This is a genomic window from Rhodospirillales bacterium, from assembly GCA_018666775.1.
GTDB lineage: Bacteria > Pseudomonadota > Alphaproteobacteria > SMXQ01 > SMXQ01 > JABIXC01.
Genome location: JABIXC010000007.1, coordinates 403,701 through 461,371 on the forward strand (window position 1 = coordinate 403,701; position 57,671 = coordinate 461,371).

General features: G+C 54.1%; 50 protein-coding genes and 2 tRNA genes (2 of these 52 cut by a window edge). 23 read left to right on the forward strand and 29 right to left on the reverse strand.

Annotated elements, in window-relative coordinates; translation table 11 throughout:
- From HOJ08_04135 to HOJ08_04170, 8 genes are all read right to left on the reverse strand, one after another.
- On the reverse strand, positions 1–1,847 hold the 5' portion of the coding sequence (locus HOJ08_04135; GenBank protein ID MBT5672627.1) for a phenylalanine--tRNA ligase subunit beta. Its footprint begins 568 nt before the window's first position; only the first 1,847 of its 2,415 coding nucleotides appear in the window; it begins with the start codon at positions 1,845–1,847; its stop codon lies off the left edge, out of view.
- Positions 1,844–2,941: a phenylalanine--tRNA ligase subunit alpha gene (gene pheS, locus HOJ08_04140; GenBank protein MBT5672628.1), complete on the reverse strand. Its 1,098-nt coding sequence runs from the start codon at positions 2,939–2,941 to the stop codon at positions 1,844–1,846. The genes HOJ08_04135 and pheS overlap by 4 nt, the downstream gene beginning before the upstream one ends.
- 116 nt (positions 2,942–3,057) lie before the next feature.
- Positions 3,058–3,423: a 50S ribosomal protein L20 gene (gene rplT / locus HOJ08_04145; protein ID MBT5672629.1), complete on the reverse strand. Its 366-nt coding sequence runs from the start codon at positions 3,421–3,423 to the stop codon at positions 3,058–3,060.
- Between the two features lie 24 nt (positions 3,424–3,447).
- The gene (gene rpmI / locus HOJ08_04150) at positions 3,448–3,645 is read right to left on the reverse strand and encodes a 50S ribosomal protein L35 (protein ID MBT5672630.1); all 198 of its coding nucleotides are present in this window, start codon (positions 3,643–3,645) and stop codon (positions 3,448–3,450) included.
- A gap of 268 nt (positions 3,646–3,913) precedes the next feature.
- Positions 3,914–4,450, reverse strand: coding sequence for a translation initiation factor IF-3 (locus HOJ08_04155; GenBank protein MBT5672631.1), 537 nt, complete (start codon positions 4,448–4,450; stop codon positions 3,914–3,916).
- Positions 4,451–4,569: 119 nt separating this feature from the next.
- Positions 4,570–6,504 (reverse strand): threonine--tRNA ligase, encoded by a 1,935-nt coding sequence (thrS, locus tag HOJ08_04160; GenBank protein MBT5672632.1) that lies wholly within the window; start codon positions 6,502–6,504, stop codon positions 4,570–4,572.
- 112 nt (positions 6,505–6,616) lie between these two features.
- Positions 6,617–7,606, reverse strand: coding sequence for a glycosyltransferase family 9 protein (locus HOJ08_04165; GenBank protein ID MBT5672633.1), 990 nt, complete (start codon positions 7,604–7,606; stop codon positions 6,617–6,619).
- An 8-nt stretch (positions 7,607–7,614) separates the two neighbouring features.
- Entirely contained in the window at positions 7,615–8,850 is a 1,236-nt protein-coding gene (locus tag HOJ08_04170; GenBank protein MBT5672634.1) for a glycosyltransferase family 4 protein, read from the reverse strand.
- A 159-nt stretch (positions 8,851–9,009) separates the two neighbouring features.
- Here HOJ08_04170 and HOJ08_04175 point away from each other — a divergent pair, with 159 nt between their 5' ends.
- Positions 9,010–9,705 (forward strand): alpha/beta hydrolase, encoded by a 696-nt coding sequence (locus HOJ08_04175; protein ID MBT5672635.1) that lies wholly within the window; start codon positions 9,010–9,012, stop codon positions 9,703–9,705.
- A gap of 7 nt (positions 9,706–9,712) precedes the next feature.
- On the opposite strand, the gene HOJ08_04180 is transcribed toward HOJ08_04175, so the two are convergent.
- The 4 genes from HOJ08_04180 to HOJ08_04195 form a co-directional block, all read right to left on the reverse strand.
- On the reverse strand, positions 9,713–10,225 hold the full coding sequence (locus HOJ08_04180; GenBank protein MBT5672636.1) for a hypothetical protein: 513 nt from the start codon (positions 10,223–10,225) through the stop codon (positions 9,713–9,715).
- Between the two features lie 28 nt (positions 10,226–10,253).
- Complete coding sequence (locus tag HOJ08_04185) at positions 10,254–10,922, reverse strand: glutathione S-transferase family protein (GenBank protein ID MBT5672637.1); 669 nt, start codon at positions 10,920–10,922, stop codon at positions 10,254–10,256.
- Between the two features lie 81 nt (positions 10,923–11,003).
- A complete protein-coding gene (gene gltB / locus HOJ08_04190) occupies positions 11,004–15,569 on the reverse strand; it encodes a glutamate synthase large subunit (GenBank protein ID MBT5672638.1) in 4,566 nt (1,521 codons plus the stop codon).
- A 5-nt stretch (positions 15,570–15,574) separates the two neighbouring features.
- Entirely contained in the window at positions 15,575–17,014 is a 1,440-nt protein-coding gene (locus tag HOJ08_04195) for an NAD(P)-dependent oxidoreductase (protein ID MBT5672639.1), read from the reverse strand.
- 553 nt (positions 17,015–17,567) lie between these two features.
- Here HOJ08_04195 and HOJ08_04200 point away from each other — a divergent pair.
- Entirely contained in the window at positions 17,568–18,404 is an 837-nt protein-coding gene (locus tag HOJ08_04200) for an undecaprenyl-diphosphate phosphatase (GenBank protein MBT5672640.1), read from the forward strand.
- A 16-nt stretch (positions 18,405–18,420) separates the two neighbouring features.
- Here HOJ08_04200 and HOJ08_04205 read toward each other — a convergent pair whose 3' ends face one another.
- On the reverse strand, positions 18,421–19,380 hold the full coding sequence (locus HOJ08_04205) for a complex I NDUFA9 subunit family protein (protein ID MBT5672641.1): 960 nt from the start codon (positions 19,378–19,380) through the stop codon (positions 18,421–18,423).
- A 220-nt stretch (positions 19,381–19,600) separates the two neighbouring features.
- On the opposite strand from HOJ08_04205, the gene HOJ08_04210 reads away from it, so the two are divergent.
- From HOJ08_04210 to ptsN, 8 genes are all read left to right on the forward strand, one after another.
- Positions 19,601–19,687, forward strand: a tRNA-Leu gene (locus HOJ08_04210).
- Positions 19,688–19,798: 111 nt separating this feature from the next.
- On the forward strand, positions 19,799–20,416 hold the full coding sequence (locus HOJ08_04215; GenBank protein MBT5672642.1) for a ribonuclease D: 618 nt from the start codon (positions 19,799–19,801) through the stop codon (positions 20,414–20,416).
- A gap of 74 nt (positions 20,417–20,490) precedes the next feature.
- A complete protein-coding gene (locus HOJ08_04220; protein ID MBT5672643.1) occupies positions 20,491–21,519 on the forward strand; it encodes a KpsF/GutQ family sugar-phosphate isomerase in 1,029 nt (342 codons plus the stop codon).
- 25 nt (positions 21,520–21,544) lie between these two features.
- On the forward strand, positions 21,545–22,309 hold the full coding sequence (gene lptC, locus HOJ08_04225) for an LPS export ABC transporter periplasmic protein LptC (GenBank protein MBT5672644.1): 765 nt from the start codon (positions 21,545–21,547) through the stop codon (positions 22,307–22,309).
- 1 nt (position 22,310) lies between these two features.
- On the forward strand, positions 22,311–23,240 hold the full coding sequence (locus tag HOJ08_04230) for a hypothetical protein (GenBank protein ID MBT5672645.1): 930 nt from the start codon (positions 22,311–22,313) through the stop codon (positions 23,238–23,240).
- A gap of 49 nt (positions 23,241–23,289) precedes the next feature.
- Complete coding sequence (lptB, locus tag HOJ08_04235) at positions 23,290–24,135, forward strand: LPS export ABC transporter ATP-binding protein (GenBank protein MBT5672646.1); 846 nt, start codon at positions 23,290–23,292, stop codon at positions 24,133–24,135.
- A 9-nt stretch (positions 24,136–24,144) separates the two neighbouring features.
- Positions 24,145–25,776: an RNA polymerase factor sigma-54 gene (gene rpoN, locus HOJ08_04240; protein MBT5672647.1), complete on the forward strand. Its 1,632-nt coding sequence runs from the start codon at positions 24,145–24,147 to the stop codon at positions 25,774–25,776.
- A gap of 168 nt (positions 25,777–25,944) precedes the next feature.
- Positions 25,945–26,409, forward strand: a complete 465-nt coding sequence (gene ptsN, locus HOJ08_04245) for a PTS IIA-like nitrogen regulatory protein PtsN (GenBank protein ID MBT5672648.1) — start codon at positions 25,945–25,947, stop codon at positions 26,407–26,409.
- A gap of 76 nt (positions 26,410–26,485) precedes the next feature.
- Here the strand turns inward: ptsN and HOJ08_04250 are convergent, their stop codons facing one another.
- The 3 genes from HOJ08_04250 to HOJ08_04260 all read right to left on the reverse strand — a co-directional run bounded on the left by HOJ08_04250 (position 26,486) and on the right by HOJ08_04260 (position 27,617).
- Positions 26,486–26,707 (reverse strand): DUF1150 family protein, encoded by a 222-nt coding sequence (locus HOJ08_04250; protein ID MBT5672649.1) that lies wholly within the window; start codon positions 26,705–26,707, stop codon positions 26,486–26,488.
- A gap of 286 nt (positions 26,708–26,993) precedes the next feature.
- Positions 26,994–27,069, reverse strand: a tRNA-Ala gene (locus HOJ08_04255).
- Positions 27,070–27,218: 149 nt separating this feature from the next.
- Positions 27,219–27,617, reverse strand: coding sequence for a TIGR02300 family protein (locus HOJ08_04260; GenBank protein ID MBT5672650.1), 399 nt, complete (start codon positions 27,615–27,617; stop codon positions 27,219–27,221).
- 322 nt (positions 27,618–27,939) lie between these two features.
- On the opposite strand from HOJ08_04260, the gene aroA reads away from it, so the two are divergent.
- The 12 genes from aroA (at position 27,940) to HOJ08_04320 (ending at position 39,572) form a co-directional block, all read left to right on the forward strand.
- Positions 27,940–29,292, forward strand: coding sequence for a 3-phosphoshikimate 1-carboxyvinyltransferase (gene aroA, locus HOJ08_04265; protein ID MBT5672651.1), 1,353 nt, complete (start codon positions 27,940–27,942; stop codon positions 29,290–29,292).
- A 13-nt stretch (positions 29,293–29,305) separates the two neighbouring features.
- Positions 29,306–29,974 carry a (d)CMP kinase gene (locus HOJ08_04270; protein MBT5672652.1) on the forward strand — a complete coding sequence of 223 codons (669 nt, stop codon included), beginning with the start codon at positions 29,306–29,308 and terminating at the stop codon, positions 29,972–29,974.
- Between the two features lie 151 nt (positions 29,975–30,125).
- Positions 30,126–31,961, forward strand: coding sequence for a 30S ribosomal protein S1 (gene rpsA, locus HOJ08_04275; GenBank protein ID MBT5672653.1), 1,836 nt, complete (start codon positions 30,126–30,128; stop codon positions 31,959–31,961).
- Positions 31,962–32,006: 45 nt separating this feature from the next.
- Complete coding sequence (gene sppA / locus HOJ08_04280) at positions 32,007–32,912, forward strand: signal peptide peptidase SppA (protein ID MBT5672654.1); 906 nt, start codon at positions 32,007–32,009, stop codon at positions 32,910–32,912.
- Positions 32,913–32,979: 67 nt separating this feature from the next.
- A complete protein-coding gene (gene ihfB, locus HOJ08_04285) occupies positions 32,980–33,261 on the forward strand; it encodes an integration host factor subunit beta (GenBank protein MBT5672655.1) in 282 nt (93 codons plus the stop codon).
- A 73-nt stretch (positions 33,262–33,334) separates the two neighbouring features.
- Positions 33,335–33,724 (forward strand): hypothetical protein, encoded by a 390-nt coding sequence (locus tag HOJ08_04290; GenBank protein ID MBT5672656.1) that lies wholly within the window; start codon positions 33,335–33,337, stop codon positions 33,722–33,724.
- A 108-nt stretch (positions 33,725–33,832) separates the two neighbouring features.
- Complete coding sequence (pyrF, locus tag HOJ08_04295; protein ID MBT5672657.1) at positions 33,833–34,603, forward strand: orotidine-5'-phosphate decarboxylase; 771 nt, start codon at positions 33,833–33,835, stop codon at positions 34,601–34,603.
- Positions 34,600–35,247, forward strand: coding sequence for a phosphoribosylanthranilate isomerase (locus HOJ08_04300; protein MBT5672658.1), 648 nt, complete (start codon positions 34,600–34,602; stop codon positions 35,245–35,247). Before pyrF ends, HOJ08_04300 begins: the two co-directional genes overlap by 4 nt.
- 27 nt (positions 35,248–35,274) lie before the next feature.
- The gene (gene trpB / locus HOJ08_04305; GenBank protein MBT5672659.1) at positions 35,275–36,498 is read left to right on the forward strand and encodes a tryptophan synthase subunit beta; all 1,224 of its coding nucleotides are present in this window, start codon (positions 35,275–35,277) and stop codon (positions 36,496–36,498) included.
- 8 nt (positions 36,499–36,506) lie between these two features.
- On the forward strand, positions 36,507–37,343 hold the full coding sequence (locus tag HOJ08_04310; GenBank protein ID MBT5672660.1) for a tryptophan synthase subunit alpha: 837 nt from the start codon (positions 36,507–36,509) through the stop codon (positions 37,341–37,343).
- A 14-nt stretch (positions 37,344–37,357) separates the two neighbouring features.
- Positions 37,358–38,290, forward strand: coding sequence for an acetyl-CoA carboxylase carboxyltransferase subunit beta (locus HOJ08_04315; GenBank protein ID MBT5672661.1), 933 nt, complete (start codon positions 37,358–37,360; stop codon positions 38,288–38,290).
- A complete protein-coding gene (locus tag HOJ08_04320; GenBank protein MBT5672662.1) occupies positions 38,271–39,572 on the forward strand; it encodes a bifunctional folylpolyglutamate synthase/dihydrofolate synthase in 1,302 nt (433 codons plus the stop codon). Before HOJ08_04315 ends, HOJ08_04320 begins: the two co-directional genes overlap by 20 nt.
- A gap of 62 nt (positions 39,573–39,634) precedes the next feature.
- Here HOJ08_04320 and trxA read toward each other — a convergent pair whose 3' ends face one another.
- From trxA to tsaE, 6 genes are all read right to left on the reverse strand, one after another.
- Positions 39,635–39,955 carry a thioredoxin TrxA gene (gene trxA / locus HOJ08_04325; GenBank protein MBT5672663.1) on the reverse strand — a complete coding sequence of 107 codons (321 nt, stop codon included), beginning with the start codon at positions 39,953–39,955 and terminating at the stop codon, positions 39,635–39,637.
- Between the two features lie 93 nt (positions 39,956–40,048).
- Positions 40,049–43,567, reverse strand: coding sequence for a double-strand break repair helicase AddA (gene addA, locus HOJ08_04330; GenBank protein MBT5672664.1), 3,519 nt, complete (start codon positions 43,565–43,567; stop codon positions 40,049–40,051).
- A 3-nt stretch (positions 43,568–43,570) separates the two neighbouring features.
- Positions 43,571–46,591 carry a double-strand break repair protein AddB gene (gene addB, locus HOJ08_04335; GenBank protein MBT5672665.1) on the reverse strand — a complete coding sequence of 1,007 codons (3,021 nt, stop codon included), beginning with the start codon at positions 46,589–46,591 and terminating at the stop codon, positions 43,571–43,573.
- Positions 46,588–47,313, reverse strand: coding sequence for a nucleotidyltransferase family protein (locus tag HOJ08_04340; GenBank protein MBT5672666.1), 726 nt, complete (start codon positions 47,311–47,313; stop codon positions 46,588–46,590). The genes addB and HOJ08_04340 overlap by 4 nt, the downstream gene beginning before the upstream one ends.
- Entirely contained in the window at positions 47,310–48,350 is a 1,041-nt protein-coding gene (locus HOJ08_04345; protein MBT5672667.1) for a phosphotransferase, read from the reverse strand. The genes HOJ08_04340 and HOJ08_04345 overlap by 4 nt, the downstream gene beginning before the upstream one ends.
- Positions 48,347–48,829, reverse strand: coding sequence for a tRNA (adenosine(37)-N6)-threonylcarbamoyltransferase complex ATPase subunit type 1 TsaE (gene tsaE, locus HOJ08_04350; GenBank protein ID MBT5672668.1), 483 nt, complete (start codon positions 48,827–48,829; stop codon positions 48,347–48,349). Before tsaE ends, HOJ08_04345 begins: the two co-directional genes overlap by 4 nt.
- Before the next feature lie 158 nt (positions 48,830–48,987).
- Here tsaE and HOJ08_04355 point away from each other — a divergent pair, with 158 nt between their 5' ends.
- The gene (locus HOJ08_04355) at positions 48,988–50,007 is read left to right on the forward strand and encodes an NAD(P)/FAD-dependent oxidoreductase (protein MBT5672669.1); all 1,020 of its coding nucleotides are present in this window, start codon (positions 48,988–48,990) and stop codon (positions 50,005–50,007) included.
- A gap of 8 nt (positions 50,008–50,015) precedes the next feature.
- Here the strand turns inward: HOJ08_04355 and HOJ08_04360 are convergent, their stop codons facing one another.
- From HOJ08_04360 to HOJ08_04390, 7 genes are all read right to left on the reverse strand, one after another.
- Complete coding sequence (locus tag HOJ08_04360) at positions 50,016–51,833, reverse strand: PAS domain-containing protein (GenBank protein MBT5672670.1); 1,818 nt, start codon at positions 51,831–51,833, stop codon at positions 50,016–50,018.
- 771 nt (positions 51,834–52,604) lie between these two features.
- The gene (locus tag HOJ08_04365; GenBank protein ID MBT5672671.1) at positions 52,605–53,867 is read right to left on the reverse strand and encodes an adenosylhomocysteinase; all 1,263 of its coding nucleotides are present in this window, start codon (positions 53,865–53,867) and stop codon (positions 52,605–52,607) included.
- A gap of 223 nt (positions 53,868–54,090) precedes the next feature.
- Positions 54,091–54,465 carry an HPr family phosphocarrier protein gene (locus tag HOJ08_04370; GenBank protein ID MBT5672672.1) on the reverse strand — a complete coding sequence of 125 codons (375 nt, stop codon included), beginning with the start codon at positions 54,463–54,465 and terminating at the stop codon, positions 54,091–54,093.
- A complete protein-coding gene (locus tag HOJ08_04375) occupies positions 54,431–54,865 on the reverse strand; it encodes a PTS sugar transporter subunit IIA (protein ID MBT5672673.1) in 435 nt (144 codons plus the stop codon). Before HOJ08_04375 ends, HOJ08_04370 begins: the two co-directional genes overlap by 35 nt.
- Positions 54,852–55,421 (reverse strand): serine/threonine protein kinase, encoded by a 570-nt coding sequence (locus HOJ08_04380; GenBank protein ID MBT5672674.1) that lies wholly within the window; start codon positions 55,419–55,421, stop codon positions 54,852–54,854. The genes HOJ08_04375 and HOJ08_04380 overlap by 14 nt, the downstream gene beginning before the upstream one ends.
- A 3-nt stretch (positions 55,422–55,424) precedes the next feature.
- Positions 55,425–57,107 (reverse strand): HAMP domain-containing protein, encoded by a 1,683-nt coding sequence (locus HOJ08_04385; GenBank protein MBT5672675.1) that lies wholly within the window; start codon positions 57,105–57,107, stop codon positions 55,425–55,427.
- A gap of 39 nt (positions 57,108–57,146) precedes the next feature.
- Positions 57,147–57,671 carry the 3' portion of a response regulator transcription factor gene (locus HOJ08_04390; GenBank protein ID MBT5672676.1) on the reverse strand. The gene runs 177 nt beyond the window's last position, so the window shows 525 of its 702 coding nt (coding positions 178–702); its start codon lies off the right edge, out of view; it ends in the stop codon at positions 57,147–57,149.

Below are 57,671 nucleotides of genomic sequence, written 5' to 3' on the forward strand. Positions count from 1 at the left end.
GCATCCACGGCGCGTGGTTGTCTTGCCCAATGACGCGGACCGGTTTGGCCGGCACGCACGCCGCCCGCAATCAAGGCCTGGCCTTCGGGCGTGGCATTGGCATAGGACGGGCCGACTTCGAACAAACCAATGTCGCCAAAACCTCTGTCCGCATTGCGCCCAACTGCGGCCAAAAGGGCCGGCAGAATAGAAGGCCGCATATCGGTCAGTTCCGATGATATGGGGTTTTGTAATTTTAATTCAGCCGATCCGCCGCCAAACAATTTGGCATGGTCTTCGGCAATAAAGGAATAGGTGACGGCCTCATTCATCCCGCGAGCAGCCAGGGCGCGGCGGGAAAAACCAGAGCGGCGCTGGGTCGGGGTTTCCAAAGACCGCGATAACGTCCCAAGCTTTGGCAACGCCACGGCGGGGATGGTGTCATAGCCTTCGATGCGCAACACTTCTTCGACCAGATCGGCCGAACAGGTAACATCCGGCCGCCAGCTGGGGATTGTAATCTGCAATCCGCCCGTGGCTTTTTTGGCATCAAACCCAAGGGCGCTCAGAATTTCGCTGATGCGGGTTTCCGGCAATTCTATGCCGCCACGCCGATGCACTTCGGACGCTGCAAAAACCAGCGTTGAACTGGTATCTGCGGATTTTCCTGCCTCAACCACGTCGCCTGCTTCTCCACCGCAAAGATCAAGGATCAATTGCGTTGCAGCCTCAATGCCCGGAAGCGTCGATGCGGGATCAACGCCGCGTTCAAACCGGTACCTCGCATCGGATTCAATGCCCAACCTGCGCCCGGTCATTGCGGTTCGAATAGGATCAAAGCTGGCCGCTTCCAAAACCACATTGGTGGTGGTCTCGGTACAACCAGTGGAAATGCCCCCCATGATCCCACCAAGGCTTAAAACACCATCATCATCGGCAATCACACAGGCACCGTCTTCCACGTCATAGGTTACCCCATCAAGGGCAGCCAATTTTTCACCTTTTTTGGACAAGCGCACGGTGAGGTTCCCGGCAATGGTATCTTGATCAAACACATGCAGCGGCCGACCCCGGTCCATGGTGAAATAATTGGTGATATCCACCAACACCGATATCGGGCGAAGGCCGACCGCAATCAATTTTTCCTTCAGCCAATCGGGGCTTTCCCCGTTTTTAACGCCCCGGATCACCCGCCCCACAAAATGCGGACAGGCGTTTGATGCATCATCTGGAAAATCTATTGTAATCCCAATAATGTCTTTTACGGTGCCTTTTACGGTTGCTGGCATCATTGGTTTCAAGCTGCCCAACCCAGCGGCCGCCAGATCGCGGGCAATCCCGTAGACGCCCAGACAATCGCCCCGGTTGGGGGTGATGGCAATTTCAATAACGGTGTCCGTCAGGCCAAGCGCCTCTGCCGCAGGTGCGCCAAGGACGGCATCATCGGACAATTCGATAATGCCATCATGATCATCACTGAGCTCCAGCTCGGCGGCTGAACACATCATGCCGGTGGATTCGACCCCTCGGATTTTGACCTTTCGCAAGGTCATGTCAGAACCCGGCACATAAACGCCAACCCCCGCAAACACACCTTTCAGGCCGGCGCGGGCATTGGGTGCGCCACAAACCACCTGAACCAGCTCACCATCATCGGCACCGGTATTCACGGTGCAAACCTGAAGTTTATCGGCATCGGGATGGGGATCTGCGGTGACAATTTCGCCAACGGTGAAGTCGCTCAAATTTTCTGCGCGGTCGGTGATGCTCTCAACCTCAAGGCCAAGAGCGGTGAGGGCCACAGAAATTTCATCCAAACTTGCGGTAGTATCAAGATGTTCTTTAAGCCAACCAACGGTGAACTTCATCGTGCCAACCCCCTGACAAGACTGGGTTGGTCAAGAGATGCAAAACCAAAATGGCGCAGCCAGCGCAGATCAGATTCATAAAAGGTGCGCAGATCAGGGATGCCGTATTTCAACATGGCAATGCGTTCCACGCCCATACCAAAGGCAAAGCCCTGCCATTCATCGGCATCCAGACCGCAATTTTTCAAGACATTGGGGTGGACCATGCCGGCCCCTAGAATTTCAAGCCAGTCGTCTCCGGCACCAATGCGCAATTCACCATTGGCGCGCGAACAGCCAATGTCCACTTCACAGCTGGGTTCGGTGAAGGGAAAATAACTGGGCCGAAAGCGAAGGGGCAAATCATCCACTTCGAAATAGGCGCGGCAGAAATCTTCCAGACACCCTTTCAGGTGCCCCATATGGGTGCGCTTATCAATGACCAGCCCTTCGATCTGGTGGAACATGGGCGTGTGGGTCATGTCAGAATCACAGCGATAGGTCCTACCCATGGCAATGATGCGGTGCGGTGCGGGCGTGCGCATCATGGTGCGAATTTGCACCGGCGATGTATGGGTGCGCAAAACGCGTCCCGGGCCACCGGCATCAGCAGTGCCATCTTGTTCTGCTGGCGGCAAATAGAACGTGTCGTGCATTTGGCGTGCGGGATGATCTTCGGGAATGTTCAGGGCTGTGAAATTATGGAAATCGTCTTCCAGATCCGGGCCTTCTGCCACTGAAAAACCCATTTCCCCAAAAATGGCCATCAATTCATCCATGGTTTGGCTGACAGGATGGATGGTGCCCCGGCTTTCGGGGGCGGCACTTAACGTAACGTCGATGCGCTCTGCCTGCAGCCTTTGATCAAGGTCTTGAGCACTTAAGGCCGCTTTGCGATCTTCGACGGCATCGGCCACTTCTGTTTTCAGGGCATTGAGCGCCTGGCCTGCAGCTTTGCGGGCATCGCCATCAAGGGAGCCTAAGCCCTTCATGGCATCGGTGATGGAACCCTTGCGGCCAAGGGCGGCCACGCGCACGTCTTCAAGCGCATCCAAATCCTGGGCGTCACTAACGGCTTTAAGAATGTCCTGTTTCAGGCGGGCTTCATCGGCCATGGCTGGGAACACGCCTCCTTCGGCATTAACGGATTATGGCTTGCTCAGTTACATATAACAAAAGGGGCTGTTCACACAGCCCCTTTTGGATTTTCTGCCATCATTGGGGCGGTTCGTTACGCTGCCTTTGCAAGGGCGGCGCGAGCCTGATCAACGATGGTGGTAAAGGCTGCCGGGTCACGGGCCGCGATATCGGCCAGAACCTTACGATCAATCTCAATGCCAGCACGGCTGATGCCGTTCATAAGCTGGGAATAGGTCAGACCATTCAAACGGGCACCTGCATTAATGCGGCGGATCCACAATGAACGGAATTCACGCTTGCGCGCTTTGCGGTCACGATAGGCATATTGCAGCCCTTTTTCGACACGCTGGATAGCTGTGCGAAAGCAATTATTGGCACGGCCACGATAACCAGCGGCCATATCCGTAATTTTTTTATGCCGAGCGTGCGTTGTCACGCCTCTCTTTACACGAGCCATTCTTTTAATCCTTAAATTCGGCCCCTACAGATAGGGCAAAAATTTCCTGACAATTACTGCATCAGACTTAGCCAGAACAAATGAACCGCGTGAGGTGCGCTTCATCTTCTGCGTCCGTTTGCGCAGGTTGTGCCGCTTGAAGGCAAAATGACCCATCACCTTACCGGTGCCGGTGACTTTAAAGCGCTTCTTGGCGCCGCTTTTTGACTTCAATTTAGGCATATCTTCAATTCCCTGCGTCACCCCAAGGGGGCAAATATACAACAAAGGGGCCGACAACACACCGACCCGAGCGCATGCTTATAAAGGGCTGCGCCATAGAATGCAAGCGGTTGGCACCGATTTTAGCAACATATTCACGGGCATTTTTGGAGACCTGTCTGCTGGCCAAAAAGCCTGATCCGGGCGCCCCCCCGTATTAAACACGGGTTTGGCTAAATTCCGGGATATTTTCGACAAAAATGCTGCAAAATGGGTGTCGAGGCCGGGATTACCTGGCCGCAATCACCATGACCATCTGGCGGCCTTCCATTTTAGGCATGGATTCAACCTTGGCTTTTTCAGCCAAAGCTTCACGCACCCGGGTCAGGACCTTGATGCCCAGATCTTGGTGCAGGAATTCACGCCCCCGGAAGCGAATGGTCACCTTGACCTTGTCGCCTTCGTCCAGAAACTTATTAATGGCCCGCATTTTCACATCGTAATCATGCTGTTCAATGCCGGGACGCATCTTGATTTCTTTAACGTCAATGGTCTTTTGCTTTTTGCGTGCCTCGTTGGCCTTTTTCTGGGCCTGGTACTTGAACTTGCCATAATCGAGGATTTTGCAGACGGGCGGATCAGCGTTGGGGGAAATTTCCACCAGATCAAGGCCCACATCTGCGGCCCGGTCCAAGGCGTCATTGATGGCCATGACGCCAAGCATTTCGCCGTCTTCACCAACAACGCGCACGTTATCAGAAACAATATTTTCGTTTACACGGGGCCCGCCGCGTTGGGGGGGCCCTGAAAAGGATGGTCTGGCTATGGATCGTGCTCCAACAGTTGTTAATTACGTTAGGCTTGCGCCCACAAAAAGCCGCCTGAATTGCCGGTTTTATCAATTCCGACAATCCACAAGTTTCGTTTATAGATATGAACGGATGATTACCTGCCAGCAGTTTCTATAACAGGGGCTTTGGCCTCGTCGCGCAGTGTATCGCGGGCGTCGTCAAGCGCAAGCACTTCTTGAGCCTTGGATCCCAGCCTGCGGACCGCCACAGTGCGGTTTTCGGCCTCTCGCTTCCCAATCGCAAGGATGACAGGTACCTTGGCATGGGAATGTTCCCGGACTTTGTAGCCAATTTTTTCATTGGAAACATCAAGAAAACAGCGCATGCCAGCCTTTGACAGCGTGTCAAAGACCTCTAGGGCATAGTCATCGCCATCCGATGTGATAGTGGCAATGGCCACTTGAACCGGTGCCAGCCACAACGGAAAGGCGCCTGCATGTTCTTCGATTAAAATGCCAATAAACCGCTCCAGAGAACCCAAAATGGCCCGATGCAGCATAACCGGGCGGTGACGCGCACCGTCTTCGCCCACATATGACGCATCCAATCGTTCTGGCAACACGAAATCCACCTGCAAGGTGCCGCATTGCCAATCGCGGCCAATGGCATCGCGGAGCACAAATTCAAGCTTTGGTCCGTAAAAAGCACCCTCCCCTGCGTTCAGGGTCGTTTCAAGGCCTGCTGCATCCACCGCTTCGCGAAGGGCGCCTTCGGCCTTGTCCCAGACGGAATCTTCGCCGGCACGGACTTCGGGACGGTCTGAAAATTTCACCACCACGTCGGTGAAGCCAAAATCGCGATAAACGCTCAGCAGCAAATCACAGAAAGATTTGGTTTCCGATGTGATCTGATCTTCGGTACAAAAAATATGGGCATCATCCTGGGTAAAGGCACGCACCCGCATCAACCCGTGCAAGGCACCGGAGGGTTCATTGCGATGACACGATCCAAATTCGGCCATGCGCAAGGGCAGGTCGCGATAGCTTTTGATGCCTTGGCGAAAAATCTGAACATGGCAGGGACAATTCATGGGCTTTAGGGCCAGAACACGTTCTTCAGATTCCGCCGTAAACATATGTTCGCGAAATTTTTCCCAATGCCCCGATGCTTCCCACAATCCCCGATCCACCAAGGTTGGGGTTTTAACCTCAACATAATTTTCGGCTTCAAGGCGTTCGCGAATATAGCTTTCCACGGTGCGATACAGTTGCCAACCTTTGGGGTGCCAGAAAATAGACCCCATGGCTTCTTCTTGCATGTGGAACAGGCCCATGGAACGGCCAAGGCGGCGGTGATCCCGGCGTTCTGCCTCTTCCAGACGATGCAGATAAGCATCCAGCGCTTTTTTATCGCCCCAGGCAGTGCCATAAATCCGTTGCAGCATTTCATTGTTCGAATCGCCGCGCCAATAGGCACCAGCCAGTTTCATCAGCTTGAATGCCTGGCCCAGCTTACCCGTTGATGGCAGATGTGGCCCCCGGCAAAGATCGACAAAATCACCTTGGCGATAAAGGGTGACGTCTTCTTCTAGTGGCAGGCCCTCAATGATTTCTGCCTTGTAATGTTCGCCCGCATTCTTGAAAAACTCGATGGCTTCATTGCGGTCCATCACTTCGCGGGAAATCACCTCGTCGCGCTTGACGATATCGGCCATGCGCGCCTCTATCTTTTCCAGATCATCGGGTGTGAAAGGATCGGCGCGGGAAAAATCATAATAAAAGCCGTTTTCGATTGCAGGCCCGATGGTGACCTGAACATCGGGATACAGTTCCTTCACCGCTTCGGCCATCACATGGGCCGCATCGTGGCGCAGCAGGTCCAGGGCGTCATCGCTTTTTGCCGTGACAATTTCCACCGTGCAATCGCCATCAAAGGGTCTGGAAAGATCCCACAAGGCGCCATCCACCCGAACAGCCAAGGCCGCCTTGGCAAGGCCCGGTCCGATATCGGCGGCCAAAACCGCGCCCGATGATCCTTGTGCCAGATCCCTGGTCGATCCGTCTGGAAGTGTGATGGTGATGTCAGTCATAGGGTCTCATAATCCGTCTGGGTTATTTTCGGGCGAGAGTACTTTGGTTAACGGTTCTGTCAAGCATGACAAAATACTTACTTGTTTGTCGTCGTTCTCGGTTAAAGGCCCCTTAACGCAACACCATTGTGTCGCGGACCACATCCACCGATAGATCAGACAAAGGATCGGCACGAAGCGCGCTTACCGTTTCCCCTGGGCTTTCATTCCCCGGAATTCGGCCCGGCCCTTCATTGGGGCCTCTGGGCCGGTTCATTTCAGGGTTTGACGTGCCAGAATACAAAACCAAACACGGACAGCCCATTGGTGCGATCAGATGCATTGGGCCGGTATCATTGCCAACCGCCCCTGCCGCATCCCGGGCCAACGCCATAACCTCCATAATGGGGGAATCCCCACACAGGTTAAGGGCATTGTCACAAGCATTGGCAATTTCAGCGCAGGCGTCTGCTTCGTTCGACGTGCCAATCACCACAGGCCGGAAGCCATCGGCTTCCAGTTGCACCGCCAGCGCCGCGTAGTTACCGGCAGGCCAGCGCTTTTGCGGATGATCCTTTGATCCCCCCGGAACCAAAAGCACATAAGGCGTTTTGTTTTCAACAAGATGATGTCTGGAAACATCCGCCTTAACCCATGAAAAATCCAACGGGGGATAATCTTCGATGGGAATACCAGCGATTGCCAATTGATCCGCTTGGCGTTCCAGCGTGTGTTTTGTGGTGCGGTCCGCACGATCATGACGGTGGGAACACCCCCGCACAATGCCCGACCATTCAGGGCGGAGTCTTGCAAAAGGCCAGCCTAAAAGACGGAAATAAAACCCGGTCCTATCCGCTGTCTGAAGATCATAAATGCGATCAAACTGCCCACCCAGAAGCCTTTTTTGAAGCGCGCGGAACTGAGAAACCTGAAAAATTCCGGGCCGGTCATCGCACCAGACATCATCGAACAAACCAAAAGCCTTGGCCATCGGTGCAAGTGAGGGGATGGTCAACACGCTCAGGTGCGCGTGCTTATGATGGGATCGGATCGCCGTCATGGCACGGTAGCTCAGGATAAAATCTCCGAGCGCCCCTAGCTTAATAATCAGTATCCGTTCCATAATTTTGCTCAGACAACCGTGCCTTCCGGGGCATCTTCATCCCATAGCAATTCGCTATAGACGCCCAGGGTCTGCGCACACATTCTATCGTTGGTAAAATTTTCCCGGATTGTATTCATCGCTTCTGTGGCCAGACGATGGCGTGCGCCGGCATTCAATGAAAGGGCCGCATGCAGCGCACCTGCAAGGGCTTCGGAATTTCCCGGCGTGTACAGCCAGCCGGTTTTTTTGTCGTTCACAATTTCCAGCGCGCCCCCATGGGCCGGGCCAACCACGGGCCTGCCCATGGCAAGTGCCTCAGCCAGAACACGGCCAAACGCTTCGGGTTTCGATGCCGCCGACACCACAACATCGGACAACATATAAGCCGCAGGCAGATCACGGGAATAATCAACAAACCGCAACAGGTCTTCGACCCCATGGGCACGGGCCGAATTTTCCAGCGTCGCGGTATAATCCTTGCTGGCCGTATCAACCCCCACCATGACACACAGCACATCGCGTCTGCCAAGGCGGGCCAGTGCTTCGATCACAATTTCATGACCCTTCCAGCGGGCGAACCTTCCCGGCATCAAGATCACCTGGCGGTCATCTGGCAATTGCCAACGCGTGGAAAGCTGGATCATCCGTTCCTGGGTCACATTTTCAGGATTAAACAGGCCAACATCAACGCCGCGATGAATCATGCGGATATATTCACGGCCAAGCCGATAATGATCCTGAATGTGGCGGGCAATAAATTCTGAAATGGCAATGACCCGCTCTCCCCGGGTCATCACAGCATTGTACAACCGCTTTGCCACGCCATTGGCACCATAGGTGCCGTGAAAGGTGGTGATAAAATGAATGCCCGCCTTTTTGGCAGCCAATTCCGCAGTCCAGGCCGGGGCGCGGGATCGGGCATGGATGATATTGGCGCCATACTCTTTGATGACACGCTGCAACCGACCAATGTTTCTGAACATAACCATGGGGTTCTTGGAATGGACCGGCAAGGTAACATGGGGAATATCGTGGCGTTCCAGCTCTCGCGCCATGGCACCGCCTGCCGATACAATCACCGCACCCCAGCCCGCTTTTTTCAATGCAATGGCAACATCAATGGTGCCGCGCTCTACCCCGCCCGCCTCCAGACGCGGGAGAACTTGCAGTACCACAGGCGCACGGGTTTCCGAGGCCGGTGTTTCGGTGCTAGATTCCGGACTGGATGCCGGGGGTAGGTCTGTTTTTGTGGGTTTAGCCATAGAGTCCCGGTTATCGCTGATGACAGGGTAGAAATGCAAGAAAATCAAGAAAACATCAAGATATTAGCACGCGAGCATGGGCCGTCCATCGCCTATGCACAAACCCCCGGTGCGACCGGGGCGACCGGAGCAAAAAGCACACAAGATGCACCGGGACTGGTGTTCCTTGGCGGCTTCATGTCGGACATGACCGGCACCAAGGCGATATGGCTTGAAAATTTTGCAAAATCCAAAGGCTTTGCCTTTTTGCGGTTTGACTATTCTGGCCACGGCCAGTCTGGGGGCAATTTTGAAGACGGCACCATTGGAAGCTGGCTGGAAGATGTTTTGCATGTTCTGGATCATCTGACATCCGGGCCACAACTGTTAATCGGTTCTTCCATGGGCGGGTGGCTGGCACTGTTGGCAACCCTTCAACGCCCCGAACACATTTGCGGTCTGGTCGGGCTGGCCGCAGCACCGGATTTCACCGAAGATCTGGTCCACAATGAATTAACCCCAAAGCAACGCGAAACCATGATGCGCGATGGCGTAGTCTATCAACCGTCTGATTATGGTGATCAACCCTACGCTTTTACTCGCGATTTGGTTGAAGACGGCCGACGACACCTTCTTTTAACGGCCCCCATCAAACTTGAGTGTCCAGTGCACCTGCTTCATGGCTACAACGATACCGATGTCCCATGGCAACGATCCCTGACGCTTTTAGCCCAACTTCAGGCGGGCCAGATGGCGCCAGCCGACATCAAGGCCACCTTGATCCCGGACGCAGACCATCGATTGGCCAGAGACGTTGATCTTGACCGGATTGGGGAAACGGTGATGGATGTCTTAAACGCCGTAAAGCCAGACTGATTTTAGCTTAAGGGTGTTCGTTGTCTGGCCGGTTGAGATGTTCGCGGGCGAATGCCTCCCAATCCCCATCAGGGCTGTCACAGATTGCCACCTTATCGGCTTCTTCCAGACTTTTGGGTGCGATGCGCATAGAAATGCCGCCGCCCCGCCATAAATCTCGCCAGCCCTGTTCAGAACCAAATGACATCTCCAGAACCCGAACACGCAGCTTTTTCAAAACCCATTTCGGCAGGATCAACAAACATGCGAACAAGCCCGCCGCCAACAATGAAAACCCTGCCGCCATGCCCGATGTCAGAATCGTGTACAAAGACAAAAACACCACCAGCCCTACTGGGCCCCAGTTTTCATAGGCATTAAACACCGGAGACCCCGGCCTGTTCAGGACGGCCAATTTGGTGCCGAAATGTACCCAGCCCAACAAATAGGCGCGATAGAGCAATTCGTGGGGGGTTTCATCCCCGGTGCGAGGCCCCAATTCGTCAAGAGGCAGGGGATCGGGATTGGTATTTTTTTTCATGGTGATGGGAAATCCGTAGCTAAGTTACTCAAAAATCAAGGTTGGCATAATGCTTTGGCGGTGGCATGCCGGGAATATGGTCGGCCAATAAAGACCGAAAGGATGGCCGGGATTTTATTCGCGCATACCAGTCTTTCGCCGGTCCATATTGATCCCATGGCACATCGCCGATGTAATCAAGCGTCGAAAGATGAACGGCAGCGCATATATCTGCAAGGGAAAAGAAATCCCCCGCCAGCCAGTTGTGGCGATCCGTCAGCCAGGCAATATAATCAAGGTGCACCGGCAAATTGGCCTTTCCTGCCCGGATCGCTTCGGCCTGGGGGGCACCCAGACCCAAAAACCGCTTCATGACCTTTTCCCCGACCAGGTTTTGGCCAACTTCACGGTAAAATTTCATATCGAACCACGCCACAAGACGCCTGATTTCAGCGCGCCCATGGGCATCGGGGCCAAGCAAGGCAGGGTCGGGATAGCATTCTTCCAGATATTCGGTGATGACGCTGGAATCAGCCAGAACCGTTCCATCTTCTTCCACCAAAACCGGCACTTCGCCCGCCGGGTTAAGAGCCAGAAAATCTTTTCGACGTTCCCATATTTTTTCGGAGCACATTTCAAATTCAAGGCCCTTTTCGGCAAGCACAACCCGTACTTTGCGCGAAAATGGAGACAAAGGAAGATGATAAAGAAGCCGCATGGGTACAATTTAGAGCAAACGATGGCGTAAGCAAACAGGGTGAAACAGAAATCAGCCTGCAAGCCCCGAAAGCCCCAAAGCTTAAGCTCGCTCGGACCCTGTATCTTCTGATTCTTCCCTAACGGGATATTCCAGATGGTCCAGCATTTCACGAGGCACCACCTGCCAGAATTTAGACAGTTCACGGCCCCAGGCGTTGATCAACCGTTCGGCAAACCGCGACTGGGTATTGGCCACATGCATCTGGACCAACCGCTTCAAGCGTTTTTCCCAATAGGCCGTTTCCACCCGCTGCCAAACAAGGCTTTCGGGGTTCAGTTTTTGTTCAAACGACCCGTCGGCATCATAAACAAACGCCATACCCCCGGTCATGCCGGCACCAAAATTATCGCCGACAGAACCCAATATGACCGCCATGCCGCCGGTCATATATTCACAGCCATTGGACCCACACCCTTCAACCACCGCTTCGGCACCGGAATTGCGAACGCAGAACCGTTCCCCAGCTTGGCCGGCCGCAAACAAATAGCCCGCTGTGGCGCCATACAAAACGGTATTGCCAATAATGGTATTTTCATTGGATGTGATTGGACTGGATGCCAAAGGCCGCACAACAATGGTGCCGCCTGACAGGCCCTTTCCGGTGTAATCATTGGCATCACCAAAGACTTCCAGCTTCAACCCCTGAACTGCAAATGCGCCCAAGGACTGGCCCGCCGTTCCGCGCAGACGCACCGTCACCTGTCCGGGCTCCAACCCGTCCATGCCAAAGCGGCGTGTGATGGCCGAAGAAAGCTTGGCCCCAATGGCGCGCTGGGTATTGCGCACGTTATAGGCAAGCTGCATCTTTTCACCGCCATCGAGTGCGGGGGCTGCATCTTCGATCATTTCCGCATCCAGGGTTTCTGGAACCTCGTTGCGTTCATCACTGGCACAATAGCGCGGCAGATCGCCCGCATCGGCCTGAACCAAAAGCGGGTTAAGATCAAGATCGTCCAGATGTTCAGAACCCCGGCTGACCTGAGTCAAAAGATCGGTGCGGCCAATCACTTCTTGTAAGGATCGCACCCCAAGTGACGCCAGAATTTCACGCACTTCTTCGGCGATGAAGCTCATCAGGTTGACCACTTTTTCCGGGCTGCCTGTAAATTTATCGCGCAATTTCGGATTTTGGGTACAAACCCCCACAGGACATGTATTGGATTGGCATTGACGCACCATGATGCAGCCCATGGCCACAAGGGCCAATGTCCCAATGCCATATTCTTCGGCACCTAACATCGCGGCAATCACCACATCGCGGCCGGTTTTAAGCCCGCCATCGGTGCGCAGCTTTACCCGGTGGCGCAATTGATTAAGCGTCAAAACCTGGTTCACTTCGGCCAGCCCCATTTCCCAGGGCAGGCCAACATACTTGATAGAACTTTGCGGGCTAGCCCCGGTACCACCAGAATGACCAGAGACCAAAATGACATCGGCCTTGGCCTTGGCAACACCGGCTGCAATCGTGCCGATGCCCGATTGGGCCACCAGCTTGACGCAAACCTTGGCATCAGGATTGATCTGTTTCAGATCGTAAATAAGCTGGGCCAGATCTTCGATCGAATAAATATCGTGATGGGGCGGCGGTGAGATCAAGGTGATCCCCGGTGTCGAATGGCGTAGTCGCGCGATCATTTCTGATACTTTAATGCCGGGTAATTGTCCGCCTTCGCCGGGCTTTGCCCCTTGGGCAATCTTGATTTCCAGTTCACGGCAATTGTTCAGATATTCCGCTGTCACCCCAAACCGGCCCGATGCCACCTGTTTGATGGCACTGGAGGCGTTGTCGCCATTGGCCCGGGGTTTGTAGCGCGATGCATCTTCGCCGCCCTCACCGGAATCCGATTTGGCGCCAATCCGGTTCATGGCGATTGAAAGCGTTTCATGGGCTTCTGGGCTAAGCGCGCCAAGGGAAATTCCAGGGGCCACCAAACGCTTGCGAATATCTGTGATGGATTCCACTTCTTCCAGACTGATCGGTTTGCGATCATCCTTGAACCCCAAAAGGTCCCGAAGCGATACCGGCGCGCCGGAATGACAGCCATCGGAAAACCGTCGATAAATGGTGTAGGAATCTGTGCTCACAGCCGTCTGCAACGTATGGATCAGCTCGCCATGCAGGGCGTGGGCTTCACCGCTCTGGCGGAAACTGTAAAAGCCCCCGACGGGCAAAACCGGCGCAAATTCATTGTAGGCTGTGGCATGAAGGGTCACGACCTTGCGTTCTATCCCCGCAAGGCCAATGCCCGATATGCGCGATGTCATCCCGGGGAAAAATTCAGCAACCAATGCCCGTGAAAGCCCCACCGCTTCGAAATTGGCCCCGCCGCGATAACTGGACAACACAGAAATGCCCATTTTGGACATCACTTTTAAAATGCCTTGATTAACGGCCTGCTTGTATTGCGCGATACAATCTTCGGCTGCCAAATCGGGGAAAAGATTGTGGTCATGGCGCGCACGCAAACTTTCTTCGGCCAAATACGCATTGATGGTGGTCGCACCAACACCAATTAAAACGGCAAAATAATGAACATCCAGACATTCGCCACTGCGCACGTTCAGGGATGTAAAGGTTCGCAATTTTTGGCGCACCAAATGTGAATGCACAGCCCCCGTGGCCAAGATCATCGGAATGGCCACACGATCCGCACTGACGCCAATATCCGTCAGAACGACATGAATGGCCCCTTCGCGGACCCCGTTTTCGGCCTCTAGCTGGATGCGATCAAGGGCTTCGCGCAAGGCGCCATCCCCGCCACCGGCATCAAAGGTGCAATCGATTTCAACCGCGTCACCCCCCATATGCGTCCGCATGGCACTGAATTCAGCATTGCTTAAAACCGGGCTTTCAAGCTGCAAAAGCCGCGTTTGGGATTCATTTTCGTCCAAAATATTGCCAAGATTGCCAAGCCGGGTTTTCAGGCTCATCTGATAATTTTCACGCAGGCTATCGATGGGCGGATTGGTTACTTGAGAAAAGTTCTGGCGGAAGAAATGATGCAGCCCACGATAATGTTCCGACAAAACAGCCAGTGGCGTATCATCCCCCATTGAACCCAATGCTTCTTTTGAATCTTCGGCCATGGGCTGGAGGACCATTTCAAGGTCTTCCATGGTATAGCCAAAAGCACATTGATGACGGCGCAGTTCTTCGCGGTCATACATGGGAGAGGCAAGTTTCTGTTCCTTAAACAGGGAATTCAATTCAACAATATTTTTTGACCATTCTTCAAACGGCTGGCGCGAAGAAAGCATGTCCTTGATTTCATCATCGCGATAAAGCCGCCCTTCGACCAGATCAACGCCGATCATTTGACCCGGGCCGATGCGGCCTTTTTCAATCACATCGGTCTCAGGGATCATCACCATGCCGGCTTCAGAACCCACCACCAAAAGATTGTCGCGCGTCAGGGTATAACGCATGGGCCGAAGGCCATTGCGATCCATGCCCGCAATCACCCATTTGCCATCGGTGGCCGCCACGGCGGCAGGGCCATCCCAAGGTTCCATGACGCAATTACAATAGGAATAGAAGGCCTTATGCGCTTCATCCATGGTCTCTTTTTTGGACCATGAATCGGGAATCAAAAGGGATTTGGCCATGGGGGCAGTGCGCCCGCCCTGAACCATTAATTCGAACACCGCATCCAAGGCAGCTGAGTCTGAACTGTCGGGCTGAATGACCGGTTTGATATCGCTGACATGGTCCCCCAGAACATCTGACCTGATCCGGGTTTCATGGCTTTTCATCCAATTGACATTGCCCCGAAGCGTATTGATTTCGCCGTTATGGGCCAGCGTTCGGAACGGTTGTGCCAAACGCCAGTTTGGATAAGTGTTGGTAGAATAGCGCTGGTGGATAATGGCATAAGATGAAACAAACCGTTCATCCAGAAGATCGGGATAGAACTGATCCACCTGTTCGGCCAGAAACAATCCCTTGTAGATGATTGAACGGCACGAAAAAGAGCAAATATAAAAATCATTGATGTTTTCTGCCAGCACATGTTTTTCAATGCGTCGGCGAATAATATAGAGATCACTTTCAAATTGTTCCGCACTGGTGCCCGGTTTGGACGCAATCATGATCTGTTCAATTTCGGGCCGGGTGGCATTGGCTTTTTCACCGATAACCCCGACATTTACGGGGACCTGGCGCCATCCATAAATGGTGTAACCAAAATTCAGAATTTCACTTTCAACAATGGACCGGCACCGGTCCAGAAGATTGAAATCTGTGCGCGGCAAAAAAACCATGCCAACGCCAAGTCGGCTTGAACGCGGCTCATGGCCCGTGCGCGCAATATGTTCTTTGAAAAAGTCCTGCGCAATTTCCACATGAATACCAGCACCATCACCGGTCTTGCCGTCTGCATCCACCGCACCGCGATGCCATAACGCCTTCAGGGCGGCAATGCCGGCCTCTACGACTTCGCGCCGGGGCTTGCCATCAATGGCCGCGATAAGGCCAACGCCACAGGCATCGTGTTCTGATGCCGGATCATAGGCGTGGGCCTTTTCCAGCATGGCAGCGTTTTCACGCCACAACGAAACATTGGCTTCACCTGAATTCTGGGTCTGGTCTTTGTCATTTTTTTTCATGGTCTTTACTCCGCCGCAACGCTGCTCAGCGCTTTTTCTTCAATCCAGTTATGCATGGCTTCGGCTGCCAGGCGGCCATCATGAATGGCCCAGACAACAAGGGATGCGCCGCGCACAATATCGCCTGCGGCAAACACGCCATCGACCTCCGACATCAGGGTATGAGGATTAATTTTGATGGTGCCCCATTTGTTCACCGTCAATGCCGGTTCGCCAAACATGGCGGGCAGGTCTTCTGGATCAAACCCCAAAGCCTTGATCACCAATGAACCATCAACATTGAAACTGGACCCTTCTATGGGTTCCGGTGTTTGACGCCCCGTTGCATCGGACACGCCAAGATGAATGCGCTGACAGCGCACGGCATCAACCGTCCCGTCACCGACAAAGGCTTCGGGGGCTGCAAGCCAGACAAATTCAACACCTTCTTCTTCTGCATGAGTCACTTCACTGCGCGAACCCGGCATGTTTTCACGGTCGCGACGATAAATGCACCGCACTGATTTTGCGCCCTGGCGCACCGCCGTGCGCACACAATCCATGGCCGTGTCACCACCGCCGATGACCACAACCCCACGCCCGGCCGCATCCAGCGTACCATCTTCAAAGGCAGGGACTGTATCGCCCAGGCCCTTTCGGTTCGATGCCGTCAGATAATCCATGGCTGAAAAAATGCCTTCCAATCCAGCACCCGGCATCTTGATATCGCGGGCCTTGTAAACGCCCGTTGCGATCAAGACCGCATCATGGCGTTCGCGCAGCTCTGCCATGGTGGCATCCTTGCCTACTTCAAAATTCAGATGAAATTCAACGCCGCCTTGGGCCAGAAGTTCTGCGCGACGGGTTACGATATCTTTTTCCAACTTGAAGCTAGGGATGCCGTAAATCAAAAGCCCCCCCACCCTGTCATAACGATCATAGACATGGGTTTCATAGCCACGACGGCGCAATTGTTCGGCGGCAGCAATGCCCGCAGGACCAGCGCCAATGATGCCGACAGAACGGCCCAGTTCGCGTTTCGGCGTGGGCGGCTTGACCCAACCCCGCTCCCAGGCGGTGTCGGTAATGTAGCGTTCAACCGCACCGATGGTCACCGATCCATGGCCCGATTGTTCCAGAACACAATTGCCTTCGCACAGACGATCCTGTGGACAGATGCGCCCACAAACTTCTGGCAGGTTATTAGTTGCTGATGAAATTTCGTATGCTTCTTCCAGCCGGTCTTCCGCCGTCAATTTCAACCAATCGGGAATGTTATTAGAGACCGGGCAATGGACCTGGCAAAAAGGAATGCCGCATTGAGAACAGCGCGATGCTTGATCCACCGCACCACCATCGGAATAACGCCCATAAATTTCATTGAAATCTGTCCGACGTGCCTCTGCTTTACGCTTGTCAGGCATTTGATTATCAATGGCGGTGAATTTGAGCATTTTTTGTGACATGGCCTTAAGCAATCCTGATCTTCAATATCTGCGAATTTTTGGTCTTCGACGTATGCTTTAACGAAACCTGTGGTCCGACAGTTGGTAAACCGGGCCGAAACAACCCTGAACCAACTTTCATTCCGTAAGAAAATTTACCAAACCGGGACCGATCTGGCCGTCCAGCCACCAGGCCGTTAAGCGTGCGTTCAAATCCCTGCATATGAATTCATTAATGTGAATTCGTTTGTTCTGGCCCCGGTATACGAAAGAAAATCCAGGCTGGCGAGCAAAATCGTACATTTAAGGCAGTGATACTGACTTAATAAATTGATTTAGTGGCTTTTATAGGAAAACCGGGCTTTAAAAAGGGATTGGGCGCGGGCAGATTCTTCCAATTTAGTCCCATTACGGAACTAAATAATCAATATGTTGTGGTGATAAACGCCCGCTTTAACCAAAATAGCCCCATGCAATAAGGCCATATGTTATAGGTTAAGTGGTGGCGGGGGCCTTCAATGCTGTGCATATGCCCTGATGTCAAAATTTCAAGCCAAGTGTTAAGGGGGCATCGGTGACGTTTATCCAAATTCTGACCATCGCCATCGTTCAAGGCATAACCGAATTTCTACCCATTTCTTCTCAAGCCCACCTGATCCTCGTGCCCCGTTTTACTGGCTGGTGTGATCAGGGCTTGTTAATGGACATTGCCGTCCACGTCGGAACCTTGGGGGCCGTCATGGTTTATTTCTGGCGCGAATGTTTTTCTATGGGCAAGGGCGCGCTCGATATTGCGCGGGCCAGAAAAACAAAAGAAGGCACGTTGCTTCTGTGCATCGTTCTGGCAACCCTGCCGGTGATTGCCGGGGGCTATACCATGAAAGAATATCTGGGGTGGGACCTGCGCAGCTTAACCGTCATTGGTTGGGCCACGCTGGGGTTTGGTGTTTTGTTATGGATGGCCGACCGTTGGGGGCTTCGGGTTCGTCGCGTTGAACACATGACCTTCGGGACCGCCTTCATCATTGGCTGCGCCCAGGTTTTGGCACTGATCCCCGGCACATCGCGTTCCGGCATCACCATGACGGCGGCGCGCATGTTTGGGTTTGAACGCTCTGATGCCGCCCGGTTTTCCATGTTGATGGCAATCCCGGTGATCCTTGCTGCTGGCACGCTGACCGGACTGGATTTGGCCAAAGCTGGCAATATACAGCTGACCCGAGATGCCATCATGGCGGGCGGGTTGGCCTTTATAACAGCGCTGGTTGCGATCGCTGCCCTGATGGGATGGTTGCGCAAATCAAGCTTTGCCCCCTTTGTGATTTACCGCATCCTGTTAGGGGTTGGTCTTTTGGTCGCAGCCTACGGCTTTGGGTTCGACCACCTGTCTGCCACACAGGCGTGCAATTAACAGCATCCCCGCACCCTTATGACCAGACGCGGCCCGATACCCTGAACCGGTCCATATAGGTTGGCAAAATAATTTCCAGTGGCGTTGGGTTGATGCCCAACACATCAAATCCGGGTGCGGATGCATCGACCACATTGTCCACACGCAAGCTTTTTGCCTGATCCCGGGTGATAGGCGGGGTGATGCCAAATTTGAGCGCCATATCCCCGAAGAACCCGGCAACATCGGCCGCCATCATGGGCAACGGCACAAGAAGCCGTTGCCGGCCTGTGGCGTTCAAGATGGCCGCCATCAATTCAGAGAAACTGTACACGTTTGGCCCACCCAGCTGAATCGGGCCACTGGCTGGATTATCCTGATTCAAAGCCTGGCATATGGCATCGGCCACATCACAAACATAGACCGGCTGGAAACGCGTATGCCCGCCGCCAAACAACGGCAAGGCCGGAAACAATCGGGCCAGCCCCGCGAACCGATTGAAAAAATCATCGTCCGGGCCAAACATAATGCCGGGGCGCAAGATCACAGCTTCTGGACAAGCATCCATCACTGCATGCTCTCCCAATGCCTTGGAACGACCATAGTCAGACGGCGCCCCATCATCGGCACCAAGAGCAGACACATGGATAAAGCGACCAACGCCCCCGTCCTTGACTGCTTGGCCAATCATGGCGGGCAAGGCAACATGCAGGTCATCAAACAACCCACGTCTGGTTTCATTCAGCCCCCCCACAAGATTAATGACCCCGTCTGCCCCATCAATCAATTCCGCCACTGAGGCTTCATGGGTCACATCGCAAAAACGGGGCACCACCTGGCCAACATCGCCAGAAACTTTCAGAAATGCCGCACGCTCCGGGGACCGGGTCGCAACGATGACACGGTTCCCACTGGCTGCCAGCCTGCGAACAAGGTGCCGCCCGACAAAACCTGCGCCCCCAAAAACCGTCACCAATTTCGGCGTGTTTGATCCCATGAATCGTCTCCCTGTTAATCCCTTAATTGCTTACCTAAACAGGTAAAAGACCCGCGCGCGCCCGTCAAGGATGATGGCACCCCTATGATCAAGCCGTCCCCTCACGCCCCAACCCTTGACTTTCCATAGGCCCCCGTATATCCAGACCGGCCTGCAGAGGCTTTGTACTCAATGTCTATAATGGTCTATATTCATAATATGAGTTCACAGTTCTCTATGTGCCCAGGTGGCGGAATTGGTAGACGCGCTGGCTTCAGGTGCCAGTGATCGCAAGGTCGTGGAAGTTCGAGTCTTCTCCTGGGCACCAAATTTACCGATAATGGCGCGTCCGCAAGGAGGCGCCTTTTTTGGAGGGCCAAATTTTGGGGGCCCAGAATTAAAAGAGCCAAAACCAAAAAACGAAATAGAAAGCAACGCCATGACCATTCATTTTCATGAAAATGACCTGCCTGAAGGCATCGACCTTGGGCCGTCAATCGCCATCGACACCGAAACCATGGGTCTGAAAACCGCGCGCGATCGTCTCTGTCTGATCCAGCTTTCATCGGGGGACGGCGACGCCCATCTGGTTCGCATGCCCCAGGCCGACCGGCCCTACAAGGCCCCCAACTTGACCGCCCAATTAACAGACCCGGCGCGCATCAAGCTGTTTCATTTCGCCCGCTTTGATATTGCCGCTCTGAAATACTGGATGGGGATCGATTGTGCGCCGGTGTACTGCACCAAAATCGCATCCCGGTTGATCCGCACCTATACCGATCGTCATGGATTGGCCGATCTTACCCGCGAATTGCTGGGGGTTGAGCTTTCAAAACAGCAGCAATCCTCAGACTGGGGCGCAGATAGCCTGACAGATGCCCAAAAGGGCTATGCCGCCAATGATGTTCTGTATCTTCATGCCATGAAAGAACGCCTGGACGACATGCTGGAACGCGAAGGCCGAATGGCACTGGCCCAGGCCTGTTTTGATTTTCTGCCCCACCGGGTTGCCCTTGATCTTGCCGGTTGGAGCGAACAAGACATCTTTACCCACTGATTCATTTTCTACACCTGTGTTCCATGGGACAAATCTGATACAATTTTTTCACCCTAAAAAACCAAAGCGTGTTGATGACTGCAAAACCTGAAAATTCACAGCCCAAAACAGCACCCAAAACAGCGCCCGATTCCCAAACAGAAGAATCCCGGGCAAAGATGTTATCTGTGGCACGGCGTGTTTTTGAAATCGAAGCCCGGGGCCTGACCGAAGCCGCTCAGGGGCTGGACGACACCTTTCTTGATGCCGTTGACAAAATTCTGAACATTACGGGCCGCCTGATCGTATCGGGCATGGGGAAAAGCGGCCATATCGCCCACAAAATTGCGGCGACCCTGGCGTCCACTGGCACGCCTTCGTTTTTTGTCCACCCAGCCGAAGCCAGCCACGGCGATCTTGGCATGATCACCCGTGATGATGCGGTATTGGCCATTTCAAATTCTGGGGATACGGCCGAACTGTCCGATTTGATTGCCTATGCCAAACGATTTTCCATCCCCCTGATTGGCATTACCACCAATCCCAAAAGCGCACTGGCCGATGGTGCCGATGTCCTTTTGGCGCTCCCCAATGCCGATGAAGCCTGCCCCATGGGATTGGCACCGACAACCTCAACCACCATGACACTGGCCTTGGGCGATGCCCTTGCCATTGCATTGTTGGAGCACCGTGGCTTCACACCAGACCAGTTTCAACTGCTTCATCCGGGCGGTCAGCTTGGGCGCGAATTGCTCAAAATTTCTGATATCATGCATGCCGACGATGAAATCCCCAAGGTTGCCCCTGACACCACCATGTCAGAAGTATTGATCACCATGACCACAAAACATTTTGGGTGTGCCGGTGTCCTTGGTGTGAACAATCAGCTTTTAGGGATCATCACCGATGGCGATCTCAGGCGGAATATGGCATCGGGTTTGTTGGACGTCAGTGCCGAAACTGTCATGACTGCAAACCCCGTTACCATTGCCTCATCGGCGCTTGCCATTGAGGCGCTTGCCATTATGAATGACAAGACCATCACGTCCCTGTTTGTGGTTGACGAAAATGAAGTGGTCGGGATCATCCATGTCCACGATCTTCTGCATTTCGGTATAGCCTGAAGCCAGATCGGATAAAGGCGCCCACGTGACCGACGCAACCCCGCCAAATTCCCCCAACACCACCAAATCCGGGCAGGACCCCCGGCACACGCCGGGCACCGAAGGCGGAACCCCGGGGGTGGCAAATCCCGATGGCGCGGGCCAGCGCTGGCGCCGCAAAGTGTGGCTTATGAAAGTAATTTTTCCCGTCATCGCCGTGTCTCTGATAGCCCTTGTTGGTATCTGGTCACAATGGCAGGAAGGCAGCGGTGGATTTAAAGTTGGCTTTTCCCTGCTCCAGCAAGACGAAGCCAAAACCCTGCGCATGGTCAATGCCCGTTTTGCCGGAACCAACAAAAATGCAGAGCCCTACCTTCTGACCGCAGATGAGGCCATTCAAGATGCCCCCGGTGCGGACACCATTCGCCTTAAAAACCCCAAAGGGGACATCACAACCCACAAAGGGATCTGGGTCGCACTGACGGCCCCCCAGGGCAAATACAGCCAAAGTCGGGAAATTCTTGATCTTTCGGGTGGCGTCACGCTGTTCCATGATTCCGGCATGGAATTCACCAGTGCTACCGCCCAGGTTAATCTCAAAGCAGGCACCGCAGAAGGGTTCGACCCAGTCGCTGGTCAAGGGCCATCCATTGATATCAGCGGCGAAGGATTTAAGGTTTTAGATCAAGGCATGCGCATCATTTTCACAGGCAAATCAAAGGCCATGCTATATCCTAAAGACAAACGCCAGCGACAGATGCCTGACCGACTGGCCCCGGCCCACACGTCTGGCCCAAAAGGAAACAAGTGACATGAACACCCGGTCTTTATTTTCTTCGATCGCCCTTGCAGTCACCTTTGCCGCCGGTCTGGCACACCCCGATTTGGCCGCTGCCCAAGGACTGGGCTTAGGGGCCAAAAGCGGCAAACCCATCGAGGTTTTTGCCGACAAGGGGATTGAGTGGCTTAAGGCTGATCGGCGCTATATTGCCCGAGGCAATGCCAAGGCCATCCAGGGAACAACCACGGTCTATGGGGACACCCTGATCGCCTATTACAGCGAAACCAAGGGCAAGGATTCAGAAATTTACCGGATTGATGCCATCGGCAACGTCAAAATCACCTCGCCAACCGAAACTGCCTATGGCGAAACCGGGGTCTACGACATCATCAACGGCGTGCTTGTTCTGAAGGGAAATAATCTCAAGCTGCTCACCCGTGAAGACATCATCACGGCCAGAGACAGTCTTGAATATTATGAAACCAAAAACCTTGCCATCGCCCGGGGCCAAGCAAAAGCCCGGCCCACAAAAAAATTAAATGCCGCCGACAATCGCTTGGTCAAGGCCGATGTCTTGACGGCATTGTTCACGAATGCCCCAAAGAAAACCGCAAAAAAATTGCCCAGGAAAAAGACATCTAAACAAGACCCCAACACCGGAACAATCAGACGCATAGATGCCTATGGCAATGTTGTCATCATCCGGCCTGGCGAAATTGCATTGGGCGACCGTGGAACGTATTTCCCACAAACCGGGATCGCCAATTTGTGGGGGAAGGTCAAAATTACCCGAGGTGACAGCCAAATGAATGGGGATCGGGCCATCGTTAATATGAAAACCGGAATCAGCCACATCATTTCCGATAACAAATCCAAGGGCACACCCCCGGTCAGGATGCTGCTGGCCCCAAAGAAAAACGCTGACCCAAAAGAAAAACAAAGCAAAAGTCGTGCCAAATAAGAAAAATTCACCAAAAATCAATAAATAAGTCCATACTTACAGTCCTAAGATGGAAAAAACGCCAAATCATACCGCGCCCAACGCGAATGGGACGCCCAAATCCGGGGCAAAATCCGGGGCAAATTCAGACCAATCTGCCGGTCCGGCCGATGGTCCGGAGTTGGTCGCCGTGAATTCCGGGTTAGAAGCGATTAACCTTGGGAAACGCTTCAAAAAACGCCCCGTGCTGCGCGAAATCAGCCTTTCCGTGCAACGCGGTGAAGTTGTCGGACTGTTGGGTCCAAATGGTGCCGGCAAAACCACCTGTTTTTATATCATGTGCGGATTGATCACCCCCGATTACGGTGGGGTGCGCCTTGATGGTGAAGATGTCACCAACCTGCCCATGTATCGACGTGCCCGGCTTGGCATTGGCTACCTTCCCCAGGAAGCATCCATTTTCAGGGGGCTGAACGTCGCCGATAACATCCGCGCTGTCTTGGAGGTGGTTGAACCGGTCCGGGAAAAACGCGAATCCCAACTGGAAGACCTGTTGGCTGAGTTTTCAATCTCTCATTTGCAACGCACCCCGGCGCTTGCACTTTCAGGCGGTGAACGCCGCCGCGTTGAAATTGCCCGGGCGCTTGCGGCGTCTCCACAATTTATGCTGCTGGACGAACCCCTGGCCGGGATTGATCCGGTGGCGCTCGGCGATATTCGTGATCTTGTCCTGCACCTGAAAGATCGCGGCATCGGCGTCCTGATCACCGATCACAATGTTCGCGAAACCCTTGATATTGTTGACCGCGCCTACATCATCCATGACGGCTTGGTCCTCATGGAAGGAACCCCGGATGAAATTCTGGCCCATGAAGATGTTCGCAGGGTCTATCTGGGGGAACGGTTTAGTCTGTAGGTGTAAGTGATGGCGTTATCCCCAAAATTGGCGCTTCGCCAAACCACGTCTCTGGTCATGACACCTCAGTTGCAACAGGCGATCAAGCTGCTGCAACTTTCCAATCAGGACTTGTCTGAATTCGTCGAAACCGAAATTGCAGAAAACCCGCTTCTAGAACGTGAAACCGGCGACGGTGGATTAGAGCAAAATGAAGCGGGATCAGAATCCCAAGACACCCCGGAATCATTTGACCCACCCAGTGACGCACCTAGTGGTGACACCCCCGGTGATGGTAACGATGTCCCCACAGATATCACAGACGCCCCCGGTGACGACATTGATGGGCCGCTTTCGCCTGATACGAGCACTTTGGCGACGGCTGAAAACCCACCTGATGCAAGCGATGCCCCCCTTGATACGGATTTCGAAAATGTCTGGACCAACGATGACCGAACAGACATCAACGATTCCCCCCCGCCACAATTTGAAGACTGGGGCGGCGGCGGCGGCAGTTTCGAGGGCGAGGGCTACAATCTGGAAGAAATCATTTCAGAAGAATCCAGCCTGCGAGACCATCTGAACAGTCAGGTCAATGTGGCCATCAATGACCCAGGCGAGCGCCTGATTGCCTTCGCCCTGATCGATGCCCTGGACGAGACGGGCTATCTGGAGCTGGAAATATCTGACATTGCAGAACGGCTTGGCACCGACATTGAACAGGTCGAAGCCGTCCTGGAAACAACCCAGACCTTTGATCCCGCCGGAATTTTTGCCCGGAACCTTGGCGAATGTCTGGCACTGCAGCTGCGCGAACGCGATCGCCTTGATCCTGCAATGGTGGCCTTCACAGAGAATCTTGAACTTCTGGCGCGCCGCGATATGGCTGCGCTGAAACGGATTTGCGGCGTTGACGAAGAAGACCTGATGGACATGGTTGCTGAAATTCGTACCCTTGATCCCAAACCAGGGCTTTCCCATAACACTGAAGTTGCACAAACCGTCATCCCCGATGTTCTGGTTCGGGCCAAGCCCCCCAGCACCCATGATCCTGATGGCGGCTGGCATATTGAACTGAATGCCGAAACCCTCCCCCGGGTGCTGGTCAACCAGTCCTACGTTGCCGAGGTCAAAAAAGTTGTGCGCGCGAAGAAAGACCGTGAATACTTGAGCGAACGATTGGCATCGGCCAATTGGCTGATCAAAGCCCTGCACCAACGGGCAACAACCATCCTCAAGGTATCAACGGAAATCGTTCGAACCCAGGATGCCTTCCTTAACAAGGGTGTCAAATATCTCCGTCCCCTTACCCTTCGTGAAATTGCCGATGCCATCGAAATGCATGAAAGTACGGTAAGCCGGGTGACAACGAATAAATTCATTTCAACGCCCAGGGGCGTTTTCGAATTGAAATATTTTTTCACCGCAGCAATCATGTCCACCAAAGGCGGGGACGCCCATTCGGCCGAAGCGGTGCGCTACCGTATCAAGGAACTGATTGGCGGTGAAAAACCGAAATCAATTCTTTCCGATGACAAAATTGTTAACATCCTTTCTGCCGAAGGCGTGGACATTGCGCGGCGAACCGTCGCCAAATATCGCGAGACCCTACATATCCCATCATCGGTTCAGCGACGCCGCGAAAAATCCCTAACCATCTGAAATTACACAATAAATATAGGGCCCTTGACTCCCGCAGGTGCGGAAACTAATTTGCGCCGAACTCAGCTTGCAACCAGCGGGTTATAAACCTCTAAACAGACAAACACGCTGACCGGCAGCCGTCACACGAGACCTGCTCAAGCAAAATACAGCAACAAGGATGCAACAGTGGATATTGCAGACCTGATTACAGCCCAAGCCGTGATCCCCAATCTTAAAGTAACCAGCAAGAAGCAGGCCCTTCAGGAACTCTCTCGCATCGCTGCAGAGATCACGGGCATGGGTGAAAAAAGAATCTTTGAGATTCTGATTGAACGCGAACGCCTTGGGACCACGGGTGTTGGTTCTGGTGTCGCCATTCCCCACGGCAAGCTGGCTGATCTGCCTCAATTGTATGGCGTGTTCGCCCGCCTGGATCAAAGTGTGGATTACGACTCGGTTGATGAACAACCCGTCGACCTGATTTTTCTTCTTTTGGCCCCGGAATCTGCAGGCGCTGATCATCTGAAGGCTTTGGCCCGGGTTTCCCGACAGCTCCGCGATCGCGCCACATGCGATAAACTGCGCGGCTCTGAATCGACCGATGCCCTTTATCTGCTGTTAACAGAGCCCGTAGCCAGCAACGCGGCTTAATCCGTAAGCCCAAATCCAAGTTTATTTTTTTAAGATTTTAGAAGATCATGCCCACAAGCAGGCATTCATGTCGGTCTTAATTGACGCAAACGGCTTCCATGTCATGGTCGCGTATGGTCGAAAATGCCACATCCCGATCGCCCAAAATGGCTATTTCGGTGCCATCTGCGGCATGGACTGAAAATGCAGACACGCCCTGGATCGTGACGGATTTCACATAAGCCACATTTTGCAGCCCTAAAATCGCAAGGTCCTGATCAGACATCAGTCTGGAATTATCGAGGATCGCCATGGTCATTGCCTAAAGTCCGATCTTATTTTCACTGATTTTCTATACCCCCAAGCCTAATTGGGCTTCGCTAAGAAACCCTTTAGATGACACAAAAAAACGACCCCGGACAAAATAAAATATTGTTTATTTTCAATTGATTATGGATTTTCAACAAACAAATTCACCCAAAAGATGAATAAAATTGACCCACGGGTTCCGTCACTGAAATGGTGGGTGCATCTGCGGGAAGAATGGCTCTGAAAACGCCCTGCAAAACAACAAAGGCCCGGCTTTTGCCGGGCCTTTCCTGATATGGTGGAGCCGAGGGGAATCGAACCCCTGACCTCGTGAATGCCATTCACGCGCTCTCCCAACTGAGCTACGGCCCCGAATTTCGGGCTCCGCACAAGCATAACGCTTGCGGAAGTGCCCCATAAACCTTCTGCAGATTTATGGCGGATGGGAAAATAGGATTACGTTGGTGATTTAGGCAAGTAAAAAATCTTGGGGGCCAATGCTGGCAACAGCGCCAATCTTATTAATCATCGGTGCTGGCACCCTTTTTCTCAACCACTTCAGCAACATCATCTTCGTCGTCTCCAAAATCAGATGTGTCGCCAATGATGTCCCCATCATCATCATCATCTTCTTCTTCATCGTCGTCGTCACTGATGCCAATATCGCCAAGCGCTTCATCGATTTTTTTATCCGGATTTTCGTCCTGATCCGAATCCTCATCATCCCCGCCTTGTGCCTTTGGCGGGGCTTCCACAACTGCCACCACCTCTGCTTCGGCTTTTGCGCGCCTGGGCTTTGGCTTTACAGGAACAAACACAGCCTCACATTTGGGACAGATTATTTCTTCCCGACACATGTCATAAAATTTTGCGTCACATTCCTGGCAAGTACGCTTGACGCCCCACTCTGGTTTTGCCACGAGTTCCTCCAACTTTTAAAATCCCCTCCGGAGATACCCGGAGCGTCAACCAATTAACCATCAACCGAGGGTGTTATAAAAAATATCTCTTAAGCCAATTGCCATGATCCCTCTCGCCTGTCAAAACTAATTTAATCATTCCCTCAATCATTTTGATTGCACCAAAACCTCCCAACCAAGACAGGGCGGTTGGGTTATGCTAAAGCAGGCACAGCCTTGGCCGTAAGAATCCAGTATTTACAGGGGCCTGATGCCTAAAGCACGACCAAAGATGCATTCATAAAATAACCTTTTGAACACAACAAAGCCACAAGAGCCAAAAATGACGCAGACCAGTGCCCAGCCCCTGACCTCCTCACCCGTCTCTGCCCTTAAAGGCGATATCGGTGTTCCTGGTGATAAATCCATTTCGCACCGTGCATTGATGATCGGTGCCATCAGTGTTGGCCATACCCGCATCACCGGACTTTTAGAAGGGGGCGACGTCATGGCAACGGCATCCGTCCTTCGGGCCCTTGGGGTTAAGGTCGTGCGTGAAAATGCAGCAATTTATACCGTTGATGGTGTCGGCCTTGGGGGCTTGGCTGATCCATCAACCACTCTCGACTTTGGCAATTCCGGAACTGGTGCCCGACTTCTCATGGGCATCCTTGGGACCCACCCCATCACTGCCCAGATCACCGGCGACCATTCTCTGGTGGAACGGCCGATGTCGCGAATCATAGAACCGCTTTCCCAAATGGGTGCAGAATTTACAGCACGCAGTGGCGGGCGTCTGCCGCTCACGTTACAAGGCTCGCGCATGCCGGTGCCAATCACCTACAGGCTTCCTGTTCCCTCAGCGCAGGTTAAGTCTGCCATCCTCCTTGCCGGTCTAAACACGCCGGGGCGAACGACCGTGATTGAACCTGAGGCCACCAGGGACCACACCGAATTGATGCTGTCCTATTTTGGCGCAAAATGTGACGCCAAAACAGATGCCCATGGCGCAAAACACATCACCATTGATGGCCAGCCGGAACTGACCGCCAAGCCTGTTTCTGTCCCCGGCGATCCATCATCGGCTGCCTTTATTGCCGTCGCCGCCCTGATTTGTCCGGGTTCTGATGTTTTGATTCGCAATGTTGGCATTAATCCTTTGCGCATCGGGCTGTACCAGAGCCTCATGGAAATGGGCGCAGACATCGAATTTCAAAACACCCGCGAAAGTGCCGGCGAGCCGGTCTGTGACATTGCCGTTCGGGCGTCCTCCCTCAAGGGGATCGAAATTCCGGCCGACCGCGCACCTTCCATGATCGATGAATATCCCATCATGGCGGTCGCTGCAGCCTTTGCCGAAGGACCAACAATCATGCAAGGCATCGGGGAATTACGGGTTAAGGAAAGCGACCGGATCGCAGCCATCATCGCTGGCCTGAATGCCATCGGCATTGACCCGGTTGAGGGCGATGACAGTTTGACCATTCCGGGATCCGGCAACCCGCCCAAGGGGGGCGGCGCCGTCACCAGCCATTTTGATCACCGCATCGCCATGTCATTTCTGGTGGCCGGCATGGCGTGTGAAACGCCCGTCACCGTGGATGATGGCCGCGCCATCACCACCAGTTTCCCAGACTTTGATCGATTAATGAATGGGCTGGGTGCCAATATCCAACCGCTCACCCCCCCATCATGAGCCGCCTGAAATGATCATCATCGCCATAGACGGCCCTGCCGCCGGGGGCAAAGGCACTCTGTCAGCACGGATCGCCACCCATTTAGGGTATGGCCGTCTGGATTCTGGAAAATTGTATCGAGCAACGGCCGCCTATCTGATGGAAAATGGCCAAAACCCTGACGATGTTGAAGCGGCAACCCATGGGGCAAGACAGATTTCGGCCAAAGACCTTGAAAACCCGGCGCTGGTTGAAGACCCGGTCGCTTTGGTCGCCGCCAAAATTGCCGCATATGGCCCGGTTCGGGCCGAATTGCTGAAATTTCAACAAGATTTTGCCAAAAACCCCGAAATATCCGGGTCCCCTGCCCCAGGGGCGGTCATTGATGGCCGCGATATCGGCACCGTTGTCTGCCCAGAGGCCGATGTTAAATTATTTGTCACCGCAGATCTGGAGGTCCGTGCAGCGCGGCGGCTTAAAGAGTTGCGGGATAGGGGTGAGGGCAGTATAAAGGCCGACGTTTTGCAGGATATGCGTGTGCGTGATGCGCGCGACATGGAGCGATCCGAATCACCGTTGAGACAGGCGGCGGATGCTCACTTGCTGGACACTACGGGACTGAACGCGGATCAGGCCTTCGAAGCCGCCCTTAAGATCATCACATCGATCATTGGGGTTGGCGGCAGAAAGTCAGACGCGTAAAGCCCTTGCGGACACAATCAAGAACCGCGATTTGCGTACCCTCCCTTGCGGGAGGTTCCTTGCTTTGCAGGGAAACAGGCCGCCCCCTCCAAATTGGGAAGCGCCATTGGGGCGCGGGGCCGCCGCGAAAAGGAAAAAAGGTAGAGAACATATGTCAGATCAAAGCGCCGGACAGGCAGAAGCCTATTCGACTGGCGAAAACTTTTCAGAATTATTGGAAGAATCCCTCATCAATGGTGGCCCCGCCGAAGGCAATGTCCTTAAGGGCAACGTCATCGCCGTGGAAAACGACATGGCAATTATCGATGTCGGCCTTAAATCTGCAGGCAGGGTTCCGCTTAAGGAATTTGCAGCGCCCGGTCAAAAGTCCGAGCTCAAGCCCGGAGATGAAGTAGAAGTCCTTCTGGAACGATACGAAGACCGCAACGGAGAAGCCGTTCTCAGCCGGGAAAAAGCCCGTCGCGAAGAATCGTGGATCTTGCTGGAAAAAGCACATCTGGATAGCGAACGGGTTCAGGGAACCATCTTTGGCCGGGTCAAAGGCGGATTTACCGTCGACCTTTCTGGTGCCATCGCCTTCCTGCCTGGCTCCCAAGTTGATATCCGGCCCATCCGCGATATCAGCCACCTTATGGGCACCCCCCAGGAATTTCAGATTCTCAAGATGGATCGTTCACGCGGCAACATTGTCGTGTCGCGACGTGCCGTGTTGGAAGAATCCCGCGCCGAAGCCCGCACAGAACTGATTGCCAACCTCAAGGAAGGCCAGGTTCTCGAAGGCATGGTCAAGAACATCACCGATTACGGTGCGTTCATTGATCTGGGCGGTGTTGATGGCTTGCTTCACATCACCGATATTTCATGGCGTCGTGTCAATCACCCGTCTGAAGTTCTGACTGTTGGCGATACCATCAAGGTTCAGATTATCCGTTTCAATCCTGAAAACCAGCGCATCAGCCTCGGCATGAAGCAACTGGAAACTGATCCATGGGAAGGCATCGAGCAGAAATATCCCGTGGGCACCAAGTTTACAGGCCGGATCACCAACATTACCGATTACGGCGCCTTCGTCGAACTGGAACCAGGCGTCGAAGCGCTTATCCATGTTTCGGAAATGAGCTGGACCAAGAAAAATGTCCATCCGGGCAAGATCGTCTCCACCTCTCAGGAAGTGGAAGTTATGGTTTTGGATGTCGACCCGCAAAAGCGTCGCATCTCTCTCGGTCTCAAGCAATGTTCAGAAAATCCATGGCAGGACTTTTCCGAACAGTTCAAGCCTGGCCTTGAACTTGAGGGTGAAATTAAAAATATCACCGAATTTGGCCTGTTCGTTGGCCTGCCCGGTGATATTGACGGCATGATCCATTTGTCTGACGTTGACTGGAACCGCTCTGGCGAAGAAGTGCTCGCCGATTTCAACAAGGGCGATATCATTAAGGTCAAGGTTCTGGATATTGACATCGAAAAGGAACGGATCAGTCTTGGCATCAAGCAGCTGACCGAAGATCCCTTTGAAGGCCGTGCCGATGAACTGAAAAAAGGCGCTGTCGTCACGTGTACGGTCAAGGCCGTCACTGACAATGGTCTGGAAGTTGATGTGGATGGTACCCAGGGCTTTATTCGCCGAGGCGATTTGGCAAGGGACCGTTCCGAACAACGCCCTGATCGTTTTGCCGTTGGTGAAAAAGTCGATGCGCAGATTTCCAATGTTGATCGCTCAACGCGGAAACTGACCCTATCCATCAAAGTTCGTGAAGTCAGGGAAGAAAAAGAAGCCATGGCCCAGTTCGGATCTTCAGATTCCGGTGCCAGCCTTGGCGACATCCTTGGTGCCGCAATCAGCAAAGCGAACGAAGCCCGCGGCGACGCAGGGGATGATGAAACTGCAGATGACGTTGTGGAAGAAGCTGTCGAAGAAGTTGTCGAAGCTGAACCCGCAAAAGCAGATGCAGAAGCAGAAGCAGATAAGCCCGGGAAAGAAGACTAATTCCCTGAGCGGAGTCACCTTATGAAAGAGGACGATTAAAAACCCATGTCCTTCGATTCCGATATCGCGATTGATCGCAGGCGGACCAGGCGTCACCTTAAATGGTGGCGTCTGGTTTCCGTTATCGCCATCACCGCACTTTTAATTGTCGCTTTTGCTGAAAACAGCAACGTGTTTACCCGCAGCCATATTGCCCGAATTTCCGTTTCCGGGATCATTGTCGAAAGCCAGTTCCGGGCACGGACGTTGCGCCGGATCGCGGCCAATAAAAAAATTAAAGCATTGATTGTCCATATCAACAGTCCCGGCGGGACTGTGGTTGGCGGGGAATCGCTGTATCTAGATCTGCGTGCAGTGGCCGCCAAAAAACCTGTGATCGCCGTCATGGGGACCCTTGCCGCATCGGGGGGCTACATGGCAGCCCTTGGGGCCGATCATATCCTTGCCCGTGAAGGAACCGTCACCGGCTCTATCGGCGTGATCTTGCAAAGCACCGACGTCACGGGGCTGCTTGGCAAACTGGGCATCAAGGCAGAAGCCATCAAATCTGCCCCCCTTAAAGCTGTCCCATCCCCGTTTGAGCCTCTGACCCAAAAAGGCCGTATTGCCGCGCGCACCGTCGTGATGGACATGTATGGTCAATTTGTGGGCATGGTGGCAAAAAGGCGCGACATGAGCCTGGTAAAGGCCCGAAAACTTGCTGATGGGCGTATTTTCACTGGTCGCCAAGCCTTAAAACTGGGCCTGATCGATGGCATTGGGGGTGAAACCCAAGCCCGGATTTGGCTGACAAAATCCCGTGATTTGGCCGCGAAACTTCCACTTAAAGATGTTAGAACGACGCGAGAAAGTGATGGGCCCTTCGATTTCTTCCGGCAAATGATGGGAAAAACATTGTTTTCTGAAAGACTTACACTTGACGGGCTGATTTCACTTTGGCAACCTGAGTGATATACATTCTATTAAATCACGAATTTCTGAAAATTTTGGCCAAAGGCCATAAGGCAGAGAGAATGCCATGACCAAATCTGAACTTATCCTGCGTCTCGCTGAGAAAAATCCGCACCTCTACCACAGAGATGTGGAACGTATTGTCACGGCTATTTTTGATGAAATCAGCACGGCCCTTTCGCGTGGCGATCGGGTGGAGCTTCGTGGCTTCGGGGCATTTTCGGTCAAAAATCGTGATGCCCGTACCGGTCGCAACCCCAGGACGGGTGAATCGGTTCAGGTCGCAGAAAAGCATGTTCCGTTCTTTAAAACCGGAAAGCTTCTTCGCGAGCGCCTGAACGCGCGCTAACGCCTGACCTGACAGTTTCGCGCTCTGGCAACCTGCTATTCATCTCTTGGACAATCAAGGTGAGGATTAAACCGTGCGCCTCTTGTTCTGGCTTCTTGCCATTCCCTGCCTTGCCCTTGGGGGGGCTTTTGCCGCCGTTAACGTGGCACCCCTGACCTTGCGCATATGGCCGCTGCCCTTTGAGGTGACGGTGCCTATCTATGGCGCTGTTCTTGGTGCTTTTTTCTCAGGATGCGCCATTACGGCACTTTATTACTGGATTTCCGGGGTTCCGGGGTGGTTTGCCCGCAGGCGCGGCCAAAAACGCGAGCGTGAACTGGAAGCAGAAACCCAACGGTTACAAACCCGTTTGAGCGAAATTGAACAAACGGGCCATGGCCACCCGGTGGGCATGGGCAATGAATTTAGCCCCACACCCCAACCAGGCCGCATCCGTCGTCTGCTTGCGTCAGGGAACGAATAACCCACAAATAGCCCACCAATATTCTAAATGTCGGGTTTTGGTTGTCTTAACCCCGTATAAGGCTATAAATCGGCCCCAATTTTACTGATTTGATTCCAGGCTTGAGCCATGACCCAAAACCCATCCCATACCGTGCGCCCCGGTTCCATCAGGGACCGTATCTTCTGTGCCATTGATACCCCGGATATCGATCGCGCGCGCGCGATGGCAAAATCGCTCTCTGGTGCCATCGGGGGCATCAAACTGGGGCTGGAATTTTTCACAGCCAACGGCCCCGATGGCGTGCGCCGGGTGATGGATGAAGCGCCAGATGCCGCGCTGTTTCTGGACCTGAAATTTCATGACATTCCCAACACCGTGGCCGCTGCCATGCGATCCGCCGCAGTGCTTGGGCCAGCGATTATCAATGTCCATGGCTTTGGTGGCCGGGCCATGCTGGAAGCCGCATACAAGGGTGCCGAAGAAGGTGCTGCCGATGCCGGCCACCCACGACCAAAGGTGATTGCCGTCACCGTCCTGACATCGCTGGACCAAACCGACCTTGAAGCCATGAACATTGCAGGCACGGTCGAAGATCAGGTGGAGGCTCTGGCACGAACCATTGCTGCGTGCGGATTGGACGGCGTGGTGTGTTCGGCACTGGAAATTGCCAGTTTACGTGCAGCCCTTGGGCCTGATTTTATTCTGGTCACCCCGGGCATCCGCCCAAAAGGCGCAGATATAGGGGATCAAAAACGCATCATGACACCGACAGACGCCATCAAAGCCGGTTCTGATTATCTGGTGATTGGCCGCCCCATTACCGCGGCCCCAGATCCCGCCGCAGCCGCCCAAAAAATTGTCGAAGACATTGAAAATGGAGATCACGCCCAATCATGACCATTGCTGTCAAAATTTGCGGAGTTAATTCGAAGGTCGCCATGACGGCGGCAATTTATGGGGGTGCTGCCCTGGTTGGGTTAATGTTTTACCCGCCATCACCCCGGTTTCTTTCCCTGGAACTAGCCGCCGAACTTTCTGCCATGGTCCCGAAAGGCACATGGCGGGTTGGCGTCTTTGTCGATGCCGATGATGACACCATTGCCAAAACCCTGAAAGCAGCCCCCTTTGATATGTTGCAATTTCATGGTGATGAAAGCCCTGAACGGGTAGCCGAGGCAAAAGCGCGGTTTGGCCTTCCTGTCATCAAGGCCATTAAAATTGCCACTTCTGACGACATTGCATCGGCAAAAGCATTCGATGCGGTTGCTGATTATCTTTTGTTCGATGCCTTGGCCCCCGCAGAAGACAAAGATGCCTTACCCGGCGGCAATGCCCTGAAATTTGACTGGCGCCTTTTAAAAGGGACCACCTGGAACCATCCATGGATGTTGTCGGGGGGTCTGGATGCCAATAATCTGGCCCAGGCCATTGAAACCGCCGGGGCGCTGGCCGTTGATGTATCATCTGGTGTCGAAACCGGGCCCGGACAGAAAGATCCCGTATTGATCCAGTCTTTTCTGGAAGCCGCATCACAATTGTAATGGGCATCAAACACCCAATACCCTAAAATGAGCCCGATTATGAACACCACAAATATCTATGGTTCCGGCCCCGATGAAGCGGGCCATTTTGATAGTTTTGGCGGCCGGTTTGTCGCTGAAACCCTGATGCCGCTTATCCTTGATCTGGAAAAGGCATGGATTGAGTCAAAAAATGATCCTGCCTTCGCTGTGGAACTCGATGATTTCCTCAACAATTATGCCGGCCGGCCATCGCCGCTTTATTTTGCCGAACGCCTGACCAAGCATTTGGGCGGGGCAAAGATTTATTTTAAGCGCGATGAGCTTAACCACACCGGGTCTCATAAGATCAACAATTGTTTGGGCCAAATTCTTTTGGCCCGGCGCATGGGCAAAACCCGCATCATTGCCGAAACTGGTGCCGGTCAGCATGGCGTGGCCACGGCCACGGTCTGTGCCCGGTTTGGCCTGAGCTGCACCATTTATATGGGCGAAACCGATATCAAACGCCAACAACCTAATGTCTTTCGCATGAAACTGTTGGGTGCCGAAGTGATCCCGGTGACGTCGGGTTCCCAAACCCTTAAAGATGCCATGAACGAAGCGCTGCGCGATTGGGTCGCCAATGTCGAAAACACCTATTACCTGATCGGTACCGCCGCCGGGCCGCACCCCTATCCGGCCATGGTCCGGGATTTCCAATCCATCATCGGGCGCGAAACCCGCATCCAGATGCAAGCCGCCGAAGGCCGCCTGCCCGATTCTCTGGTCGCGTGCATCGGTGGCGGATCAAACGCCATCGGCCTGTTCCACACGTTTCTGGACACCCCCGAAATTGACATGTTTGCCGTTGAAGCCGCAGGCAATGGCATTGAAACCGGCAAGCATGCCGCCTCTATCAGTGCCGGATCGCCGGGGGTTCTCCATGGCAACCGCACTTATCTTTTGCAAGATGATGATGGCCAGATCACAGAGGCACACTCTATTTCTGCAGGGCTCGATTACCCCGGCATTGGCCCGGAACACGCATGGCTGCACGATCAGGGGCGGGTCAATTATGTGTCCGCCACCGATAAGGAAGCCCTGGCTGCGTTCAAACTATGCTCGCAGTTGGAAGGCATTATTCCGGCCCTTGAGCCCGCCCATGCACTCGCCCACGTCATCCGCATGGCGCCATCGCTTCCATCTGATCATCTTTTGGTCATGAACCTGTGTGGGCGCGGCGACAAGGATGTGTTTACCGTCTCTGACCTTCTTGAGGAATCACTGTGAGCGCACCAATGAAGGACCGGATTGGTCAGCGGTTTAAAGCCTTGGCCGAAGAAGGCCGCGCGGGCCTTGTGACCTTCATCACGGCAGGGGATCCAGATATGGAAACCTCAAACGCACTCTTGTCTGGGCTATCTGAGGCTGGGGCCGACCTGATCGAGCTGGGCATGCCCTTTTCTGATCCCATGGCCGATGGCCCCGAGATTCAAGCCGCCAGTTTGCGCGCGCTAAAGGCTGGCCACAACATGATCAAGACCCTTGAAATGGTTCGCACGTTTCGCAAATCCGATGATGAAACGCCGATCATTCTTATGGGCTATTACAACCCTATCTATATTTACGGCAATGATCGCTTTTTAACCGATGCATTGGCTGCTGGCGTGGATGGGCTGATCATTGTTGATCTGCCACCAGAAGAAGACGAAGAACTTTGCCTGCCATCCCTTAAAGCCAACATGCACTTCATCCGGCTGGCAACCCCCACCACCGATGAAAAGCGTATGACCCAGGTTTTGAAAAACACGTCAGGGTTCATCTATTATGTCTCTATCACCGGCATTACCGGCACCCGGATGGCCAATGCGGACGATGCGTGCGCGCGCGTTGAACAGCTGCGCACCGCCACCGATCTTCCCATTGCCATTGGTTTCGGCATCAAAACACCAGAACAAGCGGCCGCCATGGCCCGCATCGCTGATGCGACCGTGGTTGGCAGCGCCGTGGTAACCTGCATACGTGAAGGGCTTGACGATGAAGGGTCTGCAAAGCCAGAATTGATTGATAATACCCATGCTTTTGTATCAAAATTGGCGGACGGTGTTCGCAATGCCCGTGATAAACAGAAATAATCCGGATCATTAATATGAATTGGCTTACAAATTTCGTCCGACCCAAAATCCGCGCGCTGGTTCGCAAGGAAAACGTGCCTGATAATCTCTGGCACAAATGTCCTTCTTGCGAACAAATGATCTTTCATCGCGAGCTGGCTTCCAGTCTTCATGTTTGTTCCCATTGCGGCCACCATATGCGGGTGACGGCGAAAGAACGCCTCGATATGGTGTTCGATCCCGACAGCTATCAAATCATCGAGCTTCAGAAAACCATTGATGACCCCCTGAAATTCAAGGACCAAAAACGGTATTCTGATCGGTTGAAAGAAAGCCGCAACAAGACCCAAGGCGACGATTCTATCTATGTTGCCCACGGCAAAATCGGCGGCATGGGCGCGGTGGTTGCCGCATTCGATTTCCCATTTATGGGCGGCTCCATGGGGGTTGCCGTTGGCGAAGGTTTGATCGCCGCTGCCAGACTTGCCGTGCTGCAAGAAGCACCGCTGATTGTGTTTCCGGCATCCGGTGGGGCGCGTATGCAAGAAGGCATTTTATCGCTGATGCAAATGCCCAGAACCACCGTGGCCGTAGAAGAAGTTCGCGAGGCGGGCCTGCCCTATATTGTTGTCCTGACAGACCCCACTACTGGCGGGGTTTCCGCAAGCTTTGCCATGTTAGGTGACATTTCCATTGCAGAACCCGGGGCCATCATTGGCTTTGCCGGATCGCGCGTGATCGAAAGCACCATCCGCGAAACCCTGCCCGAAGGATTCCAGCGCGCAGAATATCTTTTGGAACATGGCATGATCGATATGGTGGTTCACCGCCAGGACATGCATGACACCCTGGCCAGAATCATCGATCTTTTATGCAACCGCACACCTGCGGGTGATGTGGTGACCATGCCCGGCGCACCCGGAGGCAGGGATCGGCGTTCAAGCGGGAATGCTGTTCCTGGAAAATAGCGCCCTCCTCAAGCGGCTGAGAAAGCTGCATCCCCTAACCATCGACCTGTCGCTCGGTCGGATTGAACGACTGCTTGGTGCCCTGGGCAATCCCCAAAATTCAATGCCCCCTGTGATCCACGTTGCGGGAACCAACGGCAAGGGATCAACCCTTGCCTTCATGAATGCCATGGCCCGCGCAGCGGGGCTGAAAGCCCATCTCTATACCTCACCCCATCTTGTTCGGTTCAATGAACGCATCCGCCCAAAGGGGCGCATCATCGGCGACGCGCGCTTAAGTGCGTTGTTGCGCGATTGTGAAGATGCCAATGATGGCGGACCCATTACTTTTTTTGAAATCACCACGGCCATGGCATTTCTTGCCTTTGCTCAAACCAAAGCCGACATCACCCTTTTGGAAACCGGTCTGGGCGGACGGCTGGATGCAACCAATGTCATCGCCCGACCAGCAGCGTGTGTGATCACCCCCATCTCCATCGACCATCAACAATTTTTAGGACGCACCCTTGGCGAAATTGCCGGGGAAAAAGCAGGTATTTTAAGGCCATCGGTGCCCGCCATTATCGCCCTCCAGCACCCGATTGCCGCACAGGTTCTGGCCCAGCATGCCAAAAAACTGGGCACGCCGCTGATCCGACAAGGCATTGATTTCAAAGCAAGTTTGAAAAATTCGGCCATGGTTTATCAAGATAATCAGGGCGACCGCATCTTTCCAACCCCTGCCCTTTCTGGTGCCCACCAGATTGCCAATGCAGCCAATGCCATTGCCGCCCTTGATACCCTTCACGATCAGCGCATCACCGATAAAACAATTCAGCGTGGCCTTGAAACCGCGCACTGGCCCGGACGGATGCAACGGCTTAAGCCCGGCAAATTGGCCAAGCCCTTATTGGACGCAGGGTTTGAGGTGTGGCTGGATGGTGGGCACAATCCCGCCGCAGGCCGGGTAATGGCCAAAAATCTTTCCCATTGGAATGATCGACCGCTTTATCTGATCCTTGGCATGCTCCACAGCAAGGACACTCAGGGCTTTCTAAAACCGCTGGCATCGCGTGTGGGCACGCTCTGGGCAATCCCCATACCGGGCAGCCCCCATGCCAGTCACGATACAGTCCAAATGGTAAAAAACGCGCGGGGGCTCAACATTGCCGCCCATGAAGCTCGGAGCCTGGAAGCGGCCATCGCCAAAATAAAATTGAGAAAGCCCGGTCGCGTGATGATCACGGGGTCCCTTCATCTGGCAGGGGCCGTGTTGGCCGCCAATGGGGAAGCGCCTAAATAAGGCCATAAAAAAAACGGCCCGCCAATTTGGGGGCCGTTTTAAAAAGCTTAAGACCTGTTCCCCTAGATAACGGAGTTGATCCATTCGGCAAGGGCGCTTTTGGGCACCGTGCCAACCTTGGTGCTGGCCACTTGGCCATCTTTGAACAGGATCAACGTGGGAATGCCGCGCACGCCATATTTCGACGGTGTCTGCGGATTGTCATCAATGTTCACCTTGGCAATGGTGACCTTGCCCGCCATTTCCTGGGCCAATTCTTCCAAAATCGGCGCAATCTGCTTGCAGGGGCCACACCATTCTGCCCAAAAATCCACCAAAACCGGACCCTCAGCATTCAATACATCGGCTTCAAAACTGGCATCCGTTACTTGCGCAAAATCCATGTTATCCCTCTGGTCATCCCTCAAAATATTGACCCATGATGGGCCATCAATGCGCAGAGTCTAGGGACGGAGACAAGATGCGTCAAGGATGCGTCACGCTTTGCGTTGAATCCCCGCAAGCGCTTGTTCAAGGCCGTCTTTGGCAAGCTCGATCAGAACGGGGGCCGCGGTATAAACAAGCGCGCAGCGGATTGTATGGCTGGGAAAAATTTGTGTCAGGGCTGCACGATACAGGGCCATTTGGCGCAGATAAGCCGGGGCAACCTTGTCTGGATGATCGGGAATCGGACGCCCGGTTTTATAATCCACAATCAAAACCGCATCGTCCAAAACCACCAGACGGTCGATTTGGCCAGAGATCACAACATCACCTCCAGCACCTGTAACCGTCCCCGCCACGGGAACTTCGGCCAAAGAACCGGGGGCGAAGATCAACCCGAATGCAGGATCATTCAGCACGGCCAGCGTTTCAGCGGCAATTTCTTTTTGTGTGGCATCATCCAATCCAAACAGTGGCCGGGACAAATAGCGCAATGCCACCGCTTCGCGCAATCGGGGATCAATTTCAGGAAGATTTTGCAGCAATCCATGGACCAGGCGCCCACGCAAAAAACGATCCCCACCATTGCCGGCAGGACTGAAGGTTGGCGGATCATCGCCCAGAGATGATGGCGAAAGCGCCGCAGCCACCGGCGTTTCCGCCCCAGGATTGTTTTTGGCCCAGTCTTCAATTTTTGTATGAACCGCCACCAAATCAATGGGTTCGGATTCTTTGGCTTCGGCGATTTGGGGGGTTTGATAGCGCAGGCCATCGCCCTCAATCCCATCAAGGGGGTCTTTGATGGTTTCCACGCCTTCGGGGATTGCCTTCATGGCCTGCTTGACCAGATCATACCAGCACCCTTCCGGGGCCTTTCTCATGTTCTCCCAGCCACAAACAATTAATCTGTCTTCGGCCCGGGTCATGGCCACATAAAGCAGACGGTTCTGTTCGCGGTTTTGTTCATCGATTGCCCCATCGCGCAACTGCGCCAAAACCGGGCCATAATCACCGGTGCTGGGTGCCCAAAGCGGCACCATCTGTGCGCCCTTATCGCCCAAACTTGTCCAAAGCGGTGCCTTTGGTGCGTTGGGTTTGCTCATGGTATCGGGCAGGAACACGATGGGGGCCTGCAGGCCCTTGGCACCATGGATGGTCATGATGCGCACTTCATTGCGCACACCCTGTTCCAGATTGCGTTTAATCTCTGATTGTCCGGCTTCAACCCAGGCCAGAAATCCCTGAAGCGACGGCGGGGCCACCCGTTCATAAGAAAGGGCCAGTTCCAGAAATTCATTGACCGGGTCTTCGGCTTCACGGCCCAACCGTGCCAAAAGCCGGGCGCGGCCATCGTTTTCATTCAGGATGGATGCAAACAATTCAAACGGGCGCACCTGATCCGTGCGCGCCAAAAGCCCCGCTAAATAATCCCGCGCCTGCGCCCAGATGCCACCATCATCGGCGCGGTCTCTCAAGGCCTGCCACAATGAACCCGGGCGGCCATAAGCAAGGTCAAACAGGGTGTCCTGGGTAAACCCGATGAATGGCCCGGTAAGCACACAGGCAAGGGTCAGGTCATCTTCTGGCAACAACAGAAACTGGCCCAACGCCATCAAATCCATCACTGCCAGCTGTTCGGTCAAGACCATGCGATCAGCCCCGGCAACGGGAATATCAAGGCGTTTCAGGGCACGCACCATGTCACTGACAAAGGATGTTCTGCGGCGCACCAAAATCATGATGTCCCCGGCACGCACCGCACGATTTTTCGATTCCAGCATTTCGCCATCGGTGATCCAGCCCTTGATGGTGGCCGCAATGGTGTTGGCAAGCCGGGTTGGCGCTGATGCCACGGTTTCTGGCTCTAACGCCGGTGCCCATGGGTCTTGGGGGCTGGGGGTGTCCGCCCCGATGGTCGGCCAAACCTCCACCCGGCCGCCATGGCCGGCCCGGGCAGACCGATGGGTGATGCCTGTCTCTTTCGGGGCCACGCCATCATGGGCAGGACCGGAAAACACCGCATCGACCACATCCAGAACCGCCGTGGTGGATCGAAACGAAACATCAAGAGGTACATTGCGCCACGGCGCCCCGGCCGCGTTTACCCTGGATGAAAAATAGTTGCGCATTTCTTCAAAGGCACGGGGGTCTGCGCGTTGAAAACTGTAAATCGACTGCTTTGCGTCGCCTACGGCAAAGACGGTTCGGGCAACATCCCGCGCCCCGGTACCTGCAAAGAATTCATCGGCCAATGCCTGAATAACTGCCCATTGATCGGGGCTGGTATCCTGGGCCTCATCCACCAAAATATGATCCAGCCCGCCGTCTAGCTTGAACAAAACCCAGGCAACGCCCGATTCAAGAAGGGCGCGGGTTTTCAGGATCAAATCATCGTAATCAAGACGCGCACGCATTTGTTTGTGATGGGTGTAGGCATCAATCAATGCCGCCCCCAGCGTCAATGCCGCACGGGAACCGGCAAAGGTTCGCGCTGTCCGGCGCCGGGTCCGCATGGCAATCAGGCGTTCCGCTTCTACGCCAAAGGCCTGCAACAAGGCATCGGGATCATCGGCATTGTCGCGAACAGCCTTTGTAAAGGGCCGGCCATGGGGGCCGCCTTTGGAATTGATAAACCCCTTTATATAATCGTCCATCATGGCCGGGCGATCCGCAACATCGGCACCCAAAAACAAGGCCATCCGGGCGGATCGGTCCTTGTCGGTCTTGCCGCCATCAGTCATTTGGGCAGTCAGGGCTCGAAGCACCGGGCCATCAAACGCATCATCAGTACACGCGGCTGCAACAACCACGTCTTCTGTTTCTGAGCTATCAATCTTCAACACATCGGAAAGCTGTGACACGGCCCCGGAAAGCCCACCTGCTGTTTCGATCAACCGGGCAATGCGCCCCCGGTCATAGGCCAATGTCTGCATCAATTCCTGAAAACTGCCGGCATCCACCCGCCCGGCAATGGCGGCCAAGGCGTCGCTTAAGGCGCAATCTTCAGGCTGGGCTTTTTCGGCCTGTTCTGTTGCACGGGCCAACACTTCTTCGCGGGCCAATCCCAAAATTTCATGGGCGGTAATATCATCCATCACCTGAAAATGGGGCTGCAGGCCTGCCTCTACTGGAAACCGGCGCAGCAGGGATTCACAAAACGCATGAATGGTCTGAATTTTAATCCGCCCGGGACAATCCAGCACCGCGCCAAACAAGGACCGGGCAAGGGTCATGGTTTTATCAAACCCGTCATCGTGCGGTCCAAGGCCGGTGATCTTTTCAATCTCAGCCATCAGCCAGCCATCATCAGCAACTGCCCATGCGCCAAGACTTTCATAAACGCGGTTGGCCATTTCTGCCGCGGCGGCCTTGGTGAAGGTCAGACATAAAATTTTATGGGGCTTTGTCCCCGCCAACAAAAGCGCCAACACACGATCGGTTAAAACCTTGGTTTTGCCAGACCCCGCCGATGCCCCCACCCACACCGATGCTGCGGGGGCGGCCGCCAAGGCCTGAGCCGCACTAGCATCATTGATGGCGGTCATAATTTCTGGGCTGGTGATATCGGTCATGGCTTATTCACTGTCGCCACCACCTGTCGACCATTCCAGCACCCGGGCAAGATGTTCGTAATCGTCAAAGCGCGGTTCATGGCCCGGAATGGGGCGCGCCAGATATGGCCAATCAGCATCATCAAACAAATCAATCAGCCTTTTCAGCCCGTCCAGCGCATCCATCGGGGCATCATCCAGATTACCTGCAAAAGGTGTTTTCTTACCAGCAGGGGTGCCCCCCGATAATTGCCAATAGGCCAGTTCCGAAACCGGCGCGCCTTCTAATCCTTCAAACTGGCCGCCCTGTGCCATCGCCGCCAGCAATGGCAATTGTGGCGCAAACCCAGTCTTTTGATCCCGGGCAGAAGGCGGCTTTCCGGTTTTATAATCAACGATTCCCAATGTGCCACTGGCGATTTCCCGATCGATGCGGTCCGCCATACCCGTCAATTTGAAAGGTCCATTGGATGTTTCAAATTCTAACGTTCCCCAGCTTTCGGTGCCCAATGGGGAAAGCATGGCGCGACGGATGATTTCGTGTTCAGCAAACCACACGGCCACCCGTTCAAACCGGGGCCACCACAGGGCATAAAATCCCGGTGTGGCCCGCAGCGGTGCAAAAACGTCATGGCCAATTTCTTTTAAAACATCCACCGCACCCTCAAGGCCGCCCGGCGGCATTTCTTTGGGCCAGGTTTCGACAAAGGTTTGGAGGGCAAGATGGATAAAGGACCCCCGTTCCGCCGCCCCCGCATCGGCATCAATCCCATCAAGGGGTTTTAGTTCCAAAACATGGCGTGCATAAATGGCATAGGGGTTCACCTGAAGGGTTTCAATCTGGGTCACAGACAAACGCCGGGGGCGCGCCGATACTGGCGGCTTTGGGGCCGGGCGGGATTGTTCCGCCGTGCCAATCCCCAAAGCGGCATCAAACGCTGCCACCCGGGCCAGCCAAAGGGCCCCCTTTGATTTCAACGCCGCCGTTCCATCTCGGCCAAGGGTATTGGCAAGACGGAGCAGCCACCGTGATGCCACCTGAGGCGTTCCCTCAACCCGCTCTGCCCGGGTCAGCACGACCTCAGGTGCGGCAAAAGCCTGGGTGAAATCATGGGCCGAAAGGCCAATGCGGCGTTCTGGCTGAGGCAGGCCAATGGTGTCGCGCATGGGGCGGCTCATCCACGGATCATTGCCAACATCCAGTGGCCAAGCCCCTTCGTTCAGGCCCCCCAAAATCATCAGATCTGCATTTTGAAGCCGGGCTTCCAGTGGCCCCCAGATAAACAGCCGGGGATGGCGGCCATAGCGCGGGCGCACCACGCGGCCTGACAGCAAAGCCTGCAACAAACCGGTATACCGATTGCCACCAAGGGGCGGGAAACCAGCGGATGCTTCGCGCACGTCCACAACAAAGGACGCCAGCGCCTCGCCGTCATCGCCCGCCCATAACCGTTCAGCACCGGTCTGTTCATCACTGCCAGCCATTGTCTCCGCCGCCACAACATGGGCGGAAACCAACGTGCCAAGGGGCTGGGTGCCATCCTCCATAACCGTAACAAGGGGTGCCAACATTTCCGAAACACCCTCAAACCAGACCAAGAGCCGTTCCAGTTTTGGGCGGGCAGTCGCTTTGGCTTGCTCGATTGCGGCCTTGATTTGTGCCGTTATGCCACCAAATCCCGGGGCAGGCCGGGGACCGCGCAGCACCAGCCGTTCCAATTCACGCACCCGGGCACGAAAGACGCTGGTCTGTTCACCCCCCGATGCCAAAGGATGTTTAAGACAGGATAAAAGCGCCACGGGGGCAAAATGCGTGGCAACCATATCGGCCAACAATAAAAAGAACACGGCGGGCTTCGTTGCGCCCAGCGGCGTTCCTGCGGAATCATCGACATCAATCTCCCAGCGCCCAAGACGCGATGCCACCCTGCGGGCCAGCGCCCGGTCCGGTGTCACCAATGCCGCCGTCCCACCCGGTGTTTCCAGCGCTTTGCGCATCATCAGGGCAATCACCCCGGCCTCACTTGAGGGCTCTGGGCAATCCACCCATGTCAGGCCTTCCAGTGCATCTGGTGGATCAAGTTCAGGTGTCACAGGGACAGGGGCGAGGGCGGATGCCAACAGACGCACCCGGGAAACCGGGGCGGCACTTGTCAATCCATGGGGCCAGTCGGTTTCAAAGTCGGCAACATTGGCCCGGGACAACCCAAACCGTTTAAGCAAATGGGCCAACCCGAATTGGGGATGGCTTTCCCCCAATTGATCCCAGCCATCATCATTCATATCCCGATCAAGACCCGGCAAGACAACACAGCCCTGTTCCAACCCGGCAACCGCGTCAAGAAGATCGGCCGTGGCCGGGATAGACCCCGTTGACCCAGCGGCGATCACCCATCCTTTTGGACCATGGGCCTGCCACGCCAAAGACTGCGCCTTTAACAATCGGTTGCGATGCTCTGCGGGGCCAATGGCATCTTCTTCTGCCAGTTCGCGGGGCCAGTATTCGGTCAGAATTTCCAAAAAATTGAGGGTCTTTTGCCAATGATCTGCAAGGTTTTCTGCCATTTCCAGGCCGTTGAGGGCCGTAAAAGGGATGCCTTCGGTTTCCATCTGATCTAAAAACCGGGCCAGTTCCAACGCCAATTCCGCCGCCTGGCCCGCATCGGGGGTTTGCCCCCAACCATGGGTGCCAAATTCCATAACCAGCCGCGCCAATTTCAACTGGCGACGCATGCCACCAATAACCGGCGGCAAGCTGTCATCCATGTGCGTCAGCCCGGGAGACATCAGAATCTCATCTTCATCCAGATCCCCCAATGCCGCCATTCTGGGCAGCAACATCGGCACCACGGGTTGGGTTCTTAAAAAAGCCTCACTCAGGCTGCGCACGGCGCGGCGCGTCGGCACCAAAACAATCAAACGGGCAAGGGCCATTGGATCATCTGGGTCTTCCTTGGCAATCCGGGCCACAATGCCCCGCGCCAATGCATCCACAAAAGGAATGCCCGGATCAATGGTGTAAATGGTTTTTGCTGTGCCCGTCATGGTGCGCGTTCAGCCAATCCGGCTTCGGCCAGTTCCAGTCCCTGGGCATCGCCGATATGGAACCAACGCCCGGTGTGTTTAACGCCCGAAAGACGCCCCTGTGCGATGGCACGGTCGTACAAAACATTGAGGGAAAACGCACCATCGGGGCAGCCATCAAACAGGGCCGGATTTAATACCTGCAACCCGGTAAAGACATAGGGTGCGGTCTCCCGGTTACCGCGCCGTTCAAGATGCCCGTTGGCATCAAGATAAAAATCCCCCACACCTTGATAACCAACCGCCTGGGCACGGGGCACCACCAGCAACACTGCATCCATCGTGTTGCTTTGAAATGCATGGGCCAATTTATGCAGGGCCATGCCATCACCCCCTTCATCCCACGCGATATCGGCATTGATCGCATAAAACGGATCAGCACCGAAATGCCCAAGGGCTGAGGCAATGCCGCCACCAGTTTCCAACAGGGACGTTTCGGGGGAAAGTTCAAGCCGGGGTTTCGTGCGCCCGGAAACATGATCTTCAATCATCGCCCCAAGATAATGTGTGTTGACCACGGCCCGGCCCACATCGGCGGCAGCCAACGCATCCAGCACGCGATCAAGAATGGTCTGCCCGGCGACCACGACCAAAGGCTTTGGCCGTGTGTCCGTAATGGGGCGCAGCCGAAGCCCCAGCCCCGCCGCCAAAACCATTGCCTGATTAATGTTGGCCGTGCTCATTTAAGTTGTTCCAGAAATTTAGGCGTGGTCCGCAAATCACGGGGCACATTGACATTAAACCAGTTTGCCAGTGCGGCCATAGACGGATGCGCCAGATCACGTTCCAAAAGCCGCCAAACCCTTGGGATATGGGCAAGGTAGGCCGGTTTTTTATCCCGCATCATCAGCCGGGTAAAGATGCCAATGATCTTTGCATTGCGCCCACCAGACAACATTGCAGATGCCGCCATAAATTCTTCGCGATCAGACGGGGCACTTAAACCCATCCCATCAAAATAACGGCTGCTTGCGCGGGCAATAATTTCCGGGGAAATATCGCGTCTGGCATCATGGATCAAAGAGACAAAATCATAAGCCCCCGGCCCCGCAAGGGCATCCTGAAAATCCAGCAACCCACACGCCGAAATCCCGCTTTGTCCGCCCACGCGCATCAAATTGTCCACGTGATAATCGCGCAACACCAAGGTTTGGGGCATCCCCCGGGCCAGCCCCAAAACGTCGCGCCAAAGTTCCAGATATTCTGTGCGTTGGTCATCATTAATGGCCTGGCCCGAAATGGCTGGCAGGTACCAGTCTATAAACAGCGCAGCCTCATCCAGAAGGCGGTCATCATCATAGGGTTCAAGCCATGATGGCACGGTCTTATCCTGACCCATGCCATGAAGGGCGACCAAAACATCGACTGCCAGATCGTACAACTGGGCTTCGTCTTCGCCCCGGTTCAAAAGCTGTGTGAAAGTATCACTGCCAAAATCTTCGATGATCAAAAGACCGGCGTTTTCATCGCTGGCAATAATTTCAGGGGCGTTTAAGCCCAGCCCCCGAAGGTGGCGCGCAACCCTGACCCAGGGGCGGACATCTTCTTGGCCCGGCGGGGCATCCATCAACAATATCTGCCCATGCGCGCTGCCAGATTGAAGCCTCCCATAACGGCGATACGACGCATCAACGGGCAACCATTCAATCTTGGCCGCCCCAAAACCGGCCTCTTCTAAAAAGGCCTCAATGACGTCGATGCGCGGGCTGGTTTCGGTCACGATAAAACCTCTTTAAAGGCGGTTTCGATCGCTTCGCCGCGCAGCCCATGGCCAATAATTTGCCCATGGCGGGAAAATTCGCCCTTAATTTCCAGCCGGATTTCCAACCAGTCATGGGGCATATAATTTCCGAGCTTCGATGACCATTCAATCAACGATATGGCTTCGGAAAACGCTTCTTCAATGCCAAGTTCCAGCGCATCTTCGGGTGCGCGCAACCGGTACAGATCAAAATGCCAGACCGGTGCCCCACCGGTTTCATAGACCTGAACCAGCGTAAAGGTGGGGCTGGGCACTTCGCCCACAGGGTCAGCACCATAATGGGCGGCCATCGCGCCGATCAAATCGCGCGCAAAGGTTGTTTTTCCGGCCCCCAATGATCCTTCAAGGCCAACCACATCCCCTGCTTCCAAAAAGGGCGCAATTTGGGCCGCCAGGGCCATGGTCGCATCAAGATCGGGCAGTGAAATTTCAATCATAACGAATTTGTAACCCCCCGAACCCTCAGGAACAAGACTACAAAATGTGCAAGGGGTTTGCAGAGTGATCGGACCTCTATATCTTATGCGCAAATTATGTCGCCCAGATTATAACATGAGGAAAAACCCGAACGATGAACGGGCCTGAAAACATCCCAATGCCAGATGGGGCATTAGAAACAGATGTGATCATCATCGGTGCTGGGCCTGCGGGCCTGTTTGCCGTCTTTGAGTGCGGCATGCTGAAGATGAAATGCCATGTCGTTGATGCATTGGAAATTCAGGGTGGACAATGTGCGGCCCTGTACCCGGAAAAGCCCATCTTTGATATCCCGGCATGGCCGAAAATCACGGGACAAGACCTGATCGCCCGATTGATGGAACAAGCGGAACCATTTGAGCCGGTTTTTCATCTGGGCCAACAGGTAGAAACCCTGACCGAGATAAGCGATGGCCGCCTTTGCCTCTGCACATCAAACGGCACTACCATTTATGCCCGCGCAGTCATGATCGCCGGCGGGGCCGGTGCCTTTGGACCAAACCGCCCCCCCATAGACGGTTTGGCGGCATTTGAGGGCACCAGCATCTTCTATCTGGTTGCACGGCGTGATGCCTTCAAGGGCAAGCGCGTGGCCATTGCCGGCGGGGGCGATTCTGCCGTTGATTGGGCCTTGTCACTCAGCGATGTTGCCGAACATGTCTATGTCATTCATCGCCGCGACAAATTCCGCGCCGCCCCTGAAAGTGTCGAGCGGATGCGCGCGCTGCAATCGGGTGGAAAGGTAGAACTGGTCATCCCCTATCAGCTTTCAGGTCTTGAGGGTGAGGGCGGCCAACTTTCTGCCGTCATGGTTCGCGCCATGGATGGCAACGAGCGCAAACTGGATGCTGATATATTGCTGCCCTTTTTTGGCCTCGCCGCCGATCTTGGGCCCATTGCCCAATGGGGGCTTGATATCAATCACCACCAGATCACCGCTGACCCCGCGACCATGGAAACAACCAGGCCCGGCATTTTCGCCATTGGCGATATCGCCACCTATCCTGGAAAGCTGAAATTAATTCTGACCGGATTTTCCGAAGCTGCCCTGGCAGCCCACGCAGCCTTCAAACGGGTTCACCCCGATGAATCCCTGCATTTTGAATATTCCACCACCAAAGGGCTTCCCGAAGACTAGACCCGGCTCTACTGGTCTGGGGCGTTTTCTACATCATCATCGACAGGGATCACAAACCGGACGGTTGTGCCTTCGCCAACTTGTGACGCAATAGAGAGCTGGCCATCATGAAGTTCGATGAAGCTTTTGACCAATGCCAACCCAAGGCCCATGCCCCTGGCACGTTCATCACGATCAGAGCTGCCGCGTTCAAACCGTCCCATAACCCGCGCTTGATCTTCTTCGGCAATGCCAATGCCGGTGTCGGTCACGGCAAAGTCAAGACCGGCACTTGTGCGAAGCGCTGAAATCCGGATCAGTCCCCCTTTCGGAGTGTACTTAATGGCATTGCTGACCAAATTAAACAGGGCCTGTTTGAGGCGACGTTCATCGCCCGCCATGGTGCCAATATCTTCGGGGCATTCCAGCTCAAGGGCTATTTCACTCTTGCGGGCCTTATCCTGCACCAGCGTTGTCATCTGAGTCAGCATGGCATGGATGTTGATCTGGCTAATTTCAAGTTCCAACTGCCCTGATTCGATCAATGCCAAATCCAGAATATCATCGATCAAGGCAAGCAAGACCTGGGATGCCTCAAGAACCCCCCGGGTGTATTCACCTTGGCGTTCATTGAGCGAACCAAAATACTGGTTCGACAGAATTTCGGTGAAGCCAATAATGGTATTAAGCGGCGTGCGCAATTCATACGAAACATTGGTAACAAATTCAGATTTCAACTGATCCGCCGCCAACAATGCATCATTGCGTTCCCTGAGCGCGCGCTGAACGGTGACGGAATCGGTCACATCAATATAGCTGAACAACAATGCCCCATCGGGCAAAGGCACCACCGAGAAATCAAGGATGGACCCATCTGCCCGCTCAAAACGCCCCGTGCGCGGTGTCCGGTCATGGACCCCTGACAATAATTTTTCGCGCAACGCTTCCCAATTATCGTCATATTTAAACAAGGGTTGTGATGCATCAATGATTTCGTGAATGCGGGGTTCTCCACGCAACATACGGGAATCAAGCTTCCAGATGCGGGCGTAAGCGGGATTGAATAATTTTAACCGGCTGTCTGAGCCGAACACCACGACGCCTTCGTGAAGGTGATCCAGGGTTTCCGATTGCACTGCGATCAAGGTGTTATAAGACCGTTCCAGCGTCAGCCGATCGGTCACGTCTTCGACCGTAATCAAAAGGCCGCCCAAGGGATGGGGGTTGATAACCATCCGGAAGGTCCGCCCATCTGGCAGATAAATGACTTCCTCTTGGGATGCGATCAGGGATGTATAAAGTTCCATCCGTTGCCGCTTGAATGCCTGAAAATCAGCCTGATCGGGATATGCCCGTCTGGCCCGAAGGTCTTCCAACATTTCTCCATGGGTTGGCAAAGACCGCAACCATTCAGGGTCATATTCCCACATGCGCGCAAATGCGATGTTGTAAAACTGCAACCGGGTATCGGGACCAAAAACCACAATCCCCGTGCCCAGGCTTTCCAAAACCTCGCCATGAGATGCGATATGGCGCGCCAATTCCGAACGTGCGATGTCTTGATCCGTACAATCAATGGCAAACCCGGCCATGGACCAATAGCCACCGCCAACAAGGGGCGATTCCGTAATCTCCAGCATGCACCGTTCACCGCCCATAACAACGTAGGTGGACCGGGTTCTTCCCGCCCCCCCATCGCGCGCTTCTTCTGCCAGATCTTTCCCCCAGCCCATTGGCCCCCCGGCAATTTCCGAGCCCTCGGCAATGGCGGCTTCTGGTGTTGGTTGATCTACGGCGTGGGCATACGCATCATTGCAATAGACGATTGATAAATCGGGTCCACGCACCCAGGCAGGAATATTCAATCCATCAAACAGGTGGCGATACCCTGAAATTACCCCCGTCATTTCTTGGGTTTGATCAATCAGCCGGTTTTTTTCGACCACCACGCCGGTGACATCCCGGAACCAAATTGTGTCCCAGGTTCGGTCATCTGCCTGTGTATTTTTAGCCGAGCTTCTGAGCCCCCGGGCTTCCAACGTGCGTTTGGCATCAACGGTAACGACACGCATGGCGAATGGCGCCCCGTTGCTGCGCAGATTGACGACATAATCCCTCAATTGCCGCCTGCAACCGGAATCCAGATTTTCATAAATGTTGCCATCTGCCTTTAGGAAATCTTCGCTGACCCCGAATAAATTAGCGAGCCCCGGGCCAAAGAGCCCCGGTTCTTCTGTATCTGATTCAGAGGGCCAAGCCCAAAAGCTTCCCGAAGCACTGTTAAGGGCTGCCCCAATAAGGCTGGTATCAATTTTAGCAATTTCAAGATTTTTACGCGCAACCCGAAGGCTGCGGGCATGGCGCCATGCAAGGGCAATTGATGCCAGTAATGCGGCACCCAAAAGCACGCCGACCAACCGCAGAACCAAGGCTTCATCCCCCGTTCCCGCACCCCCTAAAAGGTCAGAGATTAATTCAGGGACGGGGCCTGATAAAGGGACAACAGCCCACATGACACTGGTTCCCCCCTATCGAGGCGCTATCAAGAACAGGATTAGCATGGCCACCAGTTTAAGGCCCATCTTGGCCGCCGACAAGGGCGGCTTCCCGGTACCGGTCTAGTACCGGTAGTGATCCGGTTTGAAAGGGCCATCTACGGGCACAGAGATGTAATCAGCCTGAGCCTGGCTCAGTTTTGTCAATCCGACACCAACATGGTCCAGATGCAACCGGGCCACTTTTTCATCCAGATGCTTGGGCAGGAAGTACACTTCATTTTTATAGGTTGCATGATTTTTCCACAGTTCAATCTGGGCAATGACCTGATTGGTGAATGAAAAGCTCATGACAAAGCTGGGATGCCCTGTTGCACAACCAAGATTAACCAACCGCCCTTCGGCCAGCAGGATCAACCGCTTGCCATCGGATTTGGTGATTTCATGAACTTGGGGCTTAATTTCGTCCCAGTTCGAATTGCGCAATGCACTGACCTCAATCTCGCTATCGAAATGGCCAATGTTACACACAATGGCGCGATCCTTCATGGCGCGGAGATGATCAATGGTGATGATGCCGACATTGCCCGTCGCGGTTACAAAAATATCGCCCCGGGGTGCGGCATTTTCCATGGTGACAACTTCAAAACCTTCCATTGCAGCCTGAAGGGCGCAAATGGGATCAATTTCGGTCACAAGGACACGTGCACCCTGGCCTGAAAGTGCGGCCGCACAGCCCTTGCCCACGTCACCATATCCCGCAACCACGGCCGTCTTGCCACCAAGCATGACGTCTGTGGCACGCTTGATGCCGTCAATCAGGCTTTCCCGACAACCATAAAGATTGTCGAATTTTGACTTGGTCACCGAATCGTTGACGTTGATGGCCGGGCACATCAATTCCGCCCTGGTTTGCATTTCAAACAGACGCAAGACTCCGGTGGTGGTTTCTTCTGAAATGCCTTTTACGTCATCCATCAATTTTGGATATTTGTCATGCATCAGTTTGGTCAGATCGCCGCCATCATCCAAAATCATGTTGGGATGCCAGCCATCGGGGCCGGTAATGGTCTGCTCAATGCACCATTCGGCTTCTTCCTCGGTTTCACCCTTCCAGGCGAACACAGGAATGCCCGCCGCAGCCATGGCCGCAGCCGCCTGATCCTGGGTTGAAAAAATGTTGCACGAACTCCACCGAACCTCGGCACCCAGATGGGTCAGGGTTTCAATCAAAACCGCCGTCTGGATGGTCATATGCAGACAACCCGCAATGCGCGCGTCCTTCAGCGGCTGTTCCTTGCCATATTCTTCACGCAAAGCCATAAGACCCGGCATTTCAGTCTCGGCAATGGATACTTCCTTGCGCCCCCATTCGGCGAGGCTCATATCCGCAACCTTGAAATCATTGCTATTTGTCTCGGTGTTCAACGGCTTTCTCCCAAAAATGTGATGGCGTTTCCAGGCCAGACCTGATCTGGCGCAGGATTGAAATTAAAACGGTGCCACGCTTTCGCGGCACCAGATACAGTCTCACATAAGCCTTAAGAAAACATAAATCAAACTTTATATTGTTATGTATTGTTGAAAATACCAGAGAACGGGCCGGTTTTTAGCTGGCTTTGGGGGCTTGGCCCTCAAGAAGATCGCCCAGAACCGCCAGCGCAGATGGGGCATCAACCCCACGGGCAGAGATGACCACTTCTGTTTCATGGCTCGCGGCCAGCATCATCAATCCCAGAATTGACAGCCCCCCCACGGTGTTCCCCTTACAAGAGACCTCTATTTGGGCGTCGAACTGACCGGCTTGTTTGACAAATTCTGCGGCTGGGCGGGCATGAAGCCCTAATTCGCTGGCAATAATAACGGTGCGGGATATTGGGCTGTTGCCATCATTGTTGCTGCCTGTTGTTTTCCCACTGGTACTTTTGGCCACCCGTGTCTCCTTAAGCCTATTCGGAATCGCGCAAGAAACTGGAGGCCACATTAATATATTTACGCCCCGCTTCCTGAATGCTGACAACTGCGGTTTCAAGAGATTCCACCGAACGGGTGCTGGCGAATTTAATCAGCATGGGCAGGTTAACCCCGGCAACCACCTCAACCCCTTTTTCGCCCAATGCTGAAAGCGCCAGATTGGATGGGGTGCCCCCGAACATATCCGTCATGACGATAACGCCTGCCCCGGCTTCGACACGGACAATCGCTTCCATGATTTCCGCACGCCGCACACCCATTTCATCATCTGGACCGATACAAATGGGTGCAATATTTTCCTGGGGACCGACAACATGCACCATGGCGTCAAGCAACGCTTCGGCCAATACCCCATGGGTAACCAGAACAAGCCCGATGCCTGGGCCCTTGGATTTTTTATCGGTTGCCATTTTTTTCCTGCCTGCCATTTTCCTGATCGCCTCTTTTCTCATCGGCGCTTTTCTGGCCACCTGAGGCGACCTTCCTATCTTGATCGGATGCCATTATTACCCCCGGTCCCACACCAACGGCAAGACACACCTTCATCGAAGATGATGCCTCAAAGGGTGCAAGGTCAATCATAGGGATGGAAATGCCCAGTAATTTGCCATAAGCAGCCTCTGGCAGGCGATCCAAATCTGTGCCCGGGTCCACAATATTAACGATCAGATCAATGGGCACTAGACCCTGTAAGGCCCCTGGATCAAGGCGCACAATGCCCAATCCCCGCACTTCCAAAAGCCCGGCAAGGGCCAAAGGTGCCGACGCCACGACGCGCCCACCCTCAACCCTGAGGGCGACCTGATCATCGGCCACCAACCGAGCACCCCGATCGATCAACTGTAAGGCAATATCTGATTTCCCGACCCCTGAGCGCCCACGCAAGATCACGCCGCGCATATCATCAGGGCCGTCAGGGCCTTCAATGCTGACACAGGTTGCATGAATGCAGTTTTGCTTATCCATGGTTCAAACCCGATTATATTCTGGCAAGCTGATCACAAACCGCGCCCCCACAACTGCACCTTCGCGTTCCACATTTTCTGCCCGTATATGTCCCCGGTGGGCATCAATGATTTGTTGCGAAATGCTGAGGCCCAGCCCCGAATGGGTGCCAAACTTTTCACCAATGGGGCGTTCTGTATAAAAGCGTTCAAAAACCGCCTGGAATTTTCCCGGCGGCATTCCCGGCCCCTGATCTTCAATGGCAATGCAGATGCGCCCATCAAGGTGATTGCCGGTGATGCGGATGGTGCCACCTGGTGGCGAAAAAGAAACCGCATTGGCAATCAGGTTGGCAAATACCTGCCCCAAACGATCGCGCATCCCCAAAACCGTAAAATCATCATCCCCCGGCAATGCCAGAATAAATTCCGGGGCACTGGCTGCACTTTCTTTTGCAGCACTTTCTCTTGTTGTGCGTTCAATATCGACCAACGTTTCCAAAATGCCGCGAATATCGACCTTGGTCATCCGTGCCCGGCCCAGTTCCGCATCCAACCGGGACGCATCGGAAATATCCGTGATCAATCGATCCAGACGTTCCACATCATCCAGAATTACCGCCATAAGCCGTTTCTGTTGTTCGGGATATTCAAACCTGGATGCGGTTTCAACGGCACTTTTAAGGCTGGTCAACGGGTTTTTGATTTCATGGGCAACATCGGCGGCGAAGCCTTCAATGGCTTCCATTCGCACCCAAAGCGCCTGGGTCATTTCCCTGAGCGCGCCCGACAGGTCGCCAATTTCATCGCCCCGATTGGTGAAATCTGGAATTGTCACGGAGCGGGCTTGATCCTGACCGTGGCGAACCCTGTCTGCGGCAGCGGCAAGTTGACGCATGGGCCTTGCAATGGTGCCTGCCAGCCACAGGCTCATCAGCACCGTGATTGCCAGAACGATCAGAAAGACCGTCAGGATTTCAATCCGCACACCCCTGATGTCTGCCGACAATCGTTCATCCCCAATGGACAAAACCAGCGCGCCCAAAACTTGTTTGTAACGCTGGACTGGCAAAGCCACCATCAAGACAAGCTGGCCATTGGCGCGCGCACGCACGGACCGTCGGGTCTCACCCGCCAGTGCCCTTTGTGCTTCGGGATAATCAGCAGCCTTGGGGGCGGGTTTTTCTGGATATGCCAAATACGTTGGCCCTGCCGATAATTGGTGCAGCACCCAATCATAGCGATCGATCGCAGTTCCCAGAAGGGAGCCAAAAAATCCGGTGGGGCTTTGGGGCGGGGGCAATTCCTTGATCTGAACCTTCCCCTTTTTGCCGCCCAGATACCGACTATCGGCAATCAAATCCCCATTGGCGGCAAACAATTGCGCCCGAAGCCCGCCCGGCACCGCAAGCCGGCGCACCATGGGCCGGGCCATGGCCGTCAGAAAATCCTGACCCATGGCAGGATTGGTGGTCACCGCCGCTTCGCCCAGCGCTGCCGCAAAAATGCCCCCATGGGTTTCAAGGGATAACAATTCAGATTGGATCAAATGTTCTTTGTAACGGTCGAGATAAAGCAGCCCCACGACAAGAATGACCAGCGCCAAAACATTGACGGCCAAAACCCGCGCGGTGATGGAACGAAACCGGGACCGCCGACCCGAATTTGCATCAATCCCTTTATCGTTTTTGGGGATTTCTCCCTTCATTGAACCCCCATTGCCCAGTTCACCGATCGATCAGACCGATCAGGCATCTCCGTAACGGTATCCAAGCCCATACAGGGTTTCGATCTGTGCAAAATCATCGTCCACCTGCTTGAACTTTCTGCGCAGCCTTTTGATGTGGCTATCGATGGTGCGGTCATCGACGTATATGTGTTCACCATAGGCTGCATCCATCAACTGGTCCCTGTTTTTGACATGGCCCGGGTGGGTTGCCAGAGATTGCAAAATTAGAAATTCGGTCACGGTCAATTGCACACCATTGTTATCCCATGTGCAAAGGTGACGATCGGGATCTAGAACCAGCTTATCGCGAACAATCACATTCTTGCCCACTTCTCCATCACCGTTGCTTGCGGTTAATGCGGTGCGCCGCAAAAGCGCGCGGATGCGTTCGATCAAAAGGCGCTGGGAAAAGGGTTTGCTGATGTAATCATCGGCCCCCATACGCAGGCCCAGAAGCTCGTCTATTTCTTCGTCTTTCGAGGTCAGAAAAATGACTGGCATTTTGGAGGTTTTCCGAATGCGATTTAACAGCTCCATCCCATC

Coding starts and splice junctions, on each gene's coding strand:
- pheS (MBT5672628.1), bottom strand. CDS start 2,941: ATGGCCGATGAAGCCCGCCTGAAACAGGACATTCTTAAAGCCGTTAGT.
- rplT (MBT5672629.1), bottom strand. CDS start 3,423: ATGGCTCGTGTAAAGAGAGGCGTGACAACGCACGCTCGGCATAAAAAA.
- rpmI (MBT5672630.1), bottom strand. CDS start 3,645: ATGCCTAAATTGAAGTCAAAAAGCGGCGCCAAGAAGCGCTTTAAAGTC.
- thrS (MBT5672632.1), bottom strand. CDS start 6,504: ATGACTGACATCACCATCACACTTCCAGACGGATCGACCAGGGATCTG.
- HOJ08_04165 (MBT5672633.1), bottom strand. CDS start 7,606: ATGGAACGGATACTGATTATTAAGCTAGGGGCGCTCGGAGATTTTATC.
- HOJ08_04170 (MBT5672634.1), bottom strand. CDS start 8,850: ATGGCTAAACCCACAAAAACAGACCTACCCCCGGCATCCAGTCCGGAA.
- HOJ08_04180 (MBT5672636.1), bottom strand. CDS start 10,225: ATGAAAAAAAATACCAATCCCGATCCCCTGCCTCTTGACGAATTGGGG.
- HOJ08_04185 (MBT5672637.1), bottom strand. CDS start 10,922: ATGCGGCTTCTTTATCATCTTCCTTTGTCTCCATTTTCGCGCAAAGTA.
- gltB (MBT5672638.1), bottom strand. CDS start 15,569: ATGAAAAAAAATGACAAAGACCAGACCCAGAATTCAGGTGAAGCCAAT.
- HOJ08_04195 (MBT5672639.1), bottom strand. CDS start 17,014: ATGTCACAAAAAATGCTCAAATTCACCGCCATTGATAATCAAATGCCT.
- HOJ08_04205 (MBT5672641.1), bottom strand. CDS start 19,380: ATGGGATCAAACACGCCGAAATTGGTGACGGTTTTTGGGGGCGCAGGT.
- HOJ08_04215 (MBT5672642.1), top strand. CDS start 19,799: ATGACCATTCATTTTCATGAAAATGACCTGCCTGAAGGCATCGACCTT.
- HOJ08_04220 (MBT5672643.1), top strand. CDS start 20,491: ATGACTGCAAAACCTGAAAATTCACAGCCCAAAACAGCACCCAAAACA.
- HOJ08_04230 (MBT5672645.1), top strand. CDS start 22,311: ATGAACACCCGGTCTTTATTTTCTTCGATCGCCCTTGCAGTCACCTTT.
- lptB (MBT5672646.1), top strand. CDS start 23,290: ATGGAAAAAACGCCAAATCATACCGCGCCCAACGCGAATGGGACGCCC.
- rpoN (MBT5672647.1), top strand. CDS start 24,145: ATGGCGTTATCCCCAAAATTGGCGCTTCGCCAAACCACGTCTCTGGTC.
- HOJ08_04250 (MBT5672649.1), bottom strand. CDS start 26,707: ATGACCATGGCGATCCTCGATAATTCCAGACTGATGTCTGATCAGGAC.
- aroA (MBT5672651.1), top strand. CDS start 27,940: ATGACGCAGACCAGTGCCCAGCCCCTGACCTCCTCACCCGTCTCTGCC.
- rpsA (MBT5672653.1), top strand. CDS start 30,126: ATGTCAGATCAAAGCGCCGGACAGGCAGAAGCCTATTCGACTGGCGAA.
- sppA (MBT5672654.1), top strand. CDS start 32,007: ATGTCCTTCGATTCCGATATCGCGATTGATCGCAGGCGGACCAGGCGT.
- ihfB (MBT5672655.1), top strand. CDS start 32,980: ATGACCAAATCTGAACTTATCCTGCGTCTCGCTGAGAAAAATCCGCAC.
- pyrF (MBT5672657.1), top strand. CDS start 33,833: ATGACCCAAAACCCATCCCATACCGTGCGCCCCGGTTCCATCAGGGAC.
- HOJ08_04300 (MBT5672658.1), top strand. CDS start 34,600: ATGACCATTGCTGTCAAAATTTGCGGAGTTAATTCGAAGGTCGCCATG.
- trpB (MBT5672659.1), top strand. CDS start 35,275: ATGAGCCCGATTATGAACACCACAAATATCTATGGTTCCGGCCCCGAT.
- HOJ08_04310 (MBT5672660.1), top strand. CDS start 36,507: ATGAAGGACCGGATTGGTCAGCGGTTTAAAGCCTTGGCCGAAGAAGGC.
- HOJ08_04315 (MBT5672661.1), top strand. CDS start 37,358: ATGAATTGGCTTACAAATTTCGTCCGACCCAAAATCCGCGCGCTGGTT.
- HOJ08_04320 (MBT5672662.1), top strand. CDS start 38,271: ATGCTGTTCCTGGAAAATAGCGCCCTCCTCAAGCGGCTGAGAAAGCTG.
- trxA (MBT5672663.1), bottom strand. CDS start 39,955: ATGGATTTTGCGCAAGTAACGGATGCCAGTTTTGAAGCCGATGTATTG.
- addA (MBT5672664.1), bottom strand. CDS start 43,567: ATGACCGATATCACCAGCCCAGAAATTATGACCGCCATCAATGATGCT.
- addB (MBT5672665.1), bottom strand. CDS start 46,591: ATGACGGGCACAGCAAAAACCATTTACACCATTGATCCGGGCATTCCT.
- HOJ08_04340 (MBT5672666.1), bottom strand. CDS start 47,313: ATGAGCACGGCCAACATTAATCAGGCAATGGTTTTGGCGGCGGGGCTG.
- tsaE (MBT5672668.1), bottom strand. CDS start 48,829: ATGATTGAAATTTCACTGCCCGATCTTGATGCGACCATGGCCCTGGCG.
- HOJ08_04355 (MBT5672669.1), top strand. CDS start 48,988: ATGCCAGATGGGGCATTAGAAACAGATGTGATCATCATCGGTGCTGGG.
- HOJ08_04365 (MBT5672671.1), bottom strand. CDS start 53,867: ATGAGCCTCGCCGAATGGGGGCGCAAGGAAGTATCCATTGCCGAGACT.
- HOJ08_04370 (MBT5672672.1), bottom strand. CDS start 54,465: ATGTGGCCTCCAGTTTCTTGCGCGATTCCGAATAGGCTTAAGGAGACA.
- HOJ08_04375 (MBT5672673.1), bottom strand. CDS start 54,865: ATGGCAACCGATAAAAAATCCAAGGGCCCAGGCATCGGGCTTGTTCTG.
- HOJ08_04380 (MBT5672674.1), bottom strand. CDS start 55,421: ATGGATAAGCAAAACTGCATTCATGCAACCTGTGTCAGCATTGAAGGC.
- HOJ08_04385 (MBT5672675.1), bottom strand. CDS start 57,107: ATGAAGGGAGAAATCCCCAAAAACGATAAAGGGATTGATGCAAATTCG.